Raw genomic sequence first — 56,458 nt, 5'->3', positions numbered from 1 at the left:
ACCCGGCGTGCCCGGCGCCTTCACGGTGATGGCGGCGGTGTCGTTCCTCGTGCTGCTGTCATGCTCGGGCAGCACCTTCAGCGACACCGTGCCGGGCTTGAGGGCGGACACTTTGTCGATGCGCAGGCCGAAGGACCACACGAGGCGCTCACCGGGGCCGACCCACCAGTCGGTGACATCGTTCGCGCAGTCGTAACTGCGGCCGTCGGGCTTCTTGCCGTCGTCCAACGGCCGGCACCCTCTTGGTGTCCTCACCGCGGTCGTGCCCGGGGGAATCGTGACCGTCGTCCGCACCGAGAGTTCTTCGATGGGCTCCTCGCCGTTCCAGGTGGGCATTCCGCCGGGACCGTTGTTGCGGTACCCGACATCCATCGTGACCACGTCACCCGGCCGTCCCTCCGCCGAGGCGCCGAGGGCTTCGATGTCCGTCGTGTTGTCGACCTCGTAGTCCACTCCGAGATCGGTGGTCTGCGGCTTTCCCGGGGGTGCGTCGTCCGGGCGCGGTACGAGCTTCAGTTCCGGACCCTTGCCGCGGTGGACGCCGGTCATCTTCTCCCGGTCGATGAATTGATCCTCGTCCTCCAGCCGGCCGCTCCAGTGGGCGCCACGTGCGTCGTCGTCGATCCTGAGCGGGCCCGGGGACACGTCGAAGGAGTCGCCCGCCGCGATGGTGTTGTCGAAGTGACAGATCGCCGACGGGAACGCCAGGTCGGTGCGCTTCCCGCTCTCGTATATGTAGACCGGCATCATGCCGTAGTCGCAGTTGCTGAACTCCTGCTCGAACGACATGTGCCCGGCGGACATGAAGAAGTCGGTGCCCTTGCGCGTGTTCGGGCCGAGATAGGTGAAGCCCGCCCCGGGATGCACCTCGGCGCCGGGCTTCACCTTGCCCTTCACCTCTCCCGTCACACGGTCCTGGACGTACCCCTTGTCCTCGATGTCGACCTTCCAGACCCGTTCGGTGATCGGGGTTCCGTCGGCCTGTCCGCTCACCCGGATCTCGCCGGTGGTCCCGCCCTGCGCACCCTTCAGGCTCTGCAGCTGGAAGTTGGCGAGCCGGGTCGTCTTGCCGGGTGCGGGAGCGTCGTCGCCGTGACAGACCAGGACGCCCTCGGTCTTCTTCCCGCATCCGGGGAAGGGGACCCTGACGTCCACGACTCCGCCGAGCGAGCTGTAGTCGACGGTGAGTGTGTAGGACGTGATCTTCGTTCTGCCCGTGTTGGTGAGCGTCACGGAACCGCCCGCGTCCGGCTCGAAGTTCGTATAGGGATCGAACTCCAGGGTGTAGTCGCCGGAACCCGAGGCGACCTCCAGCCCCGCTCCGGCGGCGACCGCGCGCTCGGACGGCACACCGACCGTCGAGGCGGCCACCGCCAGCACCCCGGCCGTGGCCCACACCCCTCGCGGCACCTGGCTCACCTTCATGGAACCCCTCCCAAGACCAAGCGGTACACGCCGTGAACGGCGCGAGAACAACGACCCTCTAGACAGGGCGAGGCGGCGGAAGGTTGTGCGGGGTTCGGGCTGCGGTGGCGCGGGCCGAGGCCGTGGAGCGGCCGGCCGGTGAGGCCGGGCACGGCGGATCCGGTCAGCCGAGCATGAGCAACATCCTGGACAGGGTGCGCAGTTCGGTGTCCGGGTGGTCCTGGCCTCCGACGGGGGAGTCGGCGAGCAGGCGTTCCGGGGACGCGATGTAGGTGTGGAGGGCGGGGTGGAGTTCCGCTGGGCAACGGCCCATCCCGGCCAGTGCCTTGAGGGCGCTGAGGCCGACCGGGGTGGGGCCCGCGATGTCGGCCAGGATCGGGACCGCGCGGTCCGGTGAGCCGGTGAGCCAGTGGTGGGCCTCGGCGGCCGCCTTGCGCGTCCAGTCGTAGCCGGCTTCCAGCAGGGGCTCGACGAGGGGGAGTAGCGGGGCGGCTGCCGTGCCCATCGACTCCAGGCCGCTCAGGTACCAGTGGGTCTGGCCCCGGGACGACAGCAGCGCCTCGTAGGTGCGCAGCGCCGTGTCGGGGTCACCGGTCAGCAGGTGGTGGGCCACGGCCGCCGACGCCCGCAGCGAGGCGTCACCGCTCCGCGTGGCTTCTTCCAGGAGGTCGGTGATCTCCGGTGTGCGTACGCCGTTGGCGCCCAGTTGGCGGGCGGCGACGATGGCCGCGCGGCGGGTACCGAGACAGTCGATCAGCTCGGGCTGGGCCGCGCGGGCCGCGGTGCCGAACCGGGCCAGGGCCTGGACCAGGGCGATGCCGTCGTTGCCGTCGGCGCCCGCGGCCAGTTCACGGCGGATCACGGGTATCAGCCGGCCGGCCGCCTCGGGGAAGTGCCGTGCCGTCGCCGCGAGCAGCCGGGCGGAGGGGCGGTCGAGCACCAGGTCCACGGCACGGGTGTCGCGGGAGCGCACCAGGGCGAGCAGCGCCGGTTCGGCCGTCTCGCCGTCGGCCCCTGCCAGCTCGTGGAGGGCGTCCCGCAGGGCCGCGTCCGGTTCGGGCAGGTGCTCGACCCAGTAGCCGATCGTGCGGAGCAGGGAGGAGGGCTTGCTGTGGTGGGGGAGCGCGGCCACCAGCAGGTCCAGGACCTCGCGCTCGCGGTCGCGCCACCGCTCGGCGACGTGTCCGGCCAGCCAGGAGCCGCGCGAGCCGATGTCCCCGTGCGCGATCCACCGGGCGGCGACGGTGAGGGCGACGTCCGGCTCCCGCGTGAGCAGGTTGGTGAGCCGTTGCTCCTGCGTGCTGGTGTCCGACCAGGGGAACTCGTCCTCCCCGGGGTCGGGGTCGGCGCCGTCCTCGGCGAAGACCTCCACGAGTTCGGGCGCGTACGGCGGCCCGTTGCGTTCGGCGGCCAGCTGGGCCGCGGCGAGCCGGATCTCGGCCAGCGGGCTGTCCAGGGGTTCCAGCACCCGCCCGAAGCGGTTCAGGAGGATCAGCGCGTCCGCCCGTACGGCGGGTACGGGATCGTCGGCGTACAGCGCGTCGACCCGTTTGACGGCCAGGGCCCGGGTGTCGTCCGGGAGCAGGTCGGCCACGGCCGCGAAGGTCCGCAGCGCGGCCCGGCGCACCCCGCGCCCGGGGTCCCCGAGGCAGGGCAGCAGGTCAGGGAGCACCGCGCAGAGTTCGGCGCAGATCGCGGCGATGTCGCTGTGCGGCCAGTGCGGCGAGTCGACCGAGGCGGGGTCGTGGTCGGCGAGGACGGCCAGCAGCATCAGCAGGTCCTCGCGCCTGCCCGGCGCGTGCAGGACGGCGTGGGCGAGGAAGGGGACCGCCGGGGCCGAGGCCTCGTAGATCGTGCCCTGGTGGTAGATGTTGCCGTGGAACTCGTAGATCGCCTCGCCCGCGGCCTCGTCGTCGTCGCCGTAGAGCACCTTGATCAGCTCGGGTACGTCATCGGCGGGGCCGTAGGCGTGGGTCAGCTCGGACCACGGGACGTCGTCCAACTCGGCCGGAGATCTCATGCGCGCTCCTCGACTGATCAGGTGCGCCGACCCTACCCACCCCCTCTGACAACGGGGCGACGCCGGGGTCACGGCCTCCGCAGGGCGGCTATCAGGTCGGCGAGTTGGCGTGGTCCGGTGGCGAGGACGGTCTCCGGTACGTCGCTCTCGCGGAGGAGGATCGTTCCGGTGGGGGTGGCGGCGACGAAGACGCAGGACGACGCCTCCTGGCTGTACGTGGACTTCTGCCAGTTCAGTTCGGGCATCGAGGGCTCCTTCAGAGTTCTTGGGCGATTCGGGCGATGAAGTCGCGGGACTCGGCCTGGGGGAGAGCGACTTGTTCCATGCCGTCCAGGACGAGGCGCTGGCGTTCCAACTGGGCAGGAGCGTCGATGAGTTCGGAGCCGTGGTCGGTGTCCAGCTGGACGGTGTCGAGCTGGCCGACCGGGCCGTGGAAGTAGTCGATTCCCTGTCCGGACGTGTGGAACGGGCCGCCGGCGAAGGGGACGACGGCGATCGTGACGTGGTCGAGTTCGCTCAACTCGTTGAGGTGTTGGAGCTGGGCCCTGACCGTGCCGCGGTCGCCGAAGCGCATGCGCAGGGCGGCCTCGTGGATGATCGCCGTGTAGGACCGCGGTTGTTCGCGGTGGAGGAGAGCCTGCCGTTTGATCCGGTGGGAGACGCGGTGCTCGATCTCGTGGGGTTTCAGGGCGGGCACGGTGTGGCCGAACAGGGCGCGGGCGTGGCCCGGGGTCTGCAGGAGCCCGGGGATGTTGATGACCTGTGCCACGCGGAGCGCGACGGCGTGGTGCTCCACCTCGGTGAGGTCCAGCATGCGCGGCGAAAGGATCTCGCGGTACTCCTCCCACCAGCCCCGCCGGCGCTCGCCGGTCATCGCCGCGAGCGCGTCGACCAGCGGTTCGTCGGTGCAGTCGTAGTGGCGGGCCATGGCACGCACCCGGTCGGCGCTGACGCCGTAGCGGCCGGCCTCGATGTTGCTCACACGGGACTGCGTGGCGCCCAGCAGCGCGGCGGCCTGCGTCGCGGACAGGTCGGCACGTTCGCGCAGCCTCCGCAGCTCGACCCCGAGTCGGCGGCGGCGAGCGGTGGGCAGTGTGCTCGGCTGGGGCATGAGCGGCGACTTCCCGTTCGTACGTATGGCGCGTGGGTCACCCACACGAAGGCAATAGGGGCTGCATTCCCCTCATTTCATGGAATGTAGTCCATGAAGCGCCCTACGGTCGGAGCGTCCAAGTCGCTCAACTCCCCCCGCCGGTAAGACGGAAGCGCACCGCTGACCCGCGACATGCCACCGCCCGGCCGGGCCGGTAGAGCGAACCCGAATACCCCCGCCGCAGGAGGCGTTCATGGTCACCGTATCCCCGCAGAAGTCCGATGCGTCCCCCTCTTGGGCGTACGCCCTCCGGCTCCCCCATGATCCGCTCGCGCCGCGCGTCGCCCGGGTCACCCTGAAGGCGGTTCTCGGCGGGCACGGCATGGCCTCCGTCGCCGACGCGGCCGAACTGCTGGCCTCGGAACTCGTCACCAACGCCTACCGGCACTCCGGCGGCCCCTCGACGCTCCGGCTCCGGGCCCTCGGCCGGGGCCGGCTGCGGATCAGCGTCCAGGACGGCGACCCCCGTATCCCGCCCCCGTTCGACAGGCGGTACGGCGTGCTCGGGCCCGTGCCGGCCGAAGTGGACGGCGGGCGCGGGCTGTTCCTCGTGTGCCACTACGCGGACGCCTGGGGCGGTCATCCGCTCGGCGACGAACTGTTCGGCCGGAGCGGGAAGGTGCTGTGGTGCGAGGTGGGGCCGCCCTGGGGGGCGGCCCCGGAGGGGGTCAGCGGGTGACCGGCAGTGCGCCCGCGAACACCGCCCCGTCGGCGCGGGTCTGGACCGGGAAGTCGACCTTGAGGGCGCCGTCCTGGCCCTCGACGGTCAGGTGGGTGACCGTCTTCAGGCCCAGGAACGCCTTCCTGGCCGCGGTCGCGGTGACGTACGCGCGGGGCATGTTCATCAGCAACGCGCCCGGCTTTCCGCCCCGGTTGCCGTCGAAGAACAGGATCCGCTGGTTCGTCAGGACGATGTAGGCCACGCGCGGCCTGACCGTCGCCATCACCATGCCGAGGGTGAGCACGCCGACCAGGATCGTGGTGAGGGCCTGCTTGCGCACCGAGACGGTACCGATGGCGGCGAGCGTGGTCAGCTCGACCCGCTCACCCTGGAGCAGCAAGGGCGCCGAGGTCTCCAGCAGTTGTCTGTTGCGGCGGGCGTTGAGAGCCATGGACGGTCTCCTGTTTGACGGTGCCGGGACGTGGGGGGCGGCCCAGGGAGTGTTTCAAGCCAGGGGGACGCCGGACGATCACTTCCCGCAAGGCGAACCCAAGTTCGAGCCATGGGAGAGTCAAGATCCTTCACGGGAAGGTCAAGCAGGCGCCCGTATGTGCCCTTTGGGGCCTGTGTCCCCACACCCTCCCCTTACCTGGGCGGAAGGAACTTTCCGTCCGCCGCCTACCATCCGCTCCATGCCGACCGATGTGCCCCTTGCGCCACCCGATTTCGAGCTCGCCTCCGCCCATCCCGAGGCCGGATGGCTGCGGCAGGCCGCCGGCGCACGGGACTGGGCGGCGATCCGGCGGTACGTCGACGGGCTCCCGTACGACGCCGACCGGGCCTTCCTCGTCCGTGTGATCGCCGAAGTGCCCGGCGTCGAGCACCTCCTGCGCGAGGTCGTCGCCGCCGCCCCCGACGACGTGCTCGCCCTGACCGCGCTCGGGAGCCGCGAGACCGAGATCGGCTGGGAGATCCGGACCGCCGCCCGCGCCCAGGACGTCAGTCGGGAGCAGTTCCGGCAGATGCACGAACACCTGCGGACGGGCGAGCAGTTGCTGATCCGGGCGACGGCACTCGACCCGACGTACGACGCGGCCTGGGCCGCGCGCCTGACCACGAGCAGGGGACTGCAACTCGGACAGAACGAGGCCCGGCGCCGGTACGACCGGCTGGCCGCCCACCACCCGCACCACTTCACCGGACAGGCCCGCCTCCTCCAGCAGCTGTGCCCGAAGTGGGGCGGAAGCTGGGAGGCGGCGCACGGCTTCGCCCGCGCATGCCTGCTCGGCGCGCCCGAAGGCGCCCTGAACGGCGGGCTGGTGGCCGAGGCGCACATCGAGCACTGGATCGACCTGCCCTCCTCCGGCAACGCGCGCACCGACTACCTGCGGCAGCCCAACGTCCACGCCGAACTCGTCGAGGCGGCCGGGCGTTCCGTCCTGCACCCCGGCCACCGGCCGACGTACGGGTGGGTGACCGTCCAGGGCTGTTTCGCCGCGCTCTTCTCGCTGGCCGGGGACACCGCCCGCGCGGCCGCCCACTTCCGCGCGCTCGGCGGTCTGGCCTCCGAGTACCCGTGGAGCTACCTCGGCAAGCCCGCCGAGCAGTACGTACGTCACCGCTCCGCCGCACTGGGAAGAGGCTGACGATGAACCAGGCCATCCATCACACCGAGATCGACGGCATACCGGCCCTCTTCGCGTACGCGGCCGGACCCGTGCGCGCCGGGCTCGTCTTCCGCGTCGGTGTCGCCGACGAGACCCTCGCCGGCGCCGGGATCACGCACCTGGTCGAGCATCTGGCGCTGCACCGCCAGGGCCTGGCCGACTACCACTTCAACGGGGCGACCAAGGCCGCGTTCACCCACTTCCACGTGGAGGGCGCCGAGCACGAGGTCGTCGCCTACCTCCACGGCGTGTGCTCCTCCCTCCTCGATCTGCCCATGGAGCGGCTGGAGACCGAGAAGGAGATCCTGCGCACCGAGGAGGCCCGGCGTGAACCGGGACAGCTCCCGCTGTGGCGGTACGGGGCCCAGGGCTACGGGCTGAGCAGCTACCCCGAGTGGGGCGTACGGCAGGCGCGGCCGGACGACGTACGGCACTGGGCGCAGAGCTGGTTCACCCGGGACAACGCCGTGCTGTGGATCGCGGGCGAACGGCTGCCCGCCGGGCTTTCGCTCCGGCTGCCCGGCGGCGATCGCCGTGCGATGCCCCGGGTCACCTCGGCCCTGCCCACCGCCCCCGCCTTCTTCTCCGAGGGCCAGGGCGGGGTCCTGCTCGACGCCGTCGTCACCGACACCGCCGCCGCCCGGATGTACGCGGGCGTCCTGGAACGCGAACTCTCCCGCGCACTGCGCCAGGAGGGCGGCTACTCGTACACGGCGGCCGGCGACTACGCGCCCCGCCGGGACGGGCACGCGACCGTCACCGCCTTCGCGGACTCCCTGCCCGCCAAGCAGGACGCGGTCCTCGGCGGGTTCATCGACGTCCTCGCCGGACTCCAGGCCGGCCGGATCGCGCAGGCCGACCTCGACGCCGTACGCGGCCGCAGGGACTCCGCGCTGACCGCGCCCGACTCGGCCGTACGACGGCTGCCGGGCGCGGCGGAGGACCTGCTCGCCCACCGGCACCCGCGCACGGTCGACGAACTGCGCGGCGAACTGTGGGCGGTGACACCGCGGCACGTGCACGCGGTCGCTCTGGAGGCCGCCGGGACCGCACTGCTCCAGACGCCCTCGGGGCACACCGCCGACTGGGCCGGCTACACGGCCGCGCCGACCAGGTCGGCGTACGCCGTCACCGGCAAGCGGTTCGCCTCCGTGCACGAGGACGGGACGGCCCTGGTCGTCGGGGGCGAGGGCGTCAGCCTGACGGCGGGCGGCGACGCGGTCACCGTGCTCTACCGCGACTGCGCCGCCGTGCTGAGCTTCCCCGACGGCGGACGCCGGCTCATCGGGACCGACGGGATCTGCGTGGAGGTGGAGCCGGGGGAGTACGGGGTCGACGCGCACACCATGGCGACCGTCGACGCGGCGGTGCCTCCGGGCACGGCGGTGCAGTTGCCGCCACGGCAGCGGCGGCCCGAGCGCCCGGCCGCGGAGTCCCGGAGCCGGGATTCCGGCCCCGCCGTCGAGCAGGGGAAGGGGGCGGCCCGGACCCGGCGGACCGCGGGCCAGACGGCGGTCCTCGTCGTCTTCGGGACGCTCGCCGGGCTCTGGTCCCTGCTCGCCCTGATGTACACCGTGTTCGGCTTCGGCGATCCGGAGACCGGCGTCGGCGGGTGGGCCGCGCTCAGCGCCTTCCTCTGGTGCGTCGGCGGCCTGCTGGCCTATCCGGCCGTCAGGATCCGGCGCGGGACGCGGAAGGGCTGATCCCCGCGGCCCGGTGCGTCCGGACGCCGGGCCCGCCGGGGGTCAGCGCAGGTAGGGGTTGCCCGCCTGCTGGGCCGGCCAGGGGGCGGGGCCCATGCCGACGGCCATGGCGTTGCGCGGGGTGGGCTTGTCGAACAGCGGGAACATCAGCATCCAGACGGCCATGCCGAACGTGGTCAGGGCGACCAGGCCCAGAGCCCCGTTCCCCCTGTCCGCCGGGACGGTCGCGAGCGACAGCGACCCCACCTCGTACAGCGCGAACGCGGCGAAGGCCCCCCAGTCGGATCCCCGCCCCCGGCGGATCGCCACGTACAGGAACGGCACCCACACCAGCAGACCGAACGATCCGACCGCCAGCACCGACCACGCCAGCCGCTGGAACCAGCCGGCTTCCAAGCGCTTGTCCATCACACCCCCGAAAACCCCGCGAACCCCCCGAGAGACTCCCGGGCCCCCGGGAAACCACCCGGGGGCGCCATGGTCCCATCCCGCGCGTCACGCGTGCGCGTGTTCGGCCTTCAGGGAGGTCACGATCCGTGCGGTCAGCTTCTTCGCGGTGGCCGCGCCGTTGTCGTGCCCGTCGGTGGACATCACCGTGACGAGGTCCGTCCCGGACTGGGCGGCGATCAGGGTCGAGCCGTTCTGCCAGGCGCTGTCGGTCAGCGTGATCGTGTAGGCGGCGTCACCGAGACCGGGGGTGTCGGCGCCGGTGATCTTCACCTTGGTGTGCGTGTCCGAGTCGGTGTACTCCGGGCACGAGGCGACGGTCTTCTTCAGGTGCTCCAGCACGGTCGCCGCGGTCGTGCCGCGGAAGGTGTCGACCTCCTGGGCGATGTCCTCGGACGTGTTCTTGCTGACGTAGTCGTTCTGGGCGAACGAGACGCCCGCGTCGCCGGTGATCGATATCCAGCTGGTGCCGCCGAGAAGGGTGCAGTCGGGCTTCGCCGCGGGGGCGTAGCTCGGCGCGGTGTACATGGGGCCGGAGTCCCGGACGCCCTTCGGGTCGACCGCGAAACCGGCGGCGAAGAAGGAGGCGGGCGCCAGCGTCTTCTTGAGCCGCGCGCCGGTCAGCAGGCCGGCGTTGGGGTCCTTGGACGCCTTGGAGGCGGTGGTGGAGGGGGACGAGGTGTCGCTCGCGGAGGAGCAGGCCGTCAGGGCGAGCGGGAGGACGGCGGCGACGAGCAGGGCCTTGGCCGGGCGGGAGGGATGACGCATCGGGATCTGTCCTTCGAAGGTGGGGCCGGAACGGGCCGAGTGTCCGTTCGGGCGTTCGGGCGGGGCTTGCGGCTGCGGGACTCCGAACGCTCGGCGGGCCGGGCGGAGTCGGGGTGGTGCGGGTGGTGCAGGTCCTGCGGGTGGTGCGAGTGGCGCGGGTCCTGCGGGTGGTGCGAGTGGCGCGGGTCCTGCGGGTGGTGCGGGGTGGCGCGGTGCTTGTGGCGGGGAGGGGTGGGGTGGGGTGTGCGGCGGAAGGTCAGCGGGGCGTCGCGGCCGGAGCGGTGTGCCGCGGGGCGCCGGGCTGTGGAGTCGTCGACACCGAACCCTTGTCGCCGCCGCCCGGGTGGCCCAGGCCGTGGCCGTGGTCACGGGCGTTCGCCGAGACGACACCGATGATCACGAGGCCTACGGTGGCACTCAGTGCGGCCCTGCCGACCACGCTCACGACTGTTCCCTCCCCCCGGCGGACGTCTTGATGACGGCCGCTCGTTCGCTGGGTCAATAACAACAGAGCCTGTGAATCGAGTCAACACGGTTCACGCAACATCTTGCGTGCACAGTGTGAACGGGTAGATCTTGTATGCGTCGGTATGCTCGACATCACGCAGGGACCAGTCGGGACGAGGGGAGCGGGGCGGGTGCAGGACAACGCCACCGAAGTGACCGCCGCCGGAATCGCGCGGCTGGCCGGTGTCGGCCGCGCGGCCGTGAGCAACTGGCGCCGTCGCCACGCCGATTTCCCCAAGCCCGTCGGCGGTACGGAGACGAGCCCGTCGTTCGCGCTGGCCGAGGTCGAGGCCTGGCTGCGCCACCAGGGCAAACTCGCCGAAGTGCCGTTGCGGGAACGGGTATGGCAGCAACTCGCGGGCCATCCCGAGGGCCCGGCCACCGGGCTCACCCACGCCGGTTTCGCACTGCTGCTCATCCATGACCGGCCGACGGTCTGGCTGGAGGCGAGCGCCGGTTCCGACGAACGCCTCGCCGCCCTGCTGCCGGCCGCGCTGGAGCAGGTGGCCGCCCCGCGGTTCGGCTGGACGCAGGGTCGGGGCGGTGTTCACGCCGAGGCGGGCGCGGAGGCGCAGCCGGCTGTTGACCGACCGGATGCTGTGAACACTTTCGGGGTCGCCCTTCCCACGGGACCCCAGCTGTACCCCTCCACCCCCCTCCTGCGGGGCGTGGCCGAGCTCGCCGCCGAGCTGGGCGCCCGACAGGCCTACGAGTTCCTGCTCGGGCGGCACCTCGACGCCAACCCGCGCCAGTACACCCCCACCCCCACCGAGCTCGCCCGCCTCATGGCCGACCTCGCCGGCCCCGCCCGCAGCGTCCTCGACCCGGCCTGCGGCACCGGCGCCCTGCTGTGCGCCCTCGACGCCCGCCCCGGCCAGGAGTTCCACGCCCAGGACAGCGCCCCCGACCTCGCCGTGCTCACCGCCCTCCGGCTCGCCCTGCACGGGCAGGCCACCGTGCGGGCGGCCGCCGGCGACAGTCTGCGCGCCGACGCGTTCCCCGGGCTGCGCGCCGACACCGTCCTGTGCCACCCCCCGTTCAACGAGCGCAACTGGGGGCACGACGAACTGGCCTACGACCCCCGCTGGGAGTACGGCTTCCCGGCCCGCGCCGAGTCCGAGCTGGCCTGGGTGCAGCACGCGCTGGCCCGGCTGCGCGACGGCGGCACCGCCGTCCTGCTCATGCCGCCCGCCACGGCCTCCCGCCGCTCCGGCCGCCGGATCCGCGCCGACCTGCTGCGCCGGGGCGCGCTGCGGGCCGTCGTCGCCCTGCCGGTCGGCGCGGCGGCCCCGTACAACATCCCCCTGCACCTGTGGGTGCTGCGCCGGCCCGAGAAGGCACCCGGGCGGCCCGAGGTGCTGCTGGCCGACGCCGGGGAGTTCGCCGGCGAGGGGCGCGGCGGCCCCGACTGGCAGGCCGTCAGGGACGTGGTGCTCGACGCCTGGCGGGCCCACGACCGGGACGGCACCTTCCCGGAACGGCCCGGCCTGGCGCGTTCCGTTCCCGTCATCGAACTCCTCGACGACGACGTCGACCTCGCCCCGGCCCGCCACCTCCCGCCCCCGGCGGCGGCCGACGGCGCCGAGCAGCTCGCGGCCGTGCGCGCGTGCCTCGACGCGACCCTGCGCCTGACCGCCGGCCTCACCCCGCCGCCCGGGCCGGCGGCGCCGCCCGCCCGCTGGCCGCTCACCACCGTCGGCGAACTCGCCCGCGGGAGCGCCCTGGTGATGCGCAGCGGCGGAAACGGCGGGCACGCGCGGGTGCCGGTCCTCACCGACCACGACGTGCTCGCCGGCACCGACCCCTCGGGGACACTGCCCGAGAGCGACGAGGAGGCCGTGCTGACGGAGGCGGGCGACGTGGTCGTGCCGGTGCTCGGCGGCGGCTCGGTGGTCCGGGTGGTCGACGCCGCGACGGCGGGTGCCGTGCTGGGGCGCAACCTCGTGCTCCTGCACCCCGATCCCGCGGCGCTCGACCCGTGGTTCCTCGCCGGGTTCCTGCGCGGCACCGCCAACAACCGCCAGGCCAGCAGCTACGCGTCCACCGCCGCCCGGCTCGACGTGCGCAGGCTCCAGCTGCCCCGGCTCCCGCTGGACGAACAGCGGCGCTACGGGGCCCGGTTCCGCGCGCTCGACGAGTTCGAGCGGGCGCTGCGGCACGCGGGCCGGCTGGGGGACCAGCTCGTACGCGGCCTGTACGACGGGCTGACGGACGGGACGGTGCCCCCGGGCTGAGGCCCGGGGACGGGGCCCGTGCGCCCGGCTGCCACGGGTCCGTCCCCTTACGTCACCTGCGGCGTCGTACGAGGTGATCAGCGCGACAACGGTTCCGTACAACCCGGGACCGGTGTTCCGTGTCGGCCTATACGCTCGAACTCCTATCGAACCCAGGTCCGGGAGCAGTCATGTACGGCCACGACGGGACGTCACCCACCCGTGGCGCGGTCACCGTCATCGCGTTGCGCGTTCTGTTCGCCGCCGCCGGGCTCCTGTCGTGCGGTCTGTTCGCCTGTCTTCCGCTGTTCCAGGTGGCGCTCCGCCGCGGGCGGTGGTTCGACTGGGCGGCGGCCTGGACGACGCTGCCCGTGTCCATCGGCCTGCTCATGGTCGTCGGTACGCTGCCGTACGACGACCACTGGGGCGATGTCGCGCTGACCGGTTCGCTGGTCCTCAGTGCCGGCAGCGTCGCGTACTACCTGGTCAGCGACATCCGCTTCCACCGTGCGCGGCGGCGGTCCATGGGTTACGCCCCGCCCCACGCGCGGACCGCCCCGGAGGGATACGGCTATCCGCAGCCGCTGCCGGCCCCTCCGCCGTACACCGCGCCGTCCGCACCGCAGCCGTACACGCACCGGCCTCCCGTGGTGGGCCCGTACACACCGGGAACGCCCGTGCCCCGGGCCGCCGTTCCCGGTCCGCCGATGCCCGAGCCCCCGCCGCCCCGGCACCCCGCGCCCGCCCGCATCGACCAGGTGCGCGCCGAGCTCGACGAACTCAGCGACTATCTGCGCAGACACGGGGACCAGGGGCACGGCGAACACGAGGGCGGACGGTGAGCGCGGCGGCCGCACGTGTCGTCGCCGGCCGGTACGAACTGGCCACCCTCATCGGCCAGGGAGGCATGGGCCAGGTCTGGACGGCCTACGACCAGCGGCTCGACCGGCGCGTCGCGGTGAAGCTGCTGCGCCCCGACAAGGTCGTCGGCCAGGACGCCGACGAACTGCGGCGCCGCTTCGCGCGCGAGTGCCGGGTGACCGCACAGGTCGACCACCCCGGCCTGGTCACCGTGCACGACGCGGGCAGCGAGGGCGACGAGCTGTTCCTCGTCATGCAGTACGTGGACGGCGCCGACCTCGCCGACCACCTCGCCGAGCACGACCCCTACCCGTGGCAGTGGGCGGTCGCGGTCGCCGCGCAACTGTGCGCCGTGCTCAGCGCCGTGCACGCCGTGCCGATCGTCCACCGCGACCTCAAGCCGCGCAACGTGATGGTGAAGCAGGACGGCACGGTGACCGTCCTCGACCTCGGCGTCGCCTCCGTCATGGACACCGACACCACCCGCCTCACCCACACCGGCTCCCCCATCGGCTCACCCGCCTACATGGCGCCCGAGCAGGCCATGGGCGGCGCGGTCGGCCCGTACACCGACCTGTACGCGCTCGGTGTGCTGATCCACGAACTCCTCAGCGGCGACGTCCCGTTCACGGGCTCGACGGCGCTCGGCGTGCTGCACCGCCATCTGTACGAGCCGCCGCTGCCGGTGCGCCGGCTGCGCCCCGAGATCCCCGAGGCGCTGGAGAGCCTGGTCCTGAGCCTGCTCGCGAAGGATCCGCAGCACCGGCCGGCCTCGGCGCAGGAGGTGTACGGGCGACTGGCGCCGCTGCTGCCCCCGCGCGGTACCCCCACCGGAGCCCCGCTCGACCCCACCCGCCCCTTCCTGCGCCCGCACGCGCCCTGGCCCGACCGCGCGCGCACGCCCGCACACCGGCCCGCCCCCGCCGTGCGGGACGCCGGCACACCCGATGTCGCCGACGCCGTCGACGAGGTCAAGCGCCTTCTGGGCGAGGGCCGGATCACCCAGGCCGTCGACATCCTCGGCGCGATCCTGCCCACCGCCGCGCGGCAGCACGGCGAGCGCTCCCCGGTCGTCCGCACCCTGCGCAGGCAGTACGCGGCCACGCTCATGGACGACGGCCAGTACCGGCGCGCGCTGCCCGAACTGCGCCGCCTCGCCGACGAACGCGCCGCCGAGGCCGGCCTCGCCGACCCCCAGTCACTGCGCCACCGCTACGAAGCCGCCCAGTGCCTGGAGCAGTCGGGCGAACCGGCGGAGGCGCTGGCCGAGTACCGCGCGCTGCTGCCGTACTACGAGAACCGGTACGCGGGCGCCGACCCGGAACTGGCCTTCGACGTCCGCCGCCGCATCGGCCATCTGCTGCTGGCGCTCGGTGGCCGCGGCGCCGCCGGGGACGTACTGGCCCGGCTGCTGCACGACGTGGAGCGGCTGCACGGCCCCGGACATCCGCTCGCGGCCGAGATCCGGCGGACCCTGGAATGGCTGGGGCAGGTGCATGGCTAGATTTTGCCGTGTCCTGAGAGGCTCTTGTGATTCTCCTGGGGCTTCCGTGTCCGAACAGGCATGTGCGAAACGTTAAGTTGACCTGTTTCGTGCCGTGCGCGCCTCCTCGCGCGTCTCCGCGCTGCCATCGCGCGACCGGCCGGTACCACCGCAACGACCAGGGGTAGGTTCAGATGTCCGAGCACCGTCAGTCGCGCAAGCGCAGATACATCACCTGGGGGGTGGCCGGGGCCGCCGTCGTCGCGGGCGCCGGGATCGCCGCGCAGACCTCCATGGCGGCCACGACCTGGCCCGCCCAGAAGACCTTCACGGGCCGCGCCTTCGACACCTGCGCCGCCCCCTCGCTCAGCGCGATGACGGCCTGGCACACCGGCTTCTACGGAGCCGCGGCCGTGTACGTCGGCGGCAAGAACCGCGGGTGCAACCAGCCCAACCTCACCGCGTCCTGGGTGAAGTCGGTCAGCGCGCTCGGCTGGAAGCTCATCCCGCTCTACGTCGGCGCCCAGCCGTCCTGCCAGACGGGCAGCAGCCCGGAGAAGATCACCGCCTCGACCGCCGCGTCCCTCGGCGCCGCGGACGGCGCGGACGCGGTCGCCAAGGCCACCGCCCTCGGCATGAAGGCCGGCAGCCCGGTCTACCTCGACATGGAGTCGTACGACATCACCAACAAGGCCTGCAACGACGCCGTGCTCACGTACGTGCGCGCCTTCGACAAGGCCCTGCACGCCAAGACGTTCCGCACCGGGTACTACGGCTTCACCAGCTCGAGCGCCAAGGCCGTCGCGACCGCGGCGGACAAGACGGACCTGCCGGGCAACCTCTGGTACGCGCTGTGGGACAAGACGAACACCACGACGAGCGACTGGCCTTGGGGCGCCACCCAGTTCACCGGCCACAGCCGCGCCCACCAGTACATGGTCAACAGCAAGGAGACCCACGGCGGCGTCACGTTCACCGTGGACCGCGACGCCTGGGACGCGCCGGTCGCCATCACCGGCTGACGCGAGGACCGGCCCGGAGTCACCCGTACGGGCGGACAACGGCCGTTCCCCGAGGCGGGGAAGCCGCGGCGGTGCCTGAAGTCGTCGTGAATCGTTGGTCGAATGGCTGGCCGAGAGGCGGGCCACTGCCTACCATCGATCACCGCAAGACTTTGTGCACCGTCGCACAATCTCCTCGGGAGGCTTCCTTGCACCGCCGCCGTCGCACCGCGCTCGTCCTCTCCGCCGCGATCGTCGCCGCGGCCCCCCTGCTCACCGGCTGTGGCAGCGATGCCCATCCGGGCGCGGCGGCCGTCGTCGGCGGCAGCCGGATCACCGTCTCGCAGCTGGAGAGCCGGGTCGGCGAGGTGCGCTCGGCGCAGCGCGCGGCCAGCAAGGACGACGCCCAGTACGCGCAGGTCGTCGCGAGCACCGGCACCCTCGCCCGCGACACCCTGCACGGCATGGTCCTGGACCGGGTCCTCGACCGGGCGGCCAGGAACGCCGGGGTGACCGTCACCCGCAAGGACTCCCAGCAGATGCGCGCGGCCCTCGAACAGCAGGCGGGCGGCTCGAAGGCGCTGGAGACGGCCTGGTTGTCGAACTACGGCGTGGCGCCCGAGCGCCTCGACGACAGCCTGCGCACCGAGATCGAGGCCCGCAAGCTCGCCGCCGCGCTCGGCATCGACATGAACACCACGACCGGCAAGGCAGCCTTCTGGAAGGCGATGTCCTCCGCGTCCAAGGAACTCCACGTCGACCTGAACCCGCGCTACGGCACCTGGGACGTCCAGAAGAGCAGCCGTGTCGACGCGAAGACGCCGTGGCTGCGCGAGGTGTCGGTGGCGGCCGGGCAGCCCCAGACCGCTTAGCCCCCCGGGGGCGACGGACCGCCGTCGCCCCTCCCGGGCCGTGGACGGATCCGCCGTCGCCCCCGGCCCGTGGACGGTTCCGGCGCCTCCCGCCCTGTGGACGGCTGCCCCGGCACCTCCCGGCCTGTGGACAACTCCGGGGGTGCCGGCCGCGTGGGTTACGTTCGAGGGGTGAACGCAATCAGTGAACCGACGGGTGCCGCCCAGGGCGGCGGGCGGACCGCGGCCGACGCGACCGTCGACGAGGCGGGCGACGGCGGGCCCGGCCGTATCGTCCTGCTCACCACCAGCCACCGGGTCGCGCCCGGGCTGCTGTCCTGGCAGGCCTGGCAGGCGCTGCACGGTGCCGACCGCGTGCTGTGCTCGGACGGCGCGCACCCGCAGGTGCCGTATCTGCGCGAGGCCGGCGTCGCGGTGGACACGGAGTCCCCGAGCGCGCGGGACCTGGTCGACGCCTGCGAGGGCGGCCGCACGGTGGTGGTCGTCGCGACCGGCGAGGGCGAACCCCGGCTCACCGACGGTCTGGCCCGTCTCGCCGGCTCCGGCCGCACACGGATGCCCGACCTGGAACTGCTGCCCGCCTCGTACGACCTGCCGGGCGCCCGGCTGCTCGACCTCGTCCAGGTGATGGACCGCATCCGCGCCGAGTGCCCCTGGTCGTCGCGCCAGACGCACGAGGGCCTGGCGAAGTACGGCCTGGAGGAGGCGTACGAGCTCGTCGAGGCCATCGAGGAGGGCGACCGGGACGAACTGCGCGAGGAACTGGGGGACGTCCTGCTCCAGGTCGTGTTCCACTCCCGGATCGCCGAGGACGACCCGGAGGCCCCGTTCTCGGTCGACGACGTGGCCGGCGGGATCGTCGCCAAGCTGATCCACCGCCACCCCCATGTCTTCGGCGACGAGACGGCCGGCACCCCCGAGGAGGTCAAGGAGCACTGGCTGCGGACCAAGGCCGAGGAGAAGCGGCGCACCTCCGTCACCCAGGGCGTCCCGCTCGGCCAGCCGGGCCTGGCCCTGACGGCGAAGCTGTCGTCCCGGGCGCGCACGGCGGGACTCGACGTCCCGCTGCCCGCCGGCGAGGGCGTCGGGTACGAACTGCTGGCGATGGCCGTGCGGGCCGAGGCCGAGGGCGTCGACCCCGAGGCGGCCCTGCGGGCGGCGGCACGCACCTACCGTGACGCGATCCGAGCGGCGGAGGGCCACCCGGATACCGTCGGGGAGTGACCGAGCCCGAAGCCACCTCCAGCGCCGCCCCCGAACTCTTCACCTGGGAGTTCGCCACCGACCCCTACCCGGCCTACGCCTGGCTCAGGGAGCACGCGCCCGTGCACCGCACCAGGCTGCCCAGCGGCGTGGAGGCCTGGCTCGTCACGCGGTACGCCGACGCCAAGCAGACGCTCGCCGACCAGCGGCTGTCCAAGAACCCCGCGCATCACGACGGGCCCGAGCACGCGAAGGGCCGGACCGGGATCCCCGGGGAGCGCAAGGCCGAGCTGATGACGCATCTGCTGAACATCGACCCGCCGGACCACACCCGGCTGCGGCGGCTCGTCAGCAAGGCGTTCACCCCCCGGCGGGTGGCCGAATTCGCTCCCCGGGTGCAGGAGCTGACGGATCAGCTCATCGACGGGTTCGCGGCCCGCGGATCCGCCGACCTCATCCACGAGTTCGCCTTCCCGCTCCCCATCTACGCCATCTGCGACCTGCTCGGCGTCCCGCGCGAGGACCAGGACGACTTCCGGGACTGGGCGGGCATGATGATCCGGCACGGCGGCGGGCCGAGGGGCGGGGTCGCCCGGTCCGTGAAGAAGATGCGCGGGTACCTGGCCGAGCTCATCCACCGCAAGCGCGAGGCCCTGACCCCGGAGCCCGAGCCCGGCGAGGACCTCATCTCCGGGCTCATCCGCGCCTCCGACCACGGCGAGCACCTCACCGAGAACGAGGCCGCCGCGATGGCCTTCATCCTGCTCTTCGCCGGGTTCGAGACGACGGTCAACCTCATCGGGAACGGGATGCACTCCCTGCTGACCCACCCCGGGCAGCGGGAGCGGCTCCAGTCCTCCCTCGCGGCCGGGGAGAGCGGGCTGCTGGAGACGGGAGTGGAGGAACTCCTGCGCTACGACGGGCCGGTGGAACTGGCCACGTGGCGGTTCGCGACCGAGGACGTGCGGATCGGCGGGCAGGACATCGCGGCCGGCGATCCCGTGCTCGTGGTGCTCGCGGCGGCGGACCGCGACCCCGAACGCTTCCAGGATCCGGACACGCTCGATCTTTCCCGAAGTGACCTTCAGCACTTGGGATACGGCCACGGCATCCACTACTGCCTGGGCGCGCCGCTCGCCCGGCTGGAGGGACAGACGGCGCTCGGGACGCTCCTGAGGCGTCTTCCCGACCTCCAACTCGCTGGAGAATCGACCGATTTGCGTTGGCGCGGAGGCCTCATTATGCGGGGATTGCGTACGCTTCCGGTGGAGTTCACCCCGGTCAAATAGGCCGTGATCGGCCCATCGCCGACCCTTCGCCGCCACTGCTGAAGTGATCCTTCCGCATACCGGAAAGAGCGCTCCCACGGCTACCGGAACGTGACGGTCCATCAAATCTGTGATCTTCGCGTGATCTGTACTGCATCGACTTGTAACCAGCGATCGACTGCGGCTACGTTCACCCATCAACGCGGCGCCCACGCTTCCTGATTGACGGGAGCCGCGCTGCTCCCCGCTGTCACGCGAAAGGCTTCCGCATGCTCTCCGGGAACGGCCGTCACCGTCGCCCTCGTCAGGCCCCGGCACTCATCGTCGCCGCAGGGGTGACCGGATCTGCGATCGCCATCCCGCTGCTCGCCGCGGCGAGCGCGAGCGCGGCCGACGGCACCACCTGGGACCGTGTCGCCCAGTGCGAGAGCGGTGGGGCGTGGAGCTCCAACCAGGGCAACGGCTACTACGGCGGCCTCCAGCTCGACCAGGCCACCTGGGAGGCGCACGGCGGCCTGGACTATGCGCAGACCGCCGACCAGGCCAGCCGCTCGCAGCAGATAGCCGTCGCCGAGAAGGTGCTCGCCGACACGGGCCTCGCGGCCTGGCCGACCTGCGGGCCGCTCTCGGGGCTCAGCAAGGGCTCGGGCGAGGTCAGCGTCGACACGGGCGTGGCCGGCGACTCGGCGAGCAGTGACGCCGGTTCCTACGTCTCGTCCGGTCTGGCGACCGGGCCCAGCGCGTCCGCTTCGAGCGGTTCGTCCGCTTCGGGTGAATCCTCCACCCCGTCCACCGGCACCCCGTCGCCCAGCGCCTCGGCGAGTTCCGGCGCGACCGGTGCGAACACGGGCAAGAGTGACAAAACGGCCGATCCGTCCAAGTCGGGTCAGAAGGAAGCCTCTTCGGGTGCGTCCGACGACGCGACCACCGGCACCGGCCGGCACCGCGGCGGAGAGGCCTCGGAGAGCGCGACGGGCGAGGACGGCTCCGCCGGACGGCACGCGGCGACCGCCGGGAGCGACGCCGTCGACGACTCGTCCCCCGACGACTCCTACGCCGCAAAGGTCTTGGGCAGTCTCTGGAACTCTTCCGACAACCTCGGCTTCGAGAACGACCTGGGCAAGCTGACCGCCCCCGACCCGACGGCCGCCGACAGCGGTCCCGGCCTCGTCGTCCCTGGTCGGAGCATTGTCGTCGTCGCCGAAACGGCCCAGCAGTAGCGGGAGTTCGCGTCACGGTTCGCTGTGGAATGTCCCATTTGGCGCAAGTGAGAGATGGGTCTCAGAAGCCCTGATCGTCTTTGAATTTCCGGCGATCGACTGCTTACGGTCGTGACCGCTCGCCACAGCGGGCCCCGACGGTCGCAACGCCGAATCCTGCCAACGGCCGTACGGGAACAGTCGTCGCGTCATGCGCCGTGGGCAGGAGCGGGGGACCCAAGGTAAGTGCCGGGCCCGGGAGTCGAGAGACGTCCGGGAACGGCTTGGGGTGAAGCCGCGTGCCGGGAGTCCTGGAGACGGGACCGAAGGCGCGTGGCCGGGCAACTCATTCGGCCCGAACCCGACAGCTCACCTCGCAGGCGTCGGTGAGGGGATCTCTCCATGCTGTTCTCCAGCAAGGGCAAGCACCGTCGTCCGAACAAGGCCACCCGCGTCGCCGCTCTCGCCGGTGTCACCGGTGTCGCCATCGCCGCCCCGCTGATGGCGGCCGGCAACGCCTCCGCCGCCACCGCCTCCGAGTGGGACGCCGTCGCCCAGTGCGAGTCCGGCGGCAACTGGTCGATCAACACCGGCAACGGCTTCTACGGCGGCCTCCAGTTCTCGTCCTCCACCTGGGCCGCGTACGGCGGCACCGCGTACGCCTCGACCGCCGACCAGGCCTCCAAGGCGCAGCAGATCGCCGTCGGCGAGAAGGTCCTCGCCGCGCAGGGCAAGGGCGCCTGGCCGACCTGCGGCACCGGCCTGTCGAGCACCCCGTACGCCGGCGGCTCGGCCTCCTCCGCCCCGGCCGCCCCCTCCACGTCCTCCTCGTCGAGCGGCTCGCAGAGCGCCCCCGCCACCCGTACGACGGAGCAGCACGCCGCCCGTTCCGCGGAGCGCCCCGCCGTCCAGAAGACCGTCACCACGCCGACCGGCAAGAAGGTCAAGAAGGGTGACGGCGAGTACAAGGTCGTCAAGGGCGACACCCTGAGCTCGATCGCCGAGAAGAAGCACGTCAAGGGCGGCTGGCAGAAGCTGTTCAAGCTGAACAAGGACATCGTCGCCGACGCCGACTTCATCTACCCGGGCCAGCAGCTGCACCTCCACTGAGCGGTGCGGCGCACCGGCTGACCTGGCCTTCCTCGGCGGAGGGCGGCCCGGTCCCGGCACCGTGCCGCAGCGTCAGGCCGCACGACGGCCCCCTCGTGAGGCCTCCGCACCGGAGGCCGCCGAGGCCCCCCGTCCCCACGGGCTCCCCGCTCCGGCGCGTGTTCCCCCGCACGCACCGGAGCGGGGTTTTTTATTTCTTTTTTTGTTCCGTTCAGGAACAATATGTACGCTCAGTTCCGCTCAAGGGGTGGTCGATCGCTGGCCGATCCCCGTGAGCCGGTTAGGCTCATCCCGCGGGGCTGCCAAGCTCCGCGTACCCGCGTCACATCCCATAAGGAGATGCTCGTGCCGTCCATCGACGTCGTCGTAGCCCGGGAAATCCTGGACTCCCGAGGCAACCCCACGGTCGAGGTCGAGGTCGGCCTCGACGACGGCAGCACGGGTCGTGCCGCCGTTCCGTCCGGCGCCTCCACCGGAGCGTTCGAGGCCATCGAGCTCCGCGACGGTGACCCCAACCGCTACCAGGGCAAGGGTGTCGAGAAGGCCGTCCTCGCCGTCATCGAGCAGATCGGCCCGGAGCTCGTCGGCTACGACGCCACCGAGCAGCGCCTGATCGACCAGGCGATGTTCGACCTGGACGCCACCGACAACAAGGGCTCGCTCGGCGCCAACGCCATCCTCGGCGTCTCGCTCGCCGTCGCGCACGCCGCCTCCGAGGCGTCCGACCTGCCGCTGTTCCGCTACCTGGGCGGCCCGAACGCGCACCTGCTGCCCGTTCCGATGATGAACATCCTGAACGGCGGCTCGCACGCCGACTCCAACGTGGACATCCAGGAGTTCATGATCGCCCCGATCGGCGCGGAGTCCTTCTCCGAGGCCCTGCGCTGGGGCGCCGAGGTCTACCACACCCTCAAGAAGGTGCTGAAGACCAAGGGCCTGTCCACCGGCCTCGGCGACGAGGGCGGCTTCGCCCCGAACCTGGAGTCCAACCGCGCCGCCCTCGACCTCATCGTCGAGGCCATCAAGCAGGCCGGTTACGTCCCCGGCGAGCAGATCGCGCTCGCGCTCGACGTCGCCGCGTCCGAGTTCTACAAGGACGGCAAGTACGAGTTCGAGGGCAAGTCCCGCTCGGCCGCCGAGATGACCGAGTACTACGAGGAGCTCGTCTCCGCGTACCCGCTCGTCTCCATCGAGGACCCGCTGTACGAGGACGACTGGGCCGGCTGGAAGGTCATCACCGACAAGCTGGGCGACAAGGTCCAGATCGTCGGCGACGACCTCTTCGTCACCAACCCGGAGCGTCTGGCCCGCGGCATCGAGGAGGGCTCCGCCAACGCCCTGCTCGTCAAGGTCAACCAGATCGGTTCGCTGACCGAGACCCTGGACGCCGTCGAGCTGGCCCAGCGCAACGGCTTCAAGTGCATGATGTCCCACCGCTCCGGCGAGACCGAGGACGTCACCATCGCCGACCTCGCGGTCGCCGTGAACTGCGGCCAGATCAAGACCGGCGCCCCGGCCCGCTCGGACCGTGTCGCCAAGTACAACCAGCTGCTGCGCATCGAGGAGATCCTCGACGACGCCGCGGTGTACGCCGGCCGCTCGGCGTTCCCCCGCTTCAAGGGCTGAGCCCACCTCTCACGAGGGCCGACCCCGGCTCTCGCGAGGGCCGAGCCGCACGGCTCGGCAAGCGTCCTCCGTACGTCCCCGTACCCGGTCCCGTACCGTGTGCGGGGACGTACGCACGTGAGGGGCCCTGTGGCGGGCCGGCAGCGGGGAGGCGGGACTCATGGCCGTGAAGGACCGGGACCGGTTCTCCACCTCGACCAGGCTGAAGCTGCTCGGCGAGCAGACGGCGGCCCGGGTCTACCGCTCCCAGACCAAGCGGCAGGCGCGCCGCTCCCGGCTCACCGGCCGGGCCGCGCTCCTCGCCATGGTCCTGTGCACCCTGATCGTCGCCCTCGCCTACCCCATGCGGCAGTACGTCTCCCAGCGCGCCCAGATCGGCGAGCTGGAACGACAGCGGGAGCAGGCCAGGCAGCGGGTCGAGCAGCTGCGCGACCTCAAGGCGCGCTGGCAGGACGACGCGTACGCGAAGCAGCAGATCCGGCAGCGGCTGCACTATGTGATGCCCGGCGAGACCGGCTACGTCGTGATCGACCCGGGCGCCGCGAAGCAGGCCCGTGCCGAACGGGGCGCCGCCGACCGCCCTTGGTACACCAACGTCTGGGACGGCGTGGACAGATCCGACGCCGCCGACCGCTGACGACCCATGAACTGACCAGAAAGACACGTGACTCACGGCATGGAAACGCCACCGCCCACCACCCCGCGCACCGAGCCCACCGACGCCGACGTCGAGGCCTTCAAGCAGCAGCTCGGCCGCCCGCCGCGCGGACTGCGCGCGATCGTGCACCGCTGCCCCTGCGGCCAGCCGGACGTGGTGGAGACGGCGCCCCGCCTCCCCGACGGCACGCCGTTCCCGACCACGTACTACCTGACCTGCCCCCGGGCGGCGTCCGCGATCGGGACGCTGGAGGCCAACGGGGTCATGAAGGAGATGACCGAGCGCCTCGCCACCGACCCCGAGCTGGCCGCGGCCTACCGTGCCGCGCACGAGGACTACATCGCGCGCCGTGACGCCATCGAGGTCCTGGAGGGCTTCCCGAGCGCGGGCGGCATGCCCGACCGGGTGAAGTGCCTGCACGTCCTCGTGGCGCACTCGCTGGCCGCCGGACCGGGCGTCAACCCGCTCGGCGACGAGGCCATCGCGATGCTCCCCGAGTGGTGGCGCAAGGGCGCCTGCGTCACCCAGGCCGGCGACACGCCGAAGGCGGAGGGCCCCGCGGAGTCCACCGAGGACGGCCGGTGACCCGGGTCGCCGCCGTCGACTGCGGTACGAACTCCATCCGCCTCCTGGTGGCCGACGTGGACCCGCGTACGGGCGAACTCACCGACCTGGACCGGCGGATGACCATCGTGCGGCTCGGCCAGGGCGTCGACCGCACCGGCCGGCTCGCCCCCGAGGCGCTGGAGCGCACCTTCGCCGCCTGCCGCGAGTACGCCGCCGTCATCAAGGAGCACGGCGCCGAGCGGCTGCGCTTCGTGGCCACCTCCGCCTCCCGGGACGCCGAGAACCGCGACACGTTCGTGCGGGGCGTCCTCGACATCCTCGGCGTCGAGCCCGAGGTCGTCACCGGCGACCAGGAGGCCGAGTTCTCCTTCACCGGCGCGACCAGGGAGCTGACCGGCCGCGACGACCTCGCCCGGCCCTACCTCGTGGTGGACATCGGCGGCGGCTCGACCGAGTTCGTCGTCGGCGACGCCCACGTGCGCGCGGCGCGCTCCGTGGACGTCGGCTGCGTACGGATGACGGAGCGCCACCTCGTCCGCGACGGCGCCGTCACCGACCCGCCCACCGCGGAGCAGGTCGCGGCCATGCGCGCCGACATCGAGGCCGCCCTCGACCTCGCCGAGGAGACCGTCCCGCTGCGCGAGGCGCGCACCCTGGTGGGGCTGGCCGGTTCGGTCACCACGATCGCGGCGATCGCGCTGGACCTCGACGCGTACGACTCGGAACGGATCCACCACTCCCGGGTCTCCCGCGCGCGCGTCCGCGAGATCACCGAGTGGCTGCTGCGCTCCACCCACGCCGAGCGCGCGGCGGTCCCCTCCATGCACGCGGGCCGGGTGGACGTGATCGGGGCCGGCGCGCTCGTCCTGCTCTCGATCATGGAGCGGACCGGCGCGGAGGAGGTCGTGGTCAGCGAGCACGACATCCTCGACGGCATCGCGTTCAAGGCGGCCGAGGAGGCCGAGGCGGGCAGGCGGGGCGACTGACCGGAGCCCTCCGGCGCGCCCGCGACGAGCGCTGAACGGCCCCGGCCGCCCCTCCCGGGCGGCCGGGGCTCTCGCGTTCCCCGGAGGCCGCCGAAGGCCCCTGACGCGCCGTCCGGCGGCGCCGCGGGGGGCGTGGCACGGGTCTCCTTCGCTACCGATCAGTACCCTCGGCTGAGCGGAACGGATAGCGTATGAGCGTGCCGGAGAGGGTCCTGGAACCCCTCCGGCGAGGTCCCGCCGATAAAGTTCGTGAAGTTCTTCACAAGGAAAAAGCCCCTGCTGGGCGACGAAGGGGCCACTTGGGCCCTTTCCCGGGGCTCCCGCGGTCCGGCAGCATGGTCGGTGAGGTGTTGCGGCCGGGTTTCGGGACGGTGAAAGACGGGAGCGGTCCGCTCGGCCGAACGGGTTGGGCCGCAGCTCACACGGTGTTGACAACGGTACGAACCGTACGGTGGTCCACCGGGGCCGCCATGGCCTCGATCGCGGGGGCGGCGGAGTGTAGCAGAGCCCCTGCCCAAGCTTGTGAAGGGGCGCACGAGCGACCCCCCTGAAGCGGGTGGATACTCGATGGCATGAGCACCACGGAGCGTCCCAGGATCCTCGTAGTAGGCGGTGGGTACGTAGGCCTGTACGCAGCTCGGCGCATCCTCAAGCAGATGCGCTACGGAGAGGCGACCGTCACGGTCGTCGACCCCCGGTCGTACATGACCTACCAGCCCTTCCTCCCCGAAGCAGCCGCCGGCAGCATCTCGCCGCGGCACGTCGTCGTCCCGCTGCGGCGTGTACTTCCCAAGGCGGAGGTCCTCACCGGCCGGGTCACCACCATCGACCAGGACCGCAAGGTCGCCACGGTCGCCCCCCTCGTGGGCGAGGCGTACGAGCTGCCCTTCGACTACCTCGTCATCGCGATGGGCGCGGTCTCCCGCACCTTCCCGATCCCCGGCCTCGCCGAGCAGGGCATCGGCATGAAGGGCATCGAGGAGGCCATCGGCCTGCGCAACCACGTCCTCGAGCAGCTCGACAAGGCCGACTCCACCACGGACGAGGACGTCCGCCGCAAGGCGCTGACCTTCGTCTTCGTGGGTGGCGGGTTCGCCGGCGCCGAGACGATCGGTGAGGTCGAGGACATGGCCCGCGACGCGGCCAAGTACTACAGCAGCGTGTCCCGCGAGGACATGCGCTTCATCCTCGTCGACGCCGCGGACAAGATCCTTCCCGAGGTCGGCCCCAAGCTCGGCCAGTACGGCAAGGAGCACCTGGAGAGCCGCGGCGTGGAGATCTACCTCTCCACCTCGATGGACTCCTGCGTCGACGGCCACGTGGTGCTGAAGAACGGCCTCGAGGTCGACTCCAACACGATCGTCTGGACGGCCGGCGTCAAGCCGAACCCCGTTCTCTCCCGCTTCGGTCTGCCCCTCGGCCCGCGCGGCCACGTGGACACCCAGACCACCCTCCAGGTGCAGGGCACGGACTACATCTGGGCCGCGGGCGACAACGCCCAGGTGCCGGACGTCGCCGCCCGCAAGGCCGGTGTCGAGAACGCCTGGTGCCCGCCGAACGCGCAGCACGCGCTGCGTCAGGCCAAGATCCTCGGCGACAACGTGATCTCCGGTATGCGGGGCTTCCCGCAGAAGGAGTACTCGCACGCCAACAAGGGCGCCGTGGCCGGTCTCGGTCTGCACAAGGGCGTCGCGATGATCGTCATGGGCAAGACGAAGATCAAGCTCAAGGGCCGTCTCGCCTGGTACATGCACCGTGGCTACCACGGTCTGGCCATGCCGACCTGGAACCGCAAGATCCGCATCTTCGCGGACTGGACGCTCGGCATGTTCCTCAAGCGCGAGGTCGTCTCCCTGGGTGCCATGGAGACTCCGCGCGAGGAGTTCTACGAGGCCGCCAAGCCGGCTCCGGCCGCCGCCGCGCCCGTGAAGACCGAGGAGAAGGCCAAGGCCTCCTGACCCTCCGTCACCGAACGCCCCGAAGGGGCCGCCCGCCATCCGTGGTGCGGGCGGCCCCTTCGGCGTTCCCGGGCTCGTGACACCCGGCGCCCACGGTCCGCCGTTCGACGCATGGTGCGTACACACATTTTGCGAATCTGTGTCGTGGAAGCGGGACTGCGCGCCGAGCGGGTAGATGTTTACCGGGTGTCGGAGCGTTCGGGAGTGCTGTCTCGGAGGTGTACGCCATGCAGGACGCCGCGCCGCGGCTCAGAAGTCTTGTCGAACAGTTGCTGGGAGCCCCGCTCCCCTTGCGCGTCCGTGCCTGGGACGGTTCGGAAGCGGGCCCTCCCTCGGCCCCCGCGCTCGTCGTCCGCAACCGGCGGGCCCTGCGCCGGCTCCTGTGGAAACCCGGCGACCTGGGACTCGCCCGCGCCTGGGTCTCCGGCGACCTGACCGTCGAGGGCGACCTCTTCACCGCCCTGGATCTGCTGTCCGGGCTCGTCTGGGAACGTGGACCGGACGCGCGCGGTCTCGGTGCGGCGTTGCGCGACCCTGAGGTGCGCGCGGCGGTCCGCGGGCTGGTGCGGATGGCCGGGCTGCCGCTGCCGCCCGCCCCGCCGGCGGAGGAGGTGCGCCGCCGCCGTCACCTGCACACCAGGCGCACGGACCGCAGGGCCATCAGCCACCACTACGACGTCGGCAACGACTTCTATGAGATCGTCCTCGGCCCCTCCATGGTCTACTCGTGCGCCTACTGGCAGGAGGGCGGAACCCTGGAGGAGGCCCAGCGCGAGAAGCTCGAACTCGTCTGCCGGAAGCTGGCCCTGAAGCCCGGTCAGCGGCTGCTGGACGTCGGCTGCGGCTGGGGCTCGATGGCCGTGCACGCGGCCCGCGACCACGGCGCGAACGTGGTCGGGGTGACGCTGTCGCAGGAACAGGCCGCGTTCGCCCGCAAGCGGGTCGCCGAGGAGGGGCTGACGGACAAGGTCGAGATCCGGGTGCAGGACTACCGGGACGTCACCGACGGGCCCTACGACGCGATCTCCTCCATCGGGATGGCCGAACACGTCGGTGCCGAGCGCTACCTGGAGTACGCGGAGGTGCTCGGCCGCCTCCTCGCCCCCGGCGGGCGGCTGCTCAACCACCAGATCGCGCGGCGCCCCGAACGCGACGAATCCTCGTACTCCGTCAACGAGTTCATCGACGCCTACGTCTTCCCCGACGGTGAACTCGCGCCCGTCGGCACGACCGTGACACAGCTCGAACGGGCCGGGTTCGAGGTGCGTGACGTCGAGGCCCTGCGCGAGCACTACGGGCTCACCCTGCGCCGCTGGGTCGCCAATCTGGAGGCCGGCTGGTCGCGCGCCGCCCGGCTCACCGGGGCCGGCCGGGCCCGCGTCTGGCGCCTGTACATGGCGGCCAGCGCGGTCGCCTTCGAGCGCAACCAGATCGGCGTCAACCAGATCCTGGCGGTGAAGACCCCGGCCGGGAGCGGCGCGTCCGGGATGCCGCTGCGGGCGAGGACCTGGAACTGACGCGCCCGCGCACGCGCCGAGGGGTGCGGCGAGGGGGTCCCGCTCCGGACGGAACGGGACCCCCTGGTCTGCCCTCAGGGCCGCCGGCGCGGCCCGGCTACTCGGACTTGATGGCCGTCAGCATGTTCAGGCGGGCCGCCCGGCGGGCCGGCCAGAGCGCCGCCAGGACGCCGACCGTGGCCGCCAGCAGCAGGAACAGCGCCATCCGCCCCCAGGGCAGGACGAGTTCGTACGTCGGCATCTTGCTCCCCAGCAGTTCACCGGCCGCCCAGCCGAAGAACACGCCGAGACCGATGCCGAGGACGCCGCCGAACAGCGAGATGACCAGGGACTCCAGTCGGACCATGCGCTTGATGCCCTTGCGGTCCAGGCCGATCGCGCGGAGCATCCCGATCTCCTGCGAGCGCTCGAAGACCGACATCGCCAGGGTGTTGATGACACCGAGGACGGCGACGATCACCGCCATCGCGAGCAGGCCGTAGAGCATGTTCAGCATCAGCGTGAACATCTTCGCGATGTCGTCGGAGATGTCCTGCTTGTCCTGGACCTTGACGGCCGGGTTGTCGCCGAGGGCCTTCTCCAGCCGGTCCTTGGCCGCGTCGGAGGCACCGCCCGCCGTCTTGACCATGACCTGCATGTCGGAGGCCTCGCGCTGGTGCGGGGCCAGGGTGGCGTTGTCGAGCATGATGCCCCGGATCATCTCGTTGGCCCGGTACACCCCGGAGACGGTCAGGCTCTGCTTCACGCCGTCCTCGTAGGACACCCGGAAGTCCGAACCAGCCTTCCAGCCGTGGGACTTGGCCGTGTCCGAGTCGACCACGACCCGGGTGCCGCCGACCGTGAAGGTGCCGTCGGTGACGTCGAGGTCGGTGAGCTTGTTGATGGCCGCGCCGTTGACCCCGGTCAGGAACTCGGTCTGCCGGTCGATGCGGGAGGGCGCGTCGCGCAGCGGGCTGACGTCGGTGACCCCGTCGGCCGCGGCGAGCTTCTTCTCGACGTCGGGGGAGAGGGAGTTGCCGTTCGCCATCGACACGACGTAGTCGGCCCGGATCGCGGATCCGGCCATCTTGTCGATCGACTTCTGGAGGCTGCCCGCCATCACCGTCATGCCGGTGATCAGGGTCAGGCCGATCATCAGCGCCGAGGCGGTGGCGGCCGTGCGGCGCGGGTTGCGCACCGAGTTCTGGCGGGCCAGCTTGCCGGAGATCCCGAAGACCCGCAGGACGGGGGCCGCCGCGGCGATCAGCGGGCGGGACAGCAGCGGGGTCAGGACGAAGACGCCGATGATGAGCAGCACCGCGCCCAGACCCATCGGGGCCTGGCCGTCCGAGCCGTTCATGGTCGTGGCGTAGAGGACCACGGCGATGCCGGCGGCCGCGAACAGCGCCCCGATCGAGTTCCGCAGGACCAGGGACTTCGTCGTCGCCTTCGCGTGGACGCTGCTCATCGCGGCGACCGGCGGGATCTTCGCGGCCCGGCGGCCCGGCAGCCACGCGGCCAGCATCGTGACGAGGACGCCCACGAGCAGGGCCGTGCCGACGGTGCCGGGCGAGACGACCAGCGGGCCGTCCGGCACGGTGGCCCCGAGCGTGCCCATCAGGGAGCGCATCGCCGCGCCGATGCCGATGCCCGCGGCGAGCCCGCCGACGGCCGCGACCGCGCCGACCACGAACGCCTCGATCAGCACCGACCGGGTGACCTGGCGGCGCGAGGCACCGACGGCGCGCAGCAGGGCCAGCTCCTTGGTGCGCTGGGCGACCAGCATGGTGAAGGTGTTGGCGATGATGAACGTGCCGACGAACAGCGCGATGCCGGCGAAGACCAGCAGGGCCGTCTTCATGCCGCTCATGGCCGTGGAGATCTGCTCGGCCTGGTCGTCGGCGAGCTGCTTGCCGGTGATCGTGGAGGCGGTGCCCTTCGGCACGACGGCGTCGATCGCGGCGCGCAGCGCGTTCTGGCCGGTGCCCGGCGCGGCCTTCACGTCGATCTCGTCGAAGGAGCCGGCCGAGTGGAACAGGCGCTGCGCGGTCGGGGTGTCGAAGAGGGCGAGGCTGCCGCCGGCGGCCACGTTGCCGTCGTCGGTGCTGAACACGCCGGCCACGACGGGTTCGAGGACGGGACCGTCCACGGACAGGCGCACGGTGTCGCCGACCTTGAACCCGGCCCGCCTCGCGGTCTCGGCGTCGAGCGCGATCTCACCGGCGCCGTGCGGCGCGTGTCCGGCCGTCAGGGGGTAGCGGGGGTCCTTGTCGCCCCAGTAGTTGCCGCCCTGCGACTGGAAGCCGCCGCCGATGAGCTTGCCGTCCTTGCCGGCGATGGCGGTGAAGCCGTCGACGACCCCGATCGCGGAGGCGGCCCCGGGGACCCGGGCCGCCTTGTCGAGCAGGGGCCGGGTCAGCTTGTGCGTCCGGCCCACGGTGTCGCCCGTGTCGGCCGCGCTCTCGGGGCGGATGGCGACGTCGACCTGGTCGAAGCCCTTGGCGGAGCTCTTCTGGTAGGCGTCGGAGATGGTGTTGGTGAAGACCAGGGTCCCCGAGACGAAGGCGACGCCGAGCAGGACGGCGAGCACGGTCATCAGGAGCCTGGCCTTGTGCGCGAAGACATTGCGCAAGGCGGTACGGAACATGGGTCTTCTCAGTCCAGGAGTTCGCGGGAGGGCGCGGGAGTTCGTGCGGTCGGGCGGAGCGTCAGCCGATGCGGCCCGTGCCGTCGGACCCGGGGGTACGGGGGTTTCCCCCGGGGAGGTTCCGCATGAGGTCCAGGACGGAGTCGGCGGTCGGCTGGAGGACCTCGTCGACGATCCGTCCGTCGGCGAGGAAGACGACCCGGTCCGCGTAGGCGGCGGCGACCGGGTCGTGCGTCACCATCACCACGGTCTGGCCCAGTTCCCGTACGGAGTTGCGCAGGAAGCCGAGGACCTCCGCGCCCGAGCGTGAGTCGAGGTTCCCGGTGGGCTCGTCGCCGAAGATGATGTCCGGCCGGGAGGCGAGGGCGCGGGCGACGGCGACGCGCTGCTGCTGGCCGCCGGAGAGCTGGGAGGGCCGGTGCCCGAGCCGGTCCGCCAGGCCGATCATCTTGATGACGGTGTCCAGCCACTCCTTGTCGGGCCTGCGGCCCGCGATGTCCATCGGGAGGGTGATGTTCTCCAGGGCGGTCAGCGTCGGCAGCAGGTTGAACGCCTGGAAGATGAAGCCGATCTTGTCCCGGCGCAGCTTGGTGAGCTGCTTGTCCTTCAGGGAGCCGAGTTCGGTGTCGCCGATGCGCACCGAGCCCGAGGAGAAGGTGTCCAGTCCCGCCACGCAGTGCATCAGCGTGGACTTGCCCGACCCGGAGGGGCCCATGATCGCGGTGAACTCGGCCTGCCGGAAGTCGACGCTGACCCGGTCGAGCGCGACCACCTGGGTCTCGCCCTGCCCGTAGACCTTCGACAGTTCCGTGGCGCGGGCTGCGACCGCGGTGCTTGTGCCGGCGAGGGGGGTGGTGGTCACGGGAGGGTGCTCCTGTCGGGACGTGGACGTTGCTGGGGACGTGTTCCATCGTCCGTGCCGATCCACGGGATGTAGTCACCCGCTGTTCCGGTTCCGGGGGCAGTCTCGGGTCGGACGGGGAGCCGTCGAGTCATACCTGGGGATGACGGAGCGCCCCGAAGGACGTCCGGGTCGGGTGCGGCCAAGACCGCCCGCGGCCCTCCGTGGATCCGCCGGGGACGACTCGGCGACGGCCCGGGCCGCACCCGGCGAGGGCCTGCGGACATCGCGCGGCGGGGCGTCGGGGGCGCGGGCGGACGTCTTCCGGACCGGGCGCCGCCGGGGCCCGGGGAGCGCGCGCCGCGCGGCCGTACTTCGGGGCGCGCGGCCGGTACCTGGTCCGAGGCTCGCCGCGATCCCGCTCGGACGGTGAAATTCCGTCAATCCGCGTACGCGGGCCCATCGCGTCCTGGAGGCTGTTGGCAAGTGCTGACGGCCTGTGCAGCGTGCTGATGCACCCTCAGACGTCAATAAAATAAGACAACATCGGTTCGCACGCCCGCTGTTCGGGTGACGCGTCCCGATAGGCTCGGAACCTCGATGCGGAGCCCATGGTCTGCCCGGATGGTGGAATGCAGACACGGCGAGCTTAAACCTCGCTGCCCCTCGCGGGCGTACCGGTTCAAGTCCGGTTCCGGGCACTTCCCGCCCCTGCGACGCAGGACGCGGGCCACAGCCGGACCCCTCCGGGCGTGGCCCGCCGGCTCCACCTCAGGTCGCCCTTCACCTTCTCCGCGACAGCCCCTCACCCGCGTTCCCGGCCGCTCGTTCCCCCTCTTCCCGCACCCCTCCCGCGCTCGTCCCGGGAGCCCCCGGCCGTGACGCTGGGTGAGCACCCGCGATCGCCCGCCGGTGGCCGTTCGCGCGAGCGGTGTCACGGCTTCGTACCAGTGCGCGCAGAGCAAGGGGCACACGCGTACGGTGGCACAACGAGGGAAAGATCCTCCTCAAGCACTAGGGTCATTCCTTTGCCTACCCATTACCCTTGAGGCCAAGGCCACGCACGGTGGCCATGGAGGAGTGAAATGAGGAGCAGTAACCCGGTCTTCTCGCGACGGGGGTTCAGCCGCGACAACGGCTACGCGGGCTTCAACGCGGCGCCGCAGGCCGGGGGACCCGCTGTCGGCACGCAGGGGAACCCCTACGCCCAGCAGGGCGGCAACCCCTACGCGCAGAACCCGTACGCGCAGCAGGACCTTCAGTACGGCGCTCCGCCGCAGGCCCCGGTCACCACCGGCCGTATGACGATGGACGACGTCGTCGTGCGCTCGGCCATGACGCTCGGCGTCGTCGTCGTGGGCGCCATCCTGGCCTGGGCGCTGCTGCCGGTCTCCAACACGAGTTACGGCCTGGCCGTCGGCTCGGGTCTCGTCGCCTTCGTGCTCGCGATGGTGCAGTCCTTCAAGCGTGCCGCCTCGCCCGCGCTGATCATCGGTTACGCCGCCTTCGAAGGCGTCTTCCTCGGTGTCATCAGCGAGATGTACAACTCGGTGTGGCACGGCGCCCCCTTCCAGGCCGTGCTCGGCACCATGGCGGTCGCCGGCGCGACCCTGCTCGTCTACAAGGCGGGCTGGATCCGGGTGACCGCGCGGTACGCGCGCATCGGCATGACCATCGCCATCGCGTTCGTCGTCGTCATGGCGGTGAACCTGCTGCTGGTCGCCTTCGGTGTCGCCCCGGACGGCGGACTGCGCAGCAGCGGCCCGCTCGGCGCGCTCGTCGGCATCCTGGCGATCCTGATCGGCGCCTTCTTCCTGACCCTCGACTTCAAGCAGATCGAGGACGGCATCACCTACGGTGCGCCGAAGGAAGAGGCCTGGCTGGCCGCGTTCGGCCTGACCGTGACCCTCGTCTGGATCTACGTCGAGATGCTGCGCCTGGTCGCCATCTTCAGCGGCAGGGACTAGCGCACGACCCGGTGACACCGGCGGCCGGACAGGCCGTCAACCGAGGTGAAGGGCCCGCGAACCACCAGTTCGCGGGCCCTTCGTCATGGGATGCCGGACGTGCGTGTCGTCGGATTCCTGTCGTCTCGGTGGTGCGCGCTCACAGCAGTTTGCGCGCGGCCCTCCTCAGGTCGTACTCGTGGATGATCGCCTTGGCGTGGCCGTACGCGAGGTCGTGCTCGGCGCGGAGCCAGCTGACCTTCTCCTCGAAGCGGAAGAGCGCGGGGCCTTCGTCGACGGTGCGAAGCCAGTCGGAGATCTCACGACCGGTGCAATGGGGGATGCGGGCGAGCAGGTTGCGATGGGTCTCCTCGGAGAAGACTTGGGACATCGGCGCCTCCGAACGCAAAGGGGATGTAAGCCGGTCCTTCACGCCACCGTGCCTGAGGGTTGGGTTGTTGGCAACAGTCCCGCCGCTGCGCGTAGTCTCGCGGCGTGCTGGATACGACGCCGTTGACCCGAGCCGTGGACCATTTCGCCGACCGGTTGCGGGCCGCGCCGCAGAGCCGCCTGCAACGCAGTGCCGCGGCCGAGGCGCTGGGCCTGGCCAGGGAGTTCGCACTGCGCGCCCAGCGGGTCGAGGACCCGTCGGGGGAGCCCCGGGAGATGCCCGACGCCGGGATGTTCGCCGCCGCCGACCAGATCATGGTCGCCGCGCACGACCTGGCCCTCGTACTGAAGAACGAGGAGGAACTGGCCGAGGCGGTCACGCTCGTGGCCGAGGCACAGAAACGCGCCGGGGTCTGACCTCTCGGCCGACTCCGGCGCGCCGGGTGTCCCGCGGACCCGCCCGGGGGCGGGGGGTCAGAGCGACGCTATGACGCGGTCCGCCAGGATGTAGACGTTCTCCTCGCCGAAGGCGAAGGTGAGGGCGTACGCGCCCGAGACGCCGGAACCGCCGAGCAGGAACGGGGCCTGGCCGGCCGTCAGGGCGGCGGCGAGCCGCAGCGCCGTCTCGCGGTGACCGGGCGTCATGCACAGGGTCGTGCCGTCGGCGAAGACGTAGACGTCGAGGGTGCCGAGCGGGCCGGGGCGGACGTCCGCCAGTTCCGTACGGGACTCGGCGAGCTCCTCCAGGCGGGCCACCGTGCGTTCGTGGTCGTTGACCACCGGTGACTGCACGGGGACGAAGTCCGGGTGCGAGGGGTGACGGCGGCGGGCCGCGGCGAGTTCCGGGGAGTCGCCGGCGGTACCGGTCTGGAGGAACTCCTCCAGGTCCGTGCCGGTCTCGGCCACCGGCTCCAGGTGGTCGAGGCCCGCGAAGTCGGAGTGGCGCGGCAGGAACAGTTCGCTGTCGGGCAGCCCGAGCAGCGAGGGCGCGTCGGAGGCGTCACGCGCCTCCTGGGCGGCCCAGAAGGCCCGCGCCTCGGCGAGTTCGCGTTCCCGCTCGTCGGCCAGCGCCTCGGCCACGGCCGTACGTATCTCGTCCGCGTCGGCACTTCCGCGCGCAGCGGGCACGAGAGCCCGCGCCGCGCCCGCACGGGCCGCGACGAGTTCACTGTGCAGGGCTGCGACCTGCCGGCGCACGCCCCGCAGGGTGTGCAGAACGGCGACGCCCACGGCCGCACTTGCGGCGGTGGTGAGCAGCAGAGCAATCGGCATGGCGCTCACTGACGTACTCCCGGTTCAAAGTCGGCCCCCGACTTCCTACATCAGCTTGAAGGGCGAACCATCAAACTGTCAGTGCGTAACGTCACGAAAAGGACAGGACTTTGTGCCTCAGGTTTAGCCGTGCACGCATCTGACCTGCGGGAATGCCCATCCGAGGGGACATAGGTCACATCTTGGAAGGGATTGGATCACAAATCGGCCCAGAGGCCCGGTGGTTCCGGGCTTCTGGGCCGAATCGTTCACGCTGGGTGCAAAACCCGTCACGGGAACGGGCTCGCGGTGTTCTAGCTGAGGCGCTCGATGACCATCGCCATGCCCTGGCCGCCGCCGACGCACATGGTCTCCAGGCCGAACTGCTTGTCGTGGAACTGGAGGCTGTTGATGAGCGTGCCGGTGATGCGGGCGCCGGTCATGCCGAAGGGGTGGCCGATGGCGATGGCGCCACCGTTCACGTTCAGCTTGTCCAGCGGGATGCCCAGGTCGCGGGCGCTCGGGATCACCTGGGCGGCGAAGGCCTCGTTGATCTCGAACAGGTCGATGTCGTCGACGGTGAGGCCGGCGCGGCTGAGCGCCTGCTTGCTGGCCTCCACCGGGCCGAGGCCCATGATCTCGGGGGACAGGCCGGTGACGCCGGTCGAGACGATGCGGGCGAGCGGGGTCAGGCCGAGCTCGCGGGCCTTCGTGTCCGACATGATCACGAGGGCGGCGGCGCCGTCGTTCAGCGGGCAGCAGTTGCCGGCGGTGACCAGGCCGTCGGGGCGGAAGACCGGCTTGAGGCCCTGGACGGCCTCCAGCGTCACACCCGCGCGCGGGCCGTCGTCCTTGCTGACGACCGTTCCGTCCGGGGTCGTGATCGGGGTGATCTCGCGCTCCCAGAAGCCGTTCTTGATGGCTTCCTCGGCGAGGTTCTGCGAGCGGACGCCGAACTCGTCCATGTCCTGGCGGGTGACGCCCTTGAGGCGGGCCAGGTTCTCGGCGGTCTGGCCCATGCCGATGTACGCGTCCGGGATCCGGCTGTCCTCGCGCGGGTCGTGCCAGGTCGAGCCCTCCGACTGCGCGACCTCGACCGTGCGGGCCTCGGCGTCGGCGAAGAGGGGGTTGTGGGTGTCCGGCATTCCGTCGGAGGTGCCCTTGACGGACCGCGAGACCATCTCGACGCCCGCCGAGATGAAGACGTCGCCCTCGCCGGCCTTGATGGCGTGCAGGGCCATGCGGGAGGTCTGGAGCGAGGAGGAACAGTAACGGGTGATGGTGCAGCCCGGGAGGTGGTCCATGCCCATCTGCACGGCCACGATGCGGCCGAGGTTGTGGCCCTGCTCGCCGCCGGGGAGGCCGCAGCCGAGCATCAGGTCGTCGATGAGCTTCGGGTCGAGCTCGGGGACCTTGGCGAGGGCGGCCTGGATGATCGTGGCGGTCAGGTCGTCGGGGCGCACGTCCTTCAGAGAGCCCTTGAAGGCGCGGCCGATCGGGGAGCGGGCGGCTGAGACGATCACGGCTTCGGGCATCACGGCTCCATTGGCGTACGGGAAGTGTGCAGGGCTGCTTGGGAAGTTACCCGCACGTACCGTCGAGGTCACCGGTGCGGGGGTGTGACACCGGCCGCACTTTTCTAAGCGCTTGCTTTTTCCTGGCGGGGCGCCTTGCCGGGTCCTGCCGACCGTCGGCTCGGACACCTCACCCACACGGGGCTCTGCCCCGGACCCCGCTCCTCAACCGCCGGAGGGGCTGAAATCTGTGCCGCGCCTCCTAGCCGCAGAGCAGGGCGCCGGGGCCAGGGGCGCGAGGAACTGCGCGCCCAGCCACGACGCACCCGCAGCCGGGTACGGGGCTGGCCAGGGCGAACCCCCCCAGGGGCGCGAGGAACTGCGCGCCCAGCCACGACGCACCCGCAGCCGGGTACGGGGCCGCCTCGGTCCCGGCCAGGATCTCGATGCCGCCGAGGGCGAACCCCCAGGGGCGCGGGGAACTGCGCGATCAGCCACCACATACCCGCAGCCGGGATCAAGGGGTCGGGGCCGGGTCTGTTGCCGGGAGGCGTTGGCGGCGGCGGCGTTTCAGGAGGGCCCAGGGACCACGGGGCCCGGTAGGCATGGCGGCAGCGACCTCCGTACCGGGCTCGGACGCGGCCTCCGCGGCCGCCCGGGCAACCGGCAGGAACCCCTCGTTGCGCGACACGTCGGGCCGCTCGTCCTCGGCCGGCCACAGGCCGAGCGCCGCACAGACCGTCGGCAGGATCGCCATCGCCGCGGTAGCGTACCCCTCGGCCGAGGGGTGGTAGTGGTCCGGACCGAACAGCTCCCGCGGATTCGCCGCGAACTCGGGCCCCAGCAGGTCGCCGAGCGACACCGTGCGCCCGCCCTGCTCGACCGTCCCGATGGTCTGGGCGGCGGCCAGCTGACGGGACGCGCGCCGCGCCAGCCAGCGCAGCGGCTGCTGGACCTGCTCGACCGTGCCCAGGTCGGGACACGTCGCGACGACCACCTCCGCACCGGCCGTGCGCAGCCGCCGTACCGCCGCGGACAGATGCCGCACGGACCGCGTCGGCGGCATCCGGTGCGTCACGTCGTTCGCGCCGATCATGATCACGCAGACGTCCGGCAGCCGGGAGGTGTCCGTGAGGGCGAGCGCGACCTGCCGGTCCAGGTCGTCCGACTGCGCGCCGGGCAGCGCCACGTTGCACAGCTCCACCGGCCGCTCGGCCACCGCCGCCAGCCCGGAGGACAGCAGCGCTCCCGGCGTCTGGCGGGCCCGGCGGACCCCCTGCCCGGCGGCCGTCGAGTCGCCGAGCATCGTCAGCCGCAGCGGGGGCTCGTCGGGGGAGGCGCCGGTGTAGTCGTACCCGTACAGGCCGTCCGCGCGCGGAGCGTAGGGAGCGTGTCCGTTGTTCACATGCCGCTTCACGAACTGCACCTCGGCCAGCACCAGACCGACGGCCGCCGCCCCCACCAGCCCCACGCCGCCCCCGCCGTACGCCGCGCCCGCGGCGATCCGCCGGGCCACCCTCGCCCTCGACATGCTCGACATTCCTCGCCGCCACCTCCTGTAGCCGTACAACCACTGCTTGCCCCGAAGTGCGGGTGGGCCAATCTCAACCGCGGGTGAACGGCTGCTCAGGGCCGTAGGCTGACGTGACCATTCCTGTTGAAAACGCAGCTCCGGAGACAACGGTGCAATTCCACGACTCGATGATCAGTCTCGTCGGCAACACCCCGCTGGTGAGGCTCAACAACGTGACCGCGGGCATCCAGGCGACCGTCCTGGCGAAGGTCGAATACTTCAACCCCGGCGGATCCGTGAAGGACCGCATCGCCCTGCGCATGATCGAGGCCGCGGAGGAGAGCGGCGCGCTCAAGCCCGGCGGCACGATCGTCGAGCCGACCAGCGGCAACACCGGTGTCGGGCTCGCCATCGTGGCGCAGCAGAAGGGGTACAAGTGCATCTTCGTGTGCCCCGACAAGGTCTCCACCGACAAGATCAACGTGCTGCGCGCCTACGGAGCCGAGGTCGTGGTCTGCCCCACGGCGGTCGACCCGGAGCACCCCGACTCGTACTACAACGTCTCCGACCGCCTGGTGCGCGAGACCCCGGGCGCGTGGAAGCCCGACCAGTACTCCAACCCGAACAACCCCCTCTCCCACTATCACTCGACCGGTCCCGAGCTGTGGGAGCAGACCGAGGGGAAGATCACGCACTTCGTCGCGGGCGTGGGCACCGGCGGCACCATCTCCGGCACCGGCCGGTACCTGAAGGACGCGAGCGACGGCAGGGTGCAGGTCGTCGGCGCGGACCCCGAGGGCTCCGTGTACTCCGGCGGCTCCGGCCGCCCGTACCTCGTCGAGGGCGTCGGTGAGGACTTCTGGCCGACCGCCTACGACCGTACGGTCGCGGACGAGATCGTGGCGGTGTCCGACAAGGACTCCTTCCAGATGACGCGCCGGCTCGCCAAGGAGGAGGGGCTCCTCGTCGGCGGCTCCTGCGGCATGGCCGTCGTCGCCGCCCTGCGCGTCGCCGAGCGCCTCGGCCCCGACGACGTCGTGGTCGTCCTGCTCCCCGACAGCGGCCGCGGTTACCTCAGCAAGATCTTCAACGACGAGTGGATGGCCGACTACGGCTTCCTGGAGGACACCGGCCCGAGTGCCCGTGTCGCCGACGTGCTGAACGACAAGGCGGGCGCCTCGATCCCCTCGCTGGTGCACATGCACCCGGAGGAGACCGTCGGCGAGGCCATCGAGGTGCTGCGCGAGTACGGCGTCTCGCAGATGCCGATCGTCAAGCCGGGCGCGGGCCACCCGGACGTGATGGCCGCCGAGGTCATCGGCTCGGTCGTGGAGCGCGAGCTCCTGGACGCGCTGTTCACCAAGCGGGCCTCCCTGGACGACCCGCTGGAGAAGCACATGTCGTCGCCGCTGCCCCAGGTCGGTTCCGGCGAGCCGGTCGGCGACCTGATGTCCGTGCTCGGCGGCGCCGACGCGGCGATCGTGCTCGTCGAGGGCAAGCCCACCGGAGTCGTCAGCCGGCAGGACCTGCTGTCCTTCCTGGCCAAGGGCGGAACCAGGGCCTGAGCGTCCCGCCCGCGCGGGATTTCCGTACGAAGTGCCGGATCCGTGTGGATCTTGCGGCTCCGGCCGGGGTGAACTTCGCGGAAGTGGTACGAGCGTGTCACGTCCGCGCAGCACCCGCTTAACACGGGTCCGGCACATTGGTGGGTGTCGGCAGGGCGGGAGCGGCTCCCCGCCCAGGCCGGCGCAGACGGCGCCAAGGACCTCCGGAGCGGCTCCCGGACCTCCATGGACGCCACGGACGCACAGCCGAGTCCTGACCCGGCACGCGTCCCTCGCGGGGACCGCCGTCGTCCCGCCCCCCTTCACCGGGGGTGCGGCGGTCCCCGCGCAATACGTCGAAGGGCCCGGCACTCCTCGCGAGTGCCGGGCCCTTTCGTATGCGGTCGTGCGGCCGTCGTGCGCCCGTCGTACGGCCGTCGTGTGCCGTCGTGTGCCGTCGTGCGGCCTGCTGCGCGGCCGTCCCCGCGCGGCTACACCTCCCAGTCCGACTCCTGCCGGGACCTGCGGCGGCCGAAGAAGCCGGGGGAGAGCCGGGACGCCTGGACCACGTTCACCCCGACGATGCCGGCCCAGGCCACCAGCAGGCCGGGCAGATGGGCGTTGGCCACCCCGATCGCGGACAGCGGGATCGCGAGGACGAGCGAGACGATCCCGAAGCCGAAACGCTCGCCCCAGGAGTCGGCCGACTGCGGGGAACGCGCGCCGCGCGCCGCCACCAGCTGCTCCTCAGCGAGCCGGCGCCGCACCCGGCGGTCGACGGCACCGTCGAGGCGCTGCTCGACCTTCTCCAGGAAGGAGTCGACCAGCGCGGACTCGTACTCCTCGCCGAGCTCCCTGCGCGCGTGCAGCGTGGCGTCGAGTTCCTTCTTCAGTTCCGCGTCGTCATGGCGGACTTCCCTACCGGTCATGTCCTCCACGGTAGGGAACCGGAGCCCGCGTGGCACTGGGGACAGCCCCCCCTTTCGGGGCTGGGCCCAGCCCCCGCAAGACGCCCCTTGCCCGCCTGCATATCGTCATGCAGAGTTCTCGGTACCTGAATAGAAGGGTGTGTACGTGATGGCGTCCGGGATCGTGGACACGTCCTGCGCGGTGACGGCTCCGGAGGCCGTCGCGCTCGTGGTCCTGGACGGCCGGAGCACCCGCCCCGACGACGTCGTACGGCTCGCGGACGGCGCCGCGCGGCCCGTACCCGGCACGGACGCCATGAAGCGCGTCGAGGAGTCCTGGTCCGCGGCCCGGCGGATCGCCGCCACCGGCCGCGTCTACGGCCGCTCCACCGGCGTCGGCGCCAACCGGACCGAGGACCTGCCCTCCGGGGCGGCCGCCGGCCACGGACTGCGGCTGCTGCGCAGCCACGCCGGTGCCATCGGCGAGGAACTGCCCGCCCGGCAGGTCCGGGCGATGCTCGCCGTCCGCGCGAACCAGCTCCTGGCGGGCGGCGCGGGACTGCGGCCCGCCGTCGTGACCGCGCTGTGCGCGGCGCTGGAGAGCGGCGCGTACCCGGCCGTCAACGAGTTCGGCTCCGTCGGCACCGGCGACATCGCCGCCCTGGCCCAGGTCGGCCTGGCCCTCGCGGGCGAGCACCCGTGGCGCGGCCCGGACGAGCAGCCGGGGCGGGGCTCGGGGGAGGGCCTGGGGCGGGGCCCGGACGGTCGGTCTCTCGGGGTTCCCGAGGCGCTCGCGCTCGACAACAACGACGCCCTCGCGCTCATCAGCAGCAACGCGCTCACCCTCGGACAGTCCGCCCTCGCGCTGCACGAGCTGCGCGCGCTGATCGGTGCCACCCAGGTCGTCGCGGCCCTGTCGCTGCTGGCGGTCGACGGCTCCCACGAGGCCTACGCCGCACCCGTGCACGCCGCCCGGCCGCACCGCGGCTCCGTCGAAGTGGCGCGCCGGATGCGGGAGTTGACCGGCGCCGCCGACCGGCCCACGCCACCGCTCGGCCGGATCCAGGACCCGTACGGCTTCCGCTGCCTGCCCCAGATACACGGCCCCGCGCACGACGCGGCCGACGCCCTGGAGGCGGTCCTCCAGGTGGAGATCAACGCCGCCGCGGAGAACCCGCTCATCTCCCCCGAGGACATGGCCGCCTACCACCACGGCGGCTTCTACCAGGCTCAACTCGCCCTCGCCCTGGATCACTTCAGGCTCGCCGTCACCCAGGTGGCCCGTCTGTCGACCTCGCGGCTCTCCACCCTCAACGAACCCGCCTACACCCGGCTGCGCCCCTTCCTGGCCGACCACGAACCCGCGGCCTCCGGGGTGATGATCCTGGAGTACGCCGCCGGTGCCGCGCTCGGTGACCTGCGGGCCTTCTCCGCGCCCGCCTCGCTCGGCCACGCTGTACTCTCCCGGGGCGTCGAGGAACAGGCGAGCTTCGCCTCGCTCGCCGCACGCCAGACACTGCACGCGTGCGGTGCGTACCGTCTCGTCGTCGGCTGTGAACTGGTCGCCGCGGTACGGGCGCTGCGCCAGCGCGACCTGCGGCCCGACCCGGAGCTGCCGGCCGCGCGGGCACTGGAACTGGCCGAGGCGGTGCTCGACGCGGAGCAGGCCGACCGGCCGCTCACGGACGATGTGACGGCGGCCGCCGGGCTGCTCGACCGCTTCGCGGACATCTGGAGGGGGACCACGCCATGAGCACGGGCAGCGACCGGGCCGCGGACGGCGACGGGAACGGCAACAGCAACGGCAACGGCAACGGGAACGGCAACGGGAACGGCGGGGCGATGACGGCCGGCGGGACGACGGGGGACGGGAACGGGAGCGGGGACGGCGGGACGATGGCGGGGGAGAGCGGCACGATGCGGGACGGCGACGCGGGCGTCGGCGTCGGCGTCGGCGTGGACGGTGACACGAGCGTGAGCGACAGCCCCGCCGGACGGCTCCAGACCCTCTTCGAAGGGCGCCGGCTCACCCCGACCCAGCGCCGCATCGCCCACAGCATGGTGCGCAGCGCCGCCGACGTGCCGTTCCTGTCCAGTGTCGAACTCGCCGAACTCGCCGGAGTCAGCCAGCCCTCCGTCACCCGCTTCGCGGTGGCGCTCGGCTTCGACGGCTACCCGGCGCTGCGCAGGCACCTGCGCGAGGTCGCGCCCGCCGAACCGGCCGCCGACACCGCCTCGTACAACGAGTACCAGCAGGCCGTCGAGGCCGAGATCGAGAACCTGCGCCACCTCGCGGCCGTACTCGCCGATCCGCGCCCGGTCGCGAGGGCCGGGCGGCTGCTCGCGGCCTCGCGCCCGCTGCCCGTCCTCGGACTGCGCGCCGCCGCGTCCCAGGCCTACGGCTTCGCCTACTTCGCCGCCAAGGTGCACCCCGACGTCCGGCTGCTCCACGAGGGCGGCACCATGCTCCAGGACCGCATCGACGCCGCCGTCCGGGCCGGGGCCACGGCCCTGCTGTGCTTCGCGCTGCCCCGGCACCCGCGCGAGGTCGTCGACGCCCTCGGCTACGCGAAGGAGGCCGGGCTGACCGTCGTCACGGTCGCGGACTCGGCGTTCGCACCGGTGGCGAAGGTGTCCGACCTGCTGCTGCCCGCCGCCGTCGGCACCGGTCTCGCCTTCGACACGGCGTGCGCGCCGATGCTGCTGGGCCGCGTCCTGCTGGAGGCCATGTGCGACGACCTGCCGGACGCGCAGGCGCGGCTGGAGCAGTTCGACGCGCGCGCCGCGGTCCGCGGACTGTTCGTGGAGTGACGCGGCCCGTCGCGGGTTCCGCCGCGGTTCCGGAGGCCTGTGCGGGCGTTTCTCAGACGCGTCTCACGTTCCGTGGCTAGCCTGCCCGCCCAAGGCATACGGGCGTGACGGCCGTCGTCGGCGCGCCTGTGGCATGCAGGCGCTGAGACGGGAGGCGGATCGTGGCGCGCGGAGGACAGGGACTGGCCCGGGTGGCCGTCGTGGTGCGGGCGGGAGCCGCGCCGCTGTGGTGGTGCGGGGTGACGGCGGCCGGGATCGGAGTGGTGCTCCCCGGACTGACCGGACGCAGGATCGGCGTCCTCGCGGGGGCCGCGCTGTTCCTCGTCACGGCGGTCGTGGTGGCGACCTGGCGCAGGAAGCGGTACGACGCCCTGGTCCGCTCGGCCGCCCGCGCGGGCAAGCACGATGTGCTCCAGGACCGCGCCGTGACCGTGCGCAACTGGCGCCGGGGCCACCGCTGGTGGCTGCTGCTGGCCTTCGCCGCCGCACTGGCCGCCTCCCTGGCGGTGCCCGCCGCGGGCGGCATGCTGCTCGCCGGCGCGGGCGTCGGACTGTGGCTCAAGGCCGCCCGGCTCGGGCGTGTCGAGCGGGCGGAGCAGGCACTGATCTGGGTGCGGGTCGACTGGCTCGGCCCGCGCGCCGGTGCCCCCGTGGGCAAGCAGGTGCGGGCCGTCCGGGCCACCGGAGTGGCGGCGGGTGACGCCGCGCCCGGTGGGGCGCGGCGTCACTGACCGGAACGGAACCGGACCCGGTGGCGCGGACTAGATCTCCAGATCGGCCTCGATCCGCTTCAACTGGTGCCGGGCCATCGCCAGGTTGGCCCGCTTCTGATCCAGGACCAGGTACAGGAACAGCCCGTTCCCGCCGCGGCCCTTCATCAGCCTGATCAGGTGGTACTGGTCGGACAGGGTGATGAGGATGTCCTCGATGTCGCCCTTCAGGCCCAGGTGTTCCATCGTGCGCAGCTTGGCGCGGACGACGTCGGTGTTGCCGGCGGCCGCGACGGTGAGGTCGAAGCTCTTGCTGCCACCGATGGTGCCCAGTGCCATGCCGCTGGTGTAGTCGACGAGGGCGGCCCCGGTCGCGCCCTCGATGGACGCCAGAGCCTCTTTGAGGGCGGTCTCGGTGTTCGTCATGATGGGGTGCTCCTTCAGCTCTCTGATGTTCTCGGGTGGTTGGTGGCAGGTGTGGACGTGGTACGCGGCGTGGTGCCGCGTGGGGTGCGCGTGCGCAGCGGGGTCTTCGCGGAGGGCTTGGCGGGTTCGGCGGGGGCCGGCTCGCCCCGGGCCGTGGCGGCGTCGACGAGTTCACCGATCCGGGTGCCGGAGCGCCGCCCCTCCAGGTGCAGCCGGCCGACGTTGACCCGGTCCTGGGCGAGCAGCGTCAGCACGGCCGAGCCGCCCGCCGCGTACGTCGCGACATAGCCGTGCACTCCGCGCACCAGCAGCTCGCGCAGGTCGCCGTGGCCGGTGGACTCGGCCATGCGTATGGCGACCCCCAGGGCGGCCGCGGTGAGCGCGGCCAGGCCGTCCGGCTCGACGCCGGGCGTGTCGTGGGCGAGGACGAGACCGTCGGCGCTGGCCGCGAGCGCTCCGGTCAGCTGGGGCACCCGGGCCCTCAGCCGATGGAGTTCGTCCAGGACTTCGGCCTCCGCCGCCATCAGCAGTCTCCTCTCGGCACGCTGTCGTAGCGCGCGGATCACAAGGCCTCCCGCGGGGTTGGGACTCACAAGGCCTCCAGCGCGTCTCTGAGGCGTCGCAGCAGAGCGACGTCGGGATCGGTGGAGGTCTGGGTGAGCACGCTGGGCGGGGGAAGCGGCTGCGGTTCGGGGGCGGCCGTCACGAGTCCGGCGGCGGCGAGCCGGCGCAGGTCGACGAGCGTGTGGAAGGCGGGACGCCCCAGCGCGAGGGACACGTCCGCCGCCGTGCGCACGCCGTCCACCCGGTCCAGGACGGCCTCCTGGCGCGCCGGCACGCTCGGCCCGGCGGCGAGCGGGGCACGCCGCAGCGGCGCGGTGTCGGTGGCCGGATCGGGCCAGATCCGGTGCAGGAGTTCCCGCCGGCGCACCGTCTCGCGCTCCAGCGCGGCGACCGGGACGGGACGGAGCGGGCCGAACCAGTGCGCGGCCCCGTACCGGAAGCGGCTCGGGGTGCTGCTCGGCCCGAGGACGAAGTAGGCGGCGTCGTACAGCGAACCGAGGTGGCACAGTTCGAGCGCTCCCTCCGCGATGCGCCCGCTGTCGATCAGGAACCGGCCCACCCGGCGGCGCGCCCCCGCGGTGGCGACCGCCTCCCGCCACACCTCGGGGGCCAGGACGCCGTGGACGGAGAACAGCACGTCGAGCCCGGGGGTGGCGGGGCTCTCGGCGTGCACCACCTCGCCGTCGGCGAGGTAGAGGGTGCCGCGCTCGCGGATGAGGACGCCGGTGGCCCGCTCCTCGGCGAGTCTGCCGAGCATGGGTGAGGCGCCGCCGGCGGCGCCCGGTGCCGGGTCCCTTGTCGGGAGCCGGGGCGGGGGAGGTGTCCTGACGGTGGTCATACGAGCACCAGCCGTCCGGCCATCTCGCCGAGCCGGATGCGGGCCAGGGCGAGATTGCCGTCCGAGCGGGCCAGCCACAGATGCAGGAACACGCTGCTGTCGAAGGCGGTCCGGACGAACCGCAGCACGTGGTAGCTGTCGCGGTTGCTGATGATCAGGTCTTCGATCGGGGTCTCCTGATCGGACCACTCGGACCAGTCGGAGCCGCCCTTGGGGGCGAACGATCGGTTCTCCGCGGCGAGCCTGGCCAGCTCGGCGGCCTCCGCCGCGGTCGTCTCGTGGTCGTCGCCCGGAGCGTCGCCGACCGTGCCCAGAGCCAGGCCGCTGGTCCAGTCGACCACCGAGGCGCCCCGGGCCCCGGGCAGTGTCATGGCCTCCAGCAGGCACTCGTCGATACCGGGCACCGTGTCTCCCTCCCGCCAAAGGGTTCGGCCGAGTGACGCCGAAGTTACGCACTGTGTGCACGGGAAGGGAGTGATCCGGCATTTTCCTGTGGAAAATGCCCGCGTTGACTAAGGTGGGTCGACTGACCACATTCTCAGGCGCGTTCAAACCCCCTGGGGGCGATTTGTGCTGCCCTGAAGCGGTGCGGTGGGGGCGCACAAGGGTGCGAGCAGGCGCCCGGCGTTCTCGGTGCGCCCTTGCCGGCGTCTACATCCAGCCTCGGGGCTCCGCCCGGACCCCGCGCCTCAAACGCCGGAGGGGCTGAATCTTCCCGCGGCTCTCTTCCCGCGTCGCTCGGCCGGAGGGGCTGGACTCACATGTCGGTGAGTGAGTCGGTGTGGGGGCCGCCCGATTCCGCGACGATCTCGGGGAGGGTCTGCGGCTCCCGTACGACCGCGAAGCGCACGGTGTCCCCCGCGGGGGCGAAGCCGTAGACGCCGGGGCGGGCCAGGGAGTTGTAGGCGTAGTGGTGGGCGAAGCAGTACGCGCCGGTGTCCAGCGCGGCCACGTGGTCGCCCGGTTCGAGCGCGGGCAGCGGGCGGCCCTCGGCGAGCAGGTCGCCCGCGAAGCAGGCCGGGCCCGCCACGTCCTGGACGACGTCGGGACCCTGCTTCGGCCGGCCCTTCGCGTCGTACGCGGCGATCCGCAGCGGCCACGACCCCGGCGCGTACACCGTGCGGGTCGCCACCTGCACCCCGGCGTGGGTGACCGCCACCGCCCGGCCCCCGGCGGACTTCGTGTACTCGACCCGCGCCAGCACCGTCCCGTGCTTGGCCAGCAGCGACCGCCCGAACTCGGTGACCAGCCTGTACCGCCCGTCGAACAGCCCCGGCGCCGCCTCCGCGAGCAGGCGCGCGTACTCCGCGTACGTCGGTGACATCGCGTCGGAGCCGAAGTCGACCGGCAGCCCGCCGCCGATGTCGACCGTGTCGACCTGCCGCCGTCCGACGTGCCGGTTGATCTCCTCCGCCAGCGCGTACGTCTCCGCCACGCCCCGCGCCAGCAGCGGCAGCGGCATGCCCTGCGAGCCCGAGTGCACATGGAGCCGGGTCAGCCACGGGCGGTCGGCGTACGCCTTCACGATCCAGGCGCGGGCCCCCTCGTCCCGCAGCGCGACCCCGAACTTGGACGTCGCCGTGGCCGTCGACAGTGCCCCGATCGAACCCCCGCCGACCTGCGGGTTCACCCGGATTCCCCGAGGGGAGGCGAGGGGCGGGGCGGGGGCCGCCGAGCGGACGAGGGCGTCGAGTCGGTCCAGTTCCTGGGGGCTGTCCGCGTTGACCGCGACACCCAGCGCCAGCGCCTCGCGCAGTTCGGCCGGCGTCTTGGCGGGCGAGTCGAACACGATCCGCTCCGGCGGGATCCCGGCCGCCGCGGCGAGCGCGAGCTCTCCGGGGCTCGCCACCTCCGCGCCCACCCCCGCCCCGTGCAGCAGTCGCAGGACGGGCACCAGGGGGGTCGCCTTCACCGCGAACGCGTGCAGCACCGGAGTGCCGGGGGCGGTCACCGCGTCGAACGCGGCGTGCAGCGCCGCGGCCGAGTCCCTGATGCCCCTCACGTCGAGGAGCGCCGCGACGGGACGGTCCTCGGTGAGGAGCCCCTGCTCCACGGCGGCCCGCACGGCGTCGTCCCGCCGCGCCACCCGTGTCGTGTCCGCGTTCTCCGCCGAAGACATCGCAGCCCCGCCCACCCCGTCGCCGCCCGCCCGATCCCCCGCCCTGTCCATGTCTGCGCCCATGCGTCCCAGACAAACATCCGGCGGGAGCGCGCGCCGGGCCGCGCGCCTATTGACTAGCCTTATTCAAGAAGTCAGGATGTGAATATCCGAAGCAACAGTCCGCTAGGAGGCAGACCATGTCAGGACCCCGCCCCGTCCGAGCGCCGCGCGGTACGGAACTGAGCGCCCTGGGATGGCAGCAGGAAGCCGCCCTGCGCATGCTCCAGAACAACCTCGACCCCGAGGTCGCCGAGCACCCCGACAAGCTCGTCGTCTACGGCGGCACCGGCAAGGCCGCCCGCGACTGGCGCTCCTTCGACGCCATGGTCCGCACGCTGCGCACCCTCAAGCAGGACGAGACCATGCTGGTCCAGTCCGGCCGCCCCGTCGGCGTCATGCAGACCCACGAGTGGGCCCCCCGCGTCCTCATCGCCAACTCCAACCTGGTCGGCGACTGGGCCAACTGGGAGGAGTTCCGCCGCCTTGAGCAGCTGGGCCTGACCATGTACGGCCAGATGACGGCCGGTTCCTGGATCTACATCGGCACCCAGGGCATCCTCCAGGGCACCTACGAGACCTTCGCCGCCGTCGCCGCGAAGAAGTTCAACGGCACCCTCGCCGGCACGATCACCCTGACCGCCGGCCTCGGCGGCATGGGCGGCGCCCAGCCGCTCGCCGTGACGATGAACGACGGCGTCGCCATCTGCATCGACGTCGACCCCCGCGCCATCGAGCGCCGGATCGAGCACCGCTACCTGGACGTGCGGGCCGACTCCCTGGAGCACGCCCTCCAGCTCGCCGTCGAGGCCCGCGACCAGCGCAAGCCGCTCTCCATCGGCCTCCTCGGCAACGCGGCGGAACTGCTTCCCCGCATGCTCGCCGAGGGCGCCCCCATCGACATCGTGACCGACCAGACCTCGGCCCACGACCCGCTCGCCTACCTCCCCGTCGGCGTCGACTTCGACGACATGGCCGACGCGGCCGCCAAGGACCCGGCCGGCTTCACCACCCGCGCCCGCGAGTCCATGGCCCGCCACGTCGAGGCGATGGTCGGCTTCATGGACGCCGGCGCCGAGGTCTTCGACTACGGCAACTCCATCCGCGGCGAGGCCCAGCTCGCCGGGTACGACCGCGCCTTCGCCTTCCCCGGCTTCGTCCCCGCCTACATCCGCCCGCTCTTCTCCGAGGGCAAGGGCCCCTTCCGCTGGGCGGCCCTCTCCGGCGAGGCCTCCGACATCCACAAGACGGACAAGGCGATCCTCGACCTCTTCCCCGAGAACGAGTCGCTGCACCGCTGGATCAAGCTGGCCGGCGAGCGCGTCCACTTCCAGGGCCTGCCCGCCCGTATCTGCTGGCTCGGCTACGGCGAGCGCGACAAGGCAGGCGAGCGCTTCAACGACATGGTGGCCTCCGGCGAGCTGGCGGCCCCTTTGGCCATCGGCCGCGACCACCTCGACTGCGGCTCCGTCGCCTCCCCGTACCGCGAGACCGAGGCCATGCTCGACGGCTCCGACGCCATCGCCGACTGGCCGCTGCTCAACGCCATGGTGAACGTCGCCTCCGGCGCCTCCTGGGTCTCCATCCACCACGGCGGCGGCGTCGGCATGGGCCGCTCCATCCACGCCGGGCAGGTCTCCGTCGCCGACGGCACCAAGCTCGCCGGCGAGAAGATCCGCCGCGTCCTGACGAACGACCCCGGCATGGGCGTCATCCGTCACGTCGACGCCGGCTACGACATCGCCGAGTCCGTCGCGGACGAGCGTGGCGTGCGCATCCCGATGCGCGAAGGTCACGAGGGCGGCGACGCGTGACGTTCCACAGCATGTGGGCGGAGCTGCTGCCGATCGGCCGCAGCTCCGCCTCCGGCGGCTACCGCCGGTTCGCCTGGACCGGGGCCGACACCGACTGCCGTGCCTGGTTCCGGCAGCAGGCCGAGTCCCGCGGGCTCACCTACGAGCTCGACCGCAACGGCAACCAGTGGGCCTGGCTCGGCGACCCCGCCGAGGGCGACGCCGTGGTCACCGGCTCGCACCTGGACTCCGTGCCCGACGGCGGCGCCTTCGACGGCCCCCTCGGAGTCGTCTCCTCCTTCGCCGCCCTCGACGAACTCCGCGCCCGGGGCGTCCGGTTCGCCAAGCCCCTCGCCATCGTCAACTTCGGCGACGAGGAAGGCGCCCGCTTCGGCCTCGCCTGCGTCGGCTCCCGGCTCGCCGCCGGACAGCTCACCGTCGAGCAGGCGCACCGCCTCACCGACGCCGACGGCATCACCCTGCCGCAGGCCATGGAACGCGCCGGACACGACCCCGCCGCCATCGGCCCCGACCCCGAACGCCTCGGCCGGATCGGCGCGTTCGTCGAACTCCACGTCGAGCAGGGCCGCGCCCTGGACCTCAGCGGCGACCGGATCGGCATCGCCAGCGCCATCTGGCCGCACGGCCGCTGGCGCTTCGACTTCCGCGGCGAGGCCAACCACGCCGGCACCACCCGGCTCGTGGACCGCCACGACCCGATGCTGCCCTACGCCGAGACCGTCCTCGCCGCCCGCCGCGAGGCCCGGCTCGCGGGCGCCGTCGCCACCTTCGGCAAGATCGCCGTCGAGCCCAACGGCGTCAACGCCATCCCCTCCCTGGTACGCGGCTGGCTCGACTCCCGCGCCGCCGACCAGGCCACCCTCGACACGGTCGTCGGCGGAGTCGAGAAGGCGGCCCGCGAGTACGCCGAGGCACAGGGCATCCAACTCGACGTGGTCCGCGAGTCGTTCACCCCCGTCGTCGAGTTCGAGCACGCCCTGCGCGACGAACTCGCCCGCATCCTGGGCAAGGAACGCGACGCCGCCCTGAACGTCCCCGTCCTCGGGACCGGGGCCGGACACGACGCCGGAATCCTCTCCGGAACCGTCCCGACCGCCATGCTGTTCGTACGCAACCCCACCGGTGTCTCGCACTCCCCGGCCGAGCACGCGGCCGAGGACGACTGCCTGGCCGGGGTGACCGCACTCGCCGACGTACTCGAAGGGCTGGCCTGCTGGTGACGCAGACGTACTGGCTGGAACACGCCTGGCTCGACACCCACGTCGAGCCAGGCGTGACCGTGACCGTGTCGGCCGACGGCACCGGTGCCGACGGCCGGGTCACCGACGTCCGCACCGGCGTCGACACCCCGCCGCCGGGCGCCGAGATCCTGCGCGGCCTCACCCTCCCCGGCCTCGCCAACGCCCACTCCCACGCCTTCCACCGCGCCCTGCGCGGCACCGTCCAGGTCGGCTCCGGCACCTTCTGGACCTGGCGCGAGATCATGTACTCCTTCGCCGACCGGCTGACCCCGGAGACCTACCACGCGCTGGCCCGCGCGGTGTACGCGGAGATGGCGCTCGCCGGAGTCACCGCGGTCGGCGAGTTCCACTACGTGCACCACGCCCACGACGGCACCCCCTACGCCGACCCCAACGCCATGGGCGAGGCCCTCATCGCCGCCGCGGCCGACGCGGGCATCCGCATCACCCTGCTCGACACCGCCTACCTCTCCTCCGGCTTCGGACAGCCGCCCAACCCGCACCAGCGCCGCTTCTCCGACGGCACCGCGGACGCCTGGGCGGAACGCTCTTCACTTCTCAAGGACCGGGATCACGCACGCATCGGCGCGGCGATCCACTCGGTACGGGCCGTGCCCGCCGGACAGCTCGCCACCGTGGCGCGCTGGGCCGAGGAGCGGCGCGCCCCGCTCCATGTCCACCTGTCCGAGCAGACCGCCGAGAACGAGGCCTGCCAGGCCGCCCACGGCCGCACGCCCACCCGCCTGCTCGCCGACCACGGCGTCCTCGGACCCCGCACCACCGGCGTCCACAACACGCACCTCACCGACGAGGACATCGCCCTGCTCGGCGGCTCCGGCACCGGCACCTGCATGTGCCCCACCACCGAACGCGACCTCGCCGACGGCATCGGCCCCGCCGTCGCCCTCCAGCGCGCGGGCTCACCCCTCTCGCTCGGCTCCGACAGCCACGCCGTCATCGACCTGCTCGAAGAGGCCCGCGCGATGGAGCTGAACGAACGCCTGCGCACCCGCACCCGCGGTCACTGGACGGCCGCCGCCCTGCTGCGCGCCGCCTCCGCCGACGGCCACGCGGCCCTCGGCTGGGACGACGCGGGCACCATCGAGACGGGCGCCCTCGCCGACTTCACGACGATCGCCCTCGACTCGGTCAGAACAGCGGGACCGGTGCCACGCCTCGGCGCGGAGACAGCCGTATTCGCGGCCACGGCTGCCGACGTCCGGCACACGGTCGTGGCGGGCCGGCACGTCGTGCGCGACGGCGCGCACACGCTCGTCCCCGACGTGCCCACAGCGCTCGCGGACGCCGTCCAGGCACTGCGCTCCTGACTCCGTGCCGGGCGGGGGACACCACCCGCCCGGCACCCCCCACCAGCAGTCCCGCCACCCCTGAGGACGCCATGAGCAGCACGACCGTCATCACCAACATCGCCAGTCTGGTCACCAACGATCCCTCCCGAGGTGACGGATCCCCGCTCGGTCTGATCCAGGACGCGGCCGTCGTCATCGACGGCGACCGCGTCGCGTGGACCGGTGAATCAAGCAAAGCACCCGCCACTGACAACCGGGTCGACGCCGGCGGCCGCGCTCTGATCCCGGGCTTCGTCGACTCCCACTCGCACCTGGTCTTCGCGGGCGACCGCACCCAGGAGTTCAACGCCCGCATGTCCGGCCGCGCCTACAGCGCCGGCGGCATCCGCACCACCGTCGCCGCCACCCGCGCCGCCTCCGACGAGGAACTGGAGCGCAACCTCACCCGCTATCTGCGCGAGGCCCTCCGCCAGGGCACCACGACCTTCGAGACCAAGTCCGGCTACGGCCTGACCGTCGAGGACGAGGCCCGCGCGCTGCGCATCGCCGCCTCGCACACCGACGAGGTCACCTACCTCGGCGCGCACATCGTCTCCCCGGACTACGCCGACGACCCGGCAGGTTATGTCGCCCTGGTGACCGGCGAGATGCTCGACGCGTGCGCCCCGTACGCCCGTTGGGTGGACGTCTTCTGCGAGAAGGGCGCCTTCGACGGCGACCAGGCGCGGGCGATCCTCACGGCAGGCAAGGCCAAGGGCCTGCACCCGCGCGTCCACGCCAACCAGCTCTCGTACGGCCCCGGCGTCCAGCTCGCCGTCGAACTGGACGCGGCGAGCGCCGACCACTGCACCCACCTGACGGACGCGGACGTCGACGCCCTGGCGAGCGGCGACACGGTGGCGACGCTGCTTCCCGGCGCCGAGTTCTCCACCCGCGCCCAGTGGCCCGACGCCCGCAGGCTGATCGACGCCGGTGTCACGGTGGCCCTGTCCACCGACTGCAATCCCGGTTCGTCCTTCACCTCGTCCGTGCCCTTCTGCATCGCGCTCGCGGTGAGGGACATGCGGATGACCCCGGACGAGGCCGTGTGGTCCGCGACGGCGGGCGGCGCGCGGGCGCTGCGCCGCGACGACGTCGGCCGGATCGCGCCGGGAGCCCACGCGGACCTGACCCTGCTGGACGCGCCCAGTCACGTCCACCTCGCCTACCGCCCGGGCGTCCCCCTGGTCACCGGCGTCTGGCGGCGCGGCGTCCGCGAGATCTGAGCCCGCCGACGGCGGGGGGCCGCGACCGCGTCAGGCGTGGCCCGCCCGCCAGCGCTGGCCCGTGCCCCCGTTCAGCGGCACCAGGGACAGCCCGTCGTCGCCGTCCGGTGTCACCGCCGTCTCGATGGCCACGGCCGGGCGGATCACGCCGTCCGCGTCGACGGTGAACCGGAGGTTGTCGCCGTGGTCGCCGTCGAGGGAGGAGCACTCCCAGATGCCCACGCCCCGGTCCACCGACCCGCGGCTGTCGAGGCAGAAGCCGTCGTCGGCGGCCGACCGCAGCGAACCGCTGTCGGTGTCGACGCGCCAGCGCTGGGTCGAGGAGGAGGTGCAGGGCGCCGTGACCACGTCCGTGCCCTTCTCCAGGTCGCCGTCCCGGATGTCCAGACACAGCCCTGAAGCGACGTTCACCACCTGGGCGTAGGAACCGCCCGGCGGCCGGAACACCACGGACGGGGCCGGATCGGGGCTCGGTGACCCGGGCGGCGCCGGCGTACGGGACGGGGAGGGCGACGCGGAGGCCGCCGACGGCGAGGGCGAGGCCGAGACCGAGGGGGAGGGCGCGGACGCCGACGGGGTGACCGGGACCGTGGCGGTGACCGTCACCGCGGGCGGCGCCGGTGTGCCGACCGATCCCGCCGCGCCCGTGGACGGTGTCCCGCCGGGGGACAGCAGCAGGAACAGGACCGGCGCCAGGGCCACGCCGAGCGCCGCCGCCGAGGTCAGGACGACCCGCCGGGACGGCGGCCAGGGCAGCACCGACGCCCGCGGACCCGCGGGAGGCCCGGACGGGACGGGCGCCGCCCCCGGCACGCCGGCCGTGACGTACGCCGTGCCCGCCCAGGGAAGCAGCCCCTCGGCCAGCGCGGTGCGCGGATGGTCCCGCAGGGCGGTCAGCTCCTCGTACGCGGCCGAGCAGTGCGCACAGTGCGCCATGTGGGTGTTGAGGTCCGTGCTGGAGCGGGGGTTGTCGGGCCGCACCGACTCCTCGATCAGCCGGCGGAAGTCCCCGCAGCGGGGATCGTCCGACGCGGCCAGCCGGTACCGCAGACAGGCCTGGCCCAGCGACTGGAGCGCCTGCTCGGTGCCGTACGTGACGTCCTCGGGCGTGAGGCCGAGCAGGACCGCCGTCCGCTGCGCGGGCTCGCGCTCCACGACGGCGTACCAGATGAGGCCCTGGGCGCGGGACGGCAGCGACTGGAAGGCGGGGAGCAGGGAGGGGACCGGTCCCGAGGGGCCCGCCGTGCTGAGGACGAGGAGCAGACCGGGGTCGAGGCCGGCGGCCCGCTGGTCCCGGGCCCAGGAGGCGGCCGTCCGCCCCGCGAGCAGCAGGAGCTGGTGCCGCCAGGGGACGTTCGGGTCGATGCCGCGTGCCGTCTCGCGGGCCGCGAGGGTGAAGGTCTGCGCGGCGAGCTGGCCGGCTCCGGACTCACCGGTGGTGCACAGCCGGGCGTAGGCGAGGACCGGGGCGCGGTGGCGCGCGCGGAGTTCCTGGAGGGCCGTGTACGCCGTCGCGGTGCCGGCGCGCAGCAGTTCGGTCAGCCGTGCGTCGGACGCCCCCGCCGCCCGGTCCTCCCCCTCGGCCGCGGTTCCTCCGCCGGCAGGGTCGCCCTGCGCCATGTCCGTCCGCCTCCCCGCCCTTGGTGCGTGTTCGTCCCGTCCTGACGTACCGGCCAGTTTGGGATGCCCATAGTGACGGGATCGGCCCTGTGGGGAAAGAGTTGCCGGACAACGAATCCGTGGGAGCGCTCTCAACCACAGGGCGAGGTAAGGGAGTTGTCCGGAAAGGGCGGAGCGGCCCGGCGCGCTCGGCGCCCGGGCGCCCCCGCGGACCCGCCGCCGGGGGCCCGGAGTGCCCAACAAACAACACCGGGAAGGCCCAGTGAGATTTAAACAAATGAAGCGGGCCACCAAC

At 72.4% G+C, this 56,458-nt stretch carries 49 protein-coding genes, 1 tRNA gene and 1 riboswitch (1 of these 51 cut by a window edge); of the genes, 29 read left to right on the top strand and 21 right to left on the bottom strand.

What is annotated here, in order from left to right; translation table 11 throughout:
• From ACFWI4_RS25795 to ACFWI4_RS25780, 4 genes are all read right to left on the bottom strand, one after another.
• Positions 1-1,425 carry the 5' portion of a hypothetical protein gene (locus ACFWI4_RS25795; protein WP_387200449.1) on the bottom strand. 252 nt of this gene lie to the left of the window's left edge, so 1,425 of the gene's 1,677 nt are visible here — the first part of the coding sequence; its start codon is at positions 1,423-1,425; its stop codon lies beyond the left edge, outside the window.
• Positions 1,426-1,588: 163 nt separating this feature from the next.
• Positions 1,589-3,445, bottom strand: coding sequence for a hypothetical protein (locus tag ACFWI4_RS25790; RefSeq protein WP_387200446.1), 1,857 nt, complete (start codon positions 3,443-3,445; stop codon positions 1,589-1,591).
• Between the two features lie 68 nt (positions 3,446-3,513).
• Entirely contained in the window at positions 3,514-3,690 is a 177-nt protein-coding gene (locus ACFWI4_RS25785) for a DUF397 domain-containing protein (RefSeq protein ID WP_387200443.1), read from the bottom strand.
• Between the two features lie 11 nt (positions 3,691-3,701).
• Entirely contained in the window at positions 3,702-4,556 is an 855-nt protein-coding gene (locus ACFWI4_RS25780; protein WP_387200440.1) for a helix-turn-helix domain-containing protein, read from the bottom strand.
• Positions 4,557-4,791: 235 nt separating this feature from the next.
• On the opposite strand from ACFWI4_RS25780, the gene ACFWI4_RS25775 reads away from it, so the two are divergent.
• Entirely contained in the window at positions 4,792-5,277 is a 486-nt protein-coding gene (locus ACFWI4_RS25775; protein ID WP_387200437.1) for an ATP-binding protein, read from the top strand.
• On the opposite strand, the gene ACFWI4_RS25770 is transcribed toward ACFWI4_RS25775, so the two are convergent.
• Positions 5,267-5,710, bottom strand: a complete 444-nt coding sequence (locus ACFWI4_RS25770) for a hypothetical protein (protein WP_385399812.1) — start codon at positions 5,708-5,710, stop codon at positions 5,267-5,269. The genes ACFWI4_RS25775 and ACFWI4_RS25770 overlap by 11 nt on opposite strands.
• Before the next feature lie 241 nt (positions 5,711-5,951).
• On the opposite strand from ACFWI4_RS25770, the gene ACFWI4_RS25765 reads away from it, so the two are divergent.
• Both ACFWI4_RS25765 and ACFWI4_RS25760 read left to right on the top strand, forming a co-directional pair.
• Complete coding sequence (locus tag ACFWI4_RS25765; protein WP_387200434.1) at positions 5,952-6,905, top strand: hypothetical protein; 954 nt, start codon at positions 5,952-5,954, stop codon at positions 6,903-6,905.
• Between the two features lie 2 nt (positions 6,906-6,907).
• Positions 6,908-8,629 (top strand): insulinase family protein, encoded by a 1,722-nt coding sequence (locus ACFWI4_RS25760; RefSeq protein WP_387200431.1) that lies wholly within the window; start codon positions 6,908-6,910, stop codon positions 8,627-8,629.
• 42 nt (positions 8,630-8,671) lie between these two features.
• On the opposite strand, the gene ACFWI4_RS25755 is transcribed toward ACFWI4_RS25760, so the two are convergent.
• From ACFWI4_RS25755 to ACFWI4_RS25745, 3 genes are all read right to left on the bottom strand, one after another.
• Entirely contained in the window at positions 8,672-9,037 is a 366-nt protein-coding gene (locus ACFWI4_RS25755; RefSeq protein WP_387200429.1) for a hypothetical protein, read from the bottom strand.
• Between the two features lie 87 nt (positions 9,038-9,124).
• The gene (locus tag ACFWI4_RS25750) at positions 9,125-9,844 is read right to left on the bottom strand and encodes a hypothetical protein (RefSeq protein ID WP_387200426.1); all 720 of its coding nucleotides are present in this window, start codon (positions 9,842-9,844) and stop codon (positions 9,125-9,127) included.
• A 256-nt stretch (positions 9,845-10,100) separates the two neighbouring features.
• Complete coding sequence (locus ACFWI4_RS25745; protein WP_387200423.1) at positions 10,101-10,289, bottom strand: hypothetical protein; 189 nt, start codon at positions 10,287-10,289, stop codon at positions 10,101-10,103.
• 145 nt (positions 10,290-10,434) lie between these two features.
• On the opposite strand from ACFWI4_RS25745, the gene ACFWI4_RS25740 reads away from it, so the two are divergent.
• The 15 genes from ACFWI4_RS25740 to ACFWI4_RS25670 all read left to right on the top strand — a co-directional run bounded on the left by ACFWI4_RS25740 (position 10,435) and on the right by ACFWI4_RS25670 (position 28,873).
• The gene (locus tag ACFWI4_RS25740; protein ID WP_387200420.1) at positions 10,435-12,585 is read left to right on the top strand and encodes an N-6 DNA methylase; all 2,151 of its coding nucleotides are present in this window, start codon (positions 10,435-10,437) and stop codon (positions 12,583-12,585) included.
• Between the two features lie 170 nt (positions 12,586-12,755).
• On the top strand, positions 12,756-13,406 hold the full coding sequence (locus ACFWI4_RS25735) for a hypothetical protein (RefSeq protein ID WP_387200418.1): 651 nt from the start codon (positions 12,756-12,758) through the stop codon (positions 13,404-13,406).
• Positions 13,407-13,444: 38 nt separating this feature from the next.
• Positions 13,445-14,929, top strand: coding sequence for a protein kinase (locus ACFWI4_RS25730; RefSeq protein ID WP_387200493.1), 1,485 nt, complete (start codon positions 13,445-13,447; stop codon positions 14,927-14,929).
• Positions 14,930-15,102: 173 nt separating this feature from the next.
• Positions 15,103-15,930, top strand: coding sequence for a glycoside hydrolase domain-containing protein (locus ACFWI4_RS25725; protein WP_387200415.1), 828 nt, complete (start codon positions 15,103-15,105; stop codon positions 15,928-15,930).
• Between the two features lie 188 nt (positions 15,931-16,118).
• Positions 16,119-16,781: a SurA N-terminal domain-containing protein gene (locus ACFWI4_RS25720; RefSeq protein WP_387200412.1), complete on the top strand. Its 663-nt coding sequence runs from the start codon at positions 16,119-16,121 to the stop codon at positions 16,779-16,781.
• A gap of 270 nt (positions 16,782-17,051) precedes the next feature.
• The gene (locus ACFWI4_RS25715; protein ID WP_387200490.1) at positions 17,052-18,005 is read left to right on the top strand and encodes a nucleoside triphosphate pyrophosphohydrolase; all 954 of its coding nucleotides are present in this window, start codon (positions 17,052-17,054) and stop codon (positions 18,003-18,005) included.
• Positions 18,002-19,273: a cytochrome P450 gene (locus tag ACFWI4_RS25710; protein WP_387200409.1), complete on the top strand. Its 1,272-nt coding sequence runs from the start codon at positions 18,002-18,004 to the stop codon at positions 19,271-19,273. Before ACFWI4_RS25715 ends, ACFWI4_RS25710 begins: the two co-directional genes overlap by 4 nt.
• Positions 19,274-19,587: 314 nt before the next feature.
• Positions 19,588-20,472 (top strand): transglycosylase family protein, encoded by an 885-nt coding sequence (locus ACFWI4_RS25705; RefSeq protein ID WP_387200406.1) that lies wholly within the window; start codon positions 19,588-19,590, stop codon positions 20,470-20,472.
• Between the two features lie 137 nt (positions 20,473-20,609).
• Positions 20,610-20,849, top strand: a riboswitch (cyclic di-AMP (ydaO/yuaA leader).
• A 4-nt stretch (positions 20,850-20,853) separates the two neighbouring features.
• A complete protein-coding gene (locus ACFWI4_RS25700; protein ID WP_387200403.1) occupies positions 20,854-21,561 on the top strand; it encodes a transglycosylase family protein in 708 nt (235 codons plus the stop codon).
• A 339-nt stretch (positions 21,562-21,900) separates the two neighbouring features.
• A complete protein-coding gene (eno, locus tag ACFWI4_RS25695) occupies positions 21,901-23,187 on the top strand; it encodes a phosphopyruvate hydratase (protein WP_037628200.1) in 1,287 nt (428 codons plus the stop codon).
• A 160-nt stretch (positions 23,188-23,347) separates the two neighbouring features.
• Entirely contained in the window at positions 23,348-23,824 is a 477-nt protein-coding gene (locus ACFWI4_RS25690; protein ID WP_385399848.1) for a septum formation initiator family protein, read from the top strand.
• A 39-nt stretch (positions 23,825-23,863) separates the two neighbouring features.
• The gene (locus ACFWI4_RS25685) at positions 23,864-24,430 is read left to right on the top strand and encodes a DUF501 domain-containing protein (protein WP_387200399.1); all 567 of its coding nucleotides are present in this window, start codon (positions 23,864-23,866) and stop codon (positions 24,428-24,430) included.
• Complete coding sequence (locus ACFWI4_RS25680; RefSeq protein WP_387200396.1) at positions 24,427-25,398, top strand: exopolyphosphatase; 972 nt, start codon at positions 24,427-24,429, stop codon at positions 25,396-25,398. Before ACFWI4_RS25685 ends, ACFWI4_RS25680 begins: the two co-directional genes overlap by 4 nt.
• Positions 25,399-25,970: 572 nt before the next feature.
• On the top strand, positions 25,971-27,356 hold the full coding sequence (locus ACFWI4_RS25675) for an NAD(P)/FAD-dependent oxidoreductase (protein WP_385399855.1): 1,386 nt from the start codon (positions 25,971-25,973) through the stop codon (positions 27,354-27,356).
• A 227-nt stretch (positions 27,357-27,583) separates the two neighbouring features.
• Complete coding sequence (locus ACFWI4_RS25670) at positions 27,584-28,873, top strand: class I SAM-dependent methyltransferase (protein ID WP_387200393.1); 1,290 nt, start codon at positions 27,584-27,586, stop codon at positions 28,871-28,873.
• A gap of 97 nt (positions 28,874-28,970) precedes the next feature.
• Here ACFWI4_RS25670 and ACFWI4_RS25665 read toward each other — a convergent pair whose 3' ends face one another.
• Positions 28,971-31,499 carry an ABC transporter permease gene (locus ACFWI4_RS25665; RefSeq protein WP_387200390.1) on the bottom strand — a complete coding sequence of 843 codons (2,529 nt, stop codon included), beginning with the start codon at positions 31,497-31,499 and terminating at the stop codon, positions 28,971-28,973.
• A gap of 61 nt (positions 31,500-31,560) precedes the next feature.
• Positions 31,561-32,361 (bottom strand): ABC transporter ATP-binding protein, encoded by an 801-nt coding sequence (locus ACFWI4_RS25660; RefSeq protein ID WP_387200387.1) that lies wholly within the window; start codon positions 32,359-32,361, stop codon positions 31,561-31,563.
• Between the two features lie 597 nt (positions 32,362-32,958).
• Here ACFWI4_RS25660 and ACFWI4_RS25655 point away from each other — a divergent pair.
• Positions 32,959-33,041 (top strand) — tRNA-Leu (locus ACFWI4_RS25655).
• A 384-nt stretch (positions 33,042-33,425) separates the two neighbouring features.
• Entirely contained in the window at positions 33,426-34,307 is an 882-nt protein-coding gene (locus ACFWI4_RS25650) for a Bax inhibitor-1/YccA family protein (RefSeq protein WP_385399866.1), read from the top strand.
• Positions 34,308-34,446: 139 nt separating this feature from the next.
• Here the strand turns inward: ACFWI4_RS25650 and ACFWI4_RS25645 are convergent, their stop codons facing one another.
• On the bottom strand, positions 34,447-34,677 hold the full coding sequence (locus ACFWI4_RS25645; RefSeq protein ID WP_103550712.1) for a DUF4287 domain-containing protein: 231 nt from the start codon (positions 34,675-34,677) through the stop codon (positions 34,447-34,449).
• A 104-nt stretch (positions 34,678-34,781) separates the two neighbouring features.
• Between ACFWI4_RS25645 and ACFWI4_RS25640 the strand changes: the two genes are divergently transcribed.
• Positions 34,782-35,093 (top strand): hypothetical protein, encoded by a 312-nt coding sequence (locus ACFWI4_RS25640; RefSeq protein WP_385399870.1) that lies wholly within the window; start codon positions 34,782-34,784, stop codon positions 35,091-35,093.
• 57 nt (positions 35,094-35,150) lie between these two features.
• On the opposite strand, the gene ACFWI4_RS25635 is transcribed toward ACFWI4_RS25640, so the two are convergent.
• The 3 genes from ACFWI4_RS25635 to ACFWI4_RS25625 form a co-directional block, all read right to left on the bottom strand.
• Complete coding sequence (locus tag ACFWI4_RS25635; RefSeq protein WP_385399872.1) at positions 35,151-35,948, bottom strand: hypothetical protein; 798 nt, start codon at positions 35,946-35,948, stop codon at positions 35,151-35,153.
• Between the two features lie 293 nt (positions 35,949-36,241).
• Positions 36,242-37,462 (bottom strand): acetyl-CoA C-acetyltransferase, encoded by a 1,221-nt coding sequence (locus ACFWI4_RS25630; RefSeq protein WP_385399875.1) that lies wholly within the window; start codon positions 37,460-37,462, stop codon positions 36,242-36,244.
• 496 nt (positions 37,463-37,958) lie between these two features.
• On the bottom strand, positions 37,959-38,981 hold the full coding sequence (locus ACFWI4_RS25625) for an SGNH/GDSL hydrolase family protein (protein WP_387200382.1): 1,023 nt from the start codon (positions 38,979-38,981) through the stop codon (positions 37,959-37,961).
• 143 nt (positions 38,982-39,124) lie between these two features.
• On the opposite strand from ACFWI4_RS25625, the gene ACFWI4_RS25620 reads away from it, so the two are divergent.
• On the top strand, positions 39,125-40,519 hold the full coding sequence (locus ACFWI4_RS25620) for a cystathionine beta-synthase (RefSeq protein WP_385399881.1): 1,395 nt from the start codon (positions 39,125-39,127) through the stop codon (positions 40,517-40,519).
• A gap of 470 nt (positions 40,520-40,989) precedes the next feature.
• Here ACFWI4_RS25620 and ACFWI4_RS25615 read toward each other — a convergent pair whose 3' ends face one another.
• Complete coding sequence (locus tag ACFWI4_RS25615) at positions 40,990-41,427, bottom strand: hypothetical protein (RefSeq protein WP_387200379.1); 438 nt, start codon at positions 41,425-41,427, stop codon at positions 40,990-40,992.
• 148 nt (positions 41,428-41,575) lie between these two features.
• On the opposite strand from ACFWI4_RS25615, the gene ACFWI4_RS25610 reads away from it, so the two are divergent.
• The 3 genes from ACFWI4_RS25610 (at position 41,576) to ACFWI4_RS25600 (ending at position 44,948) form a co-directional block, all read left to right on the top strand.
• Entirely contained in the window at positions 41,576-43,159 is a 1,584-nt protein-coding gene (locus ACFWI4_RS25610) for an aromatic amino acid ammonia-lyase (protein WP_387200376.1), read from the top strand.
• A 164-nt stretch (positions 43,160-43,323) separates the two neighbouring features.
• Positions 43,324-44,217: a MurR/RpiR family transcriptional regulator gene (locus tag ACFWI4_RS25605; protein ID WP_387200487.1), complete on the top strand. Its 894-nt coding sequence runs from the start codon at positions 43,324-43,326 to the stop codon at positions 44,215-44,217.
• Between the two features lie 161 nt (positions 44,218-44,378).
• The gene (locus ACFWI4_RS25600) at positions 44,379-44,948 is read left to right on the top strand and encodes a hypothetical protein (RefSeq protein ID WP_387200373.1); all 570 of its coding nucleotides are present in this window, start codon (positions 44,379-44,381) and stop codon (positions 44,946-44,948) included.
• Between the two features lie 30 nt (positions 44,949-44,978).
• Here the strand turns inward: ACFWI4_RS25600 and ACFWI4_RS25595 are convergent, their stop codons facing one another.
• The 5 genes from ACFWI4_RS25595 to ACFWI4_RS25575 all read right to left on the bottom strand — a co-directional run bounded on the left by ACFWI4_RS25595 (position 44,979) and on the right by ACFWI4_RS25575 (position 48,874).
• A complete protein-coding gene (locus tag ACFWI4_RS25595) occupies positions 44,979-45,353 on the bottom strand; it encodes a hypothetical protein (protein ID WP_355763800.1) in 375 nt (124 codons plus the stop codon).
• A gap of 14 nt (positions 45,354-45,367) precedes the next feature.
• Complete coding sequence (locus ACFWI4_RS25590) at positions 45,368-45,877, bottom strand: roadblock/LC7 domain-containing protein (RefSeq protein WP_339129764.1); 510 nt, start codon at positions 45,875-45,877, stop codon at positions 45,368-45,370.
• A gap of 65 nt (positions 45,878-45,942) precedes the next feature.
• The gene (locus tag ACFWI4_RS25585) at positions 45,943-46,674 is read right to left on the bottom strand and encodes a transcriptional regulator (protein ID WP_387200484.1); all 732 of its coding nucleotides are present in this window, start codon (positions 46,672-46,674) and stop codon (positions 45,943-45,945) included.
• Between the two features lie 77 nt (positions 46,675-46,751).
• Entirely contained in the window at positions 46,752-47,159 is a 408-nt protein-coding gene (locus tag ACFWI4_RS25580) for a hypothetical protein (RefSeq protein ID WP_037628227.1), read from the bottom strand.
• Positions 47,160-47,512: 353 nt separating this feature from the next.
• On the bottom strand, positions 47,513-48,874 hold the full coding sequence (locus ACFWI4_RS25575) for a diaminopimelate decarboxylase (RefSeq protein ID WP_387200368.1): 1,362 nt from the start codon (positions 48,872-48,874) through the stop codon (positions 47,513-47,515).
• Positions 48,875-49,053: 179 nt separating this feature from the next.
• Here ACFWI4_RS25575 and hutU point away from each other — a divergent pair, with 179 nt between their 5' ends.
• The 4 genes from hutU (at position 49,054) to hutI (ending at position 54,543) form a co-directional block, all read left to right on the top strand.
• The gene (gene hutU / locus ACFWI4_RS25570) at positions 49,054-50,727 is read left to right on the top strand and encodes a urocanate hydratase (protein ID WP_339129758.1); all 1,674 of its coding nucleotides are present in this window, start codon (positions 49,054-49,056) and stop codon (positions 50,725-50,727) included.
• Positions 50,724-51,947 (top strand): allantoate amidohydrolase, encoded by a 1,224-nt coding sequence (locus ACFWI4_RS25565; protein ID WP_387200365.1) that lies wholly within the window; start codon positions 50,724-50,726, stop codon positions 51,945-51,947. Before hutU ends, ACFWI4_RS25565 begins: the two co-directional genes overlap by 4 nt.
• Complete coding sequence (locus ACFWI4_RS25560; RefSeq protein WP_387200481.1) at positions 51,941-53,296, top strand: formimidoylglutamate deiminase; 1,356 nt, start codon at positions 51,941-51,943, stop codon at positions 53,294-53,296. Before ACFWI4_RS25565 ends, ACFWI4_RS25560 begins: the two co-directional genes overlap by 7 nt.
• A 71-nt stretch (positions 53,297-53,367) precedes the next feature.
• Positions 53,368-54,543: an imidazolonepropionase gene (gene hutI, locus ACFWI4_RS25555; RefSeq protein ID WP_387200362.1), complete on the top strand. Its 1,176-nt coding sequence runs from the start codon at positions 53,368-53,370 to the stop codon at positions 54,541-54,543.
• A 30-nt stretch (positions 54,544-54,573) separates the two neighbouring features.
• Here hutI and ACFWI4_RS25550 read toward each other — a convergent pair whose 3' ends face one another.
• Positions 54,574-56,163, bottom strand: coding sequence for a ricin-type beta-trefoil lectin domain protein (locus ACFWI4_RS25550; protein ID WP_387200359.1), 1,590 nt, complete (start codon positions 56,161-56,163; stop codon positions 54,574-54,576).
• Between the last annotated feature and the right edge of the window lie 295 nt (positions 56,164-56,458).

The sequence above is a fragment of the Streptomyces sp. NPDC127038 genome (assembly GCF_042725875.1).
Taxonomy (GTDB): Bacteria; Actinomycetota; Actinomycetes; order Streptomycetales; family Streptomycetaceae; genus Streptomyces.
Note: the sequence above shows the minus strand (reverse complement) of the source record. Positions and strands in the feature narration are given on the sequence as shown.

What these genes read in the sequence shown, in the direction of transcription:
- ACFWI4_RS25625 (WP_387200382.1), bottom strand. Translation starts at nt 38,981, where the DNA reads ATGTCGAGCATGTCGAGGGCGAGGGTGGCCCGGCGGATCGCCGCGGGC.
- ACFWI4_RS25755 (WP_387200429.1), bottom strand. Translation starts at nt 9,037, where the DNA reads ATGGACAAGCGCTTGGAAGCCGGCTGGTTCCAGCGGCTGGCGTGGTCG.
- hutU (WP_339129758.1), top strand. Translation starts at nt 49,054, where the DNA reads ATGTCAGGACCCCGCCCCGTCCGAGCGCCGCGCGGTACGGAACTGAGC.
- ACFWI4_RS25790 (WP_387200446.1), bottom strand. Translation starts at nt 3,445, where the DNA reads ATGAGATCTCCGGCCGAGTTGGACGACGTCCCGTGGTCCGAGCTGACC.
- ACFWI4_RS25590 (WP_339129764.1), bottom strand. Translation starts at nt 45,877, where the DNA reads ATGGCGGCGGAGGCCGAAGTCCTGGACGAACTCCATCGGCTGAGGGCC.
- ACFWI4_RS25700 (WP_387200403.1), top strand. Translation starts at nt 20,854, where the DNA reads ATGCTGTTCTCCAGCAAGGGCAAGCACCGTCGTCCGAACAAGGCCACC.
- ACFWI4_RS25550 (WP_387200359.1), bottom strand. Translation starts at nt 56,163, where the DNA reads ATGGCGCAGGGCGACCCTGCCGGCGGAGGAACCGCGGCCGAGGGGGAG.
- ACFWI4_RS25595 (WP_355763800.1), bottom strand. Translation starts at nt 45,353, where the DNA reads ATGACGAACACCGAGACCGCCCTCAAAGAGGCTCTGGCGTCCATCGAG.
- ACFWI4_RS25750 (WP_387200426.1), bottom strand. Translation starts at nt 9,844, where the DNA reads ATGCGTCATCCCTCCCGCCCGGCCAAGGCCCTGCTCGTCGCCGCCGTC.
- ACFWI4_RS25615 (WP_387200379.1), bottom strand. Translation starts at nt 41,427, where the DNA reads ATGACCGGTAGGGAAGTCCGCCATGACGACGCGGAACTGAAGAAGGAA.
- ACFWI4_RS25725 (WP_387200415.1), top strand. Translation starts at nt 15,103, where the DNA reads ATGTCCGAGCACCGTCAGTCGCGCAAGCGCAGATACATCACCTGGGGG.
- ACFWI4_RS25760 (WP_387200431.1), top strand. Translation starts at nt 6,908, where the DNA reads ATGAACCAGGCCATCCATCACACCGAGATCGACGGCATACCGGCCCTC.
- ACFWI4_RS25775 (WP_387200437.1), top strand. Translation starts at nt 4,792, where the DNA reads ATGGTCACCGTATCCCCGCAGAAGTCCGATGCGTCCCCCTCTTGGGCG.
- ACFWI4_RS25685 (WP_387200399.1), top strand. Translation starts at nt 23,864, where the DNA reads ATGGAAACGCCACCGCCCACCACCCCGCGCACCGAGCCCACCGACGCC.
- ACFWI4_RS25575 (WP_387200368.1), bottom strand. Translation starts at nt 48,874, where the DNA reads ATGTCTTCGGCGGAGAACGCGGACACGACACGGGTGGCGCGGCGGGAC.
- ACFWI4_RS25630 (WP_385399875.1), bottom strand. Translation starts at nt 37,462, where the DNA reads ATGCCCGAAGCCGTGATCGTCTCAGCCGCCCGCTCCCCGATCGGCCGC.
- eno (WP_037628200.1), top strand. Translation starts at nt 21,901, where the DNA reads ATGCTCGTGCCGTCCATCGACGTCGTCGTAGCCCGGGAAATCCTGGAC.
- ACFWI4_RS25605 (WP_387200487.1), top strand. Translation starts at nt 43,324, where the DNA reads ATGCGGGACGGCGACGCGGGCGTCGGCGTCGGCGTCGGCGTGGACGGT.
- ACFWI4_RS25665 (WP_387200390.1), bottom strand. Translation starts at nt 31,499, where the DNA reads ATGTTCCGTACCGCCTTGCGCAATGTCTTCGCGCACAAGGCCAGGCTC.
- ACFWI4_RS25675 (WP_385399855.1), top strand. Translation starts at nt 25,971, where the DNA reads ATGAGCACCACGGAGCGTCCCAGGATCCTCGTAGTAGGCGGTGGGTAC.
- ACFWI4_RS25690 (WP_385399848.1), top strand. Translation starts at nt 23,348, where the DNA reads ATGGCCGTGAAGGACCGGGACCGGTTCTCCACCTCGACCAGGCTGAAG.
- ACFWI4_RS25635 (WP_385399872.1), bottom strand. Translation starts at nt 35,948, where the DNA reads ATGCCGATTGCTCTGCTGCTCACCACCGCCGCAAGTGCGGCCGTGGGC.
- ACFWI4_RS25735 (WP_387200418.1), top strand. Translation starts at nt 12,756, where the DNA reads ATGTACGGCCACGACGGGACGTCACCCACCCGTGGCGCGGTCACCGTC.
- ACFWI4_RS25645 (WP_103550712.1), bottom strand. Translation starts at nt 34,677, where the DNA reads ATGTCCCAAGTCTTCTCCGAGGAGACCCATCGCAACCTGCTCGCCCGC.
- ACFWI4_RS25780 (WP_387200440.1), bottom strand. Translation starts at nt 4,556, where the DNA reads ATGCCCCAGCCGAGCACACTGCCCACCGCTCGCCGCCGCCGACTCGGG.
- ACFWI4_RS25650 (WP_385399866.1), top strand. Translation starts at nt 33,426, where the DNA reads ATGAGGAGCAGTAACCCGGTCTTCTCGCGACGGGGGTTCAGCCGCGAC.
- hutI (WP_387200362.1), top strand. Translation starts at nt 53,368, where the DNA reads ATGAGCAGCACGACCGTCATCACCAACATCGCCAGTCTGGTCACCAAC.
- ACFWI4_RS25785 (WP_387200443.1), bottom strand. Translation starts at nt 3,690, where the DNA reads ATGCCCGAACTGAACTGGCAGAAGTCCACGTACAGCCAGGAGGCGTCG.
- ACFWI4_RS25670 (WP_387200393.1), top strand. Translation starts at nt 27,584, where the DNA reads ATGCAGGACGCCGCGCCGCGGCTCAGAAGTCTTGTCGAACAGTTGCTG.
- ACFWI4_RS25610 (WP_387200376.1), top strand. Translation starts at nt 41,576, where the DNA reads ATGGCGTCCGGGATCGTGGACACGTCCTGCGCGGTGACGGCTCCGGAG.
- ACFWI4_RS25770 (WP_385399812.1), bottom strand. Translation starts at nt 5,710, where the DNA reads ATGGCTCTCAACGCCCGCCGCAACAGACAACTGCTGGAGACCTCGGCG.
- ACFWI4_RS25765 (WP_387200434.1), top strand. Translation starts at nt 5,952, where the DNA reads ATGCCGACCGATGTGCCCCTTGCGCCACCCGATTTCGAGCTCGCCTCC.
- ACFWI4_RS25740 (WP_387200420.1), top strand. Translation starts at nt 10,435, where the DNA reads ATGCTCGACATCACGCAGGGACCAGTCGGGACGAGGGGAGCGGGGCGG.
- ACFWI4_RS25585 (WP_387200484.1), bottom strand. Translation starts at nt 46,674, where the DNA reads ATGCTCGGCAGACTCGCCGAGGAGCGGGCCACCGGCGTCCTCATCCGC.